Here is a 56,893-nt window from a genome sequence, read left to right on the forward strand (position 1 = left end):
CCCATCCGCATATCTCACACACCATCGGATACAGCCGTCGCAACGAGCCCGTCTGGCAAACCGGGACGGTTCACCCTGACGAGCTGAAGTCAGTAAGCACCAGCTCGCCCGGGCGATGGTCCGCCGGGCGATCGACGACAGGATCCCGTTCCGCTGGGTGACCGCGGACGCCGGCTACGGCAACAGCAAGGGCTGGCGCACCGAGCTCGAACAGGCCGACGTCTTCCACGTCGTGGCCACCACCCGCCACGACACCGTGGTCACCCGGTGGGCGATGGACCACCGGCTTCACGATCTGGTCGCAGGGCTGTCGCGGCAGAAGTGGAAGCGCCGGTCGTGCGGCGAGGGTGCCCACGGCCTGCGGATCTACGACTGGGCACGCGTGGAGGTCCGTCCCTGGCACCGCCCGGACCGGCGGCACTGGGTGCTCGCCCGCCGCAGCATCGCCGACCCCGACAAGGTCGCCTACTACATCGCCTACGCGCCCGCCGACACCACCCTGAACGAGCTGGTCGCCGTCGCGGGTGCCCGCTGGGCGATCGAGGAGTGCTTCCAGAGCGCGAAGGGCCAGTGCGGTCTGGACGACTACCAGGTCCGCCGCCACCAGGGCTGGTACCGGCACATCACACTCGCCATGGCCGTCCACGCCTACCTCGCCGTCCTGCGGGCCCAGCAGCTCGAAAAGGGGCTGGACCCGCTCGAACGCCAGACCTTATACCGCTGACCGTCCCCGAAATCCGCCGCCTGGTCACCCGCCTCAACCGGCCTGTCCGCCACAGCATCGCCCACGTCCTGCACTGGTCCCGCTGGCGCCGCCGACGCCAGCACCAGGCCCGGATCAGCCACTACAAAAGACGAGGCCACAGCCCAAGAGCTGAAGCCTCGTCACAATAAGCACCGTTGCAGTACTAGGAAGGCCGCAGGTCGTCTCCTATTGCGGGGCGAGACCGGATGGTGCGCTTCGATGTGGCGTAGGTGGCCGACGTCGGCACCGAGAGCTGCGGGCAAGCGGCCGCCCCCGCGGACGCCGGGTCACCCCCGCGCAGGCGGGGTCGATTCGTCGGTCGAGGCCGATGGAATCCGTCGCCGGGGGTCACCCCGCGCGCCGGCACCGTCAGCCGCCGCTCCCGCGCGCCCGCCGAGCACGGGATCGTACCGCTGTGGGTGACCGACACCGACCGCTCCGCCGTATTCGCGCGGGCGCCGTCCTGTCAGGCAGATCGCTCGCCACCGTAGTAGCCGTGGCGCAACCGGAACCTCATGGAGTCGGTGCCGTCTGCCTGGATGTGCGCGATCAGCATCGACCGCAGCGGCTCGGGCAGGTCCTTGCCGTGTGCGGTGGTCCACTCGAATGAGCTGAAGAGTTGGGCCGCGCCGTCGAGCTGGCCCGGGCTCGGTGTGCCGGTGGCAAGCGCCGCGATGATGAGGCCGGGGTCCTCGGCGAGCAGGAGCTGCTGGACCGCCAGATCATACCACTTCAGGCCGCCGGTGGACTCCCTGGCGGGAACCCCGGCCCATGCCAGGAGGGTGTGGATCCGCTCGATCCCGTCGGAATAGCCATTTTGGACGAGCGTGGCGAGCCGTGCCTCGGCGTCGCGAAGCCGATCTGACCAGGCTTCCAGGTCCCGCCCCGGCGGGTTGGAGACCTCCATGGCCGCGTGGCGCAGCCCGGCGGGCGCGGCCTGGAGCCAGCGCAGTCGGCGTCGGTCCTCCTCGGCCTCCCGCACGGCCAGCTCTGCCTGAACCTCTCGCGGTCCGCTCAGGCCTCGTTCCGCCAGCCGCTCGGTCAGTGCCGGACCGTCCTGGAGGTCGGCATCGCAGTCACCGATTCCTCGAAGACGGGGTTGGTGGCGCAGCGTCCAGCAGGCGATCGGCTCGCCCTCGACGTCGTGCACTGTGATCGTGGGCCAGCCGTTGCACAGGCACCGGTCGCCGGTACCGCCGTCCACAATGGCCAGCACGTGGGCCAGCTCTGCGATCTCGGCGTCGGTCACCACGATCTGCGCCACGCCGGTGGAGTCCGCCTCGTCGGGAGATCCTTCGACGATCACGACGCGCCCGGCACGGTTCAGCACGTCACGGAGGTGCGCTGTCGTCGGGGCGCCCTCATCCATGCCCATCGTTCCCTCGTCGATCACGTCCGCGAGGATATCGGCGCCGGTCCGATGGCGGCCTGCTGGTCCCTGCGCGAGCGCCTGGACACCACCACACCGCGGCCGACTCGTCTTCCGCGTCTTCGCCGCCCTGGCCGAGTTCATCCGCGAGCTCATCGTCGCCGGCACCGGCGATAGGCAGGCGATGGCCTCGCTCGCCTTCCCCGTCGGCGGCCAGCAGTGGCCCCCGGCCGGCGATGTCTTCGCCCGGGTGTGCGCCGCCGGCGGCGGCCGGTGACCGACCAGCCCGAACAGCGACCGGCACGGCACGTCTTCCTCTCCGACTTCTCTGATGATTGGGCGAGTTCAAGCGTCGTGGGAGGGTGTGCGTGGGCGAGTGGCTCGTGGTGCGGGTGCCCGATTCAGAGGGCTGGGGGCGGCTGCTGGAGGAAGGGGTGACCGACGGCCGTTTCAACAGTGGAGATGGACCACCATAGGTCAGTCGTCCTGCCGTAGGAGCGAGAGTCGCCGTCGGGCCTCGTCGCGAACTCCAGGATCCACGTCCGACGTCAGCGCCTGGAGTTGCCGGATGAGCTCGGCCACGCCGTTGCCGGTCATCCAGCGCGGGTCACCGTCAAGTTCCGCGCTGAGCTGGTCAGCGGTTCCCTGGTCGGCCGCTTCGGCTCGGGCGGCAAGCACGGCACGCAGGCCGGGTAGGTCCCCACGCGCCAACAGGGCCACGGCTGTCTCCGAGGTCACTGCGGTGTCCTGAACATCGAGCAAGAGGCGGTGGAGAACATCGGCGACGGCCTCGATCTGAGGTACTGCCGCCAGCCGACGCCCTGCAGCGGCCCTGACACTCCATGAGGGGGAGTCCGCGGCAACGAGCGAATCAATCAGCTCTCGATCCTGGAAACCTTTCATGCCACCAGCGTGCCAGAAGACGTCTCGGCCGCAATGGTCCATCTCCGCTGTCACAGGACACTGGCGCGTCGTGGCCGAGGAGTTCACCACCGGTAAGAGCACCCATTGGCGGTTCGTGACCGCGTGGGCTGACCTTGGCTGAAAAACCTGCACAAACAACCCAGCGCGCAATCTACCGTTCAGTACCACAGGGAGCCGCGGTCGTCGGGGGCCTCGTGCTTCGGGGCCGTCCGATGGTGTGGGGGCCTTTGATGACTGCCGAGCGTGTGGTCCGCGGCCGGACCGGCGTGATCCTCGTTCTGATCATGGCTCTCGCCGCTCTCGGGCTGACCTCGCCCGAGCGGTTCCGCAGCGCCGCCGCGACGGTGCCGGACGCCAGGTCTGCGGTCACCGGGCCGGAGGGGCCTGAGGGCACGTCGTTCAACCCGAACCAGATCAAGGACATCAAGGCGGCGGACCCCGGCGCCGGGGTGAACCTGATCGAGGCCCCGACGGCGAACAACAGCGGTGACGCGCGGCTGGCGTACCCGCTCGAGGTTCCCAAGGGGCGCGGGGGCCTGCAACCCGACCTGTCGGTCGCCTACAACTCGGCAGGCAGTAATGGCTGGGCCGGCGTGGGCTGGGACTTGAGCACGCTGTTGATCACGGTCGACACCCGGTGGGGCGTCCCGCGCTACGACGGCGGTAAGGAAACCGAGTCGTACGTGCTGAACGGGGAGCAGCTCACCCCGGTGGCGCACCGCGGTGAACTCCAGGCGCGTACCGCGGAGAAGGTGTTCCGCTCCCGAGTCGAGGGCAGGTTCGAGCGGATCGTGCGGCATGGTGACAAGCCGTCGAACTACTGGTGGGAGGTCACCGACAAGCAGGGCACCCGTACCGTCTACGGCGGGGCGGAGAACACCTCGCTCGCCGACGCGTCCGGCAACATCGCGGTGTGGGCGGTGCGCGAGGTGCGTGACGCGCACGACAATCTGATGCGCTACCACCACGTCCGGGTCGACGACGGCGGGGCCGCGAACGCGACCGTCGCGGGCCGCGCCCTGTACCCGCAGCGGATCACCTGGACCGGGCATGGTGACACTGAGGGCCGGTACTCGGTCACCTTCGTCCGGGACCGCGACCGGGGCGAGGCGCGCCGCGGGGACGTCCAGATCGACGCGCGGTACGGGTTCAAGAAGGTCACCGCCGACCTGCTGCGCCGCGTCGAGGTCAAGCTGGACGACCAGCTGATCCGCGCCTACGAGCTGAACTACCGGACCGGCGCGTTCGCCAAGACGCTGCTCGCCTCGGTGTCGCAGTTCAGCGAGAGCAACCAGCTGTTCAACACCCACACGTTCGACTACTTCGACGACGTGCGCGACCAGTCGGGGAACTACAACGCCTTCTCCGACGCGGCGCCTTGGTCGGTGCCGGATGACGACCTCGGGGTGAACATCCGCGAAGGCGAGGCCAGCGCGATCTCGGCGAACACGTCGGTCGGCTTCGGCGCGCACCTGTTCGCGGGCTACAACGTGCAGGGGCTGCCGACGAAGGAGGGTTCCGTCGGGTTGAAGGTCGGGTTCAGCGCGGGTCAGTCCGATGGCCTGTCGACGCTGGCCGATGTGAACGGCGACAACCTGCCGGACAAGGTGTTCCGCAAGAACGGCGATGTGTTCTACCGGCCCAATCTGGCCAAGCCGGGTGGTGAGCCGAAGTTCGGCGACACGCCGATCAAGCTCACCGACCTCCCGGGCATCTCGACCGAGCGCACGCTGTCCGGCACCATCGGCGCCGAGGCGTACGTCCTCACCACCTCGGCCCAGCTGGACTTCGTGGGCACCACGACCACCTCGGACCGGTTCTTCAGCGACGTCAACGGCGACGGCATCACCGACCTGGTGAACAACGGCGGCGTGCTGTTCGGCTACCTGGACGCGAACGGGCAGCCCGCCTACAGCGCGGACTCCACCCGCACTCCGGTGCCGATCGGGGGCGGCGCGGTGACCGGCGAGATCGTCGGCGACCAGACCGCGCAGTTCAACCAGCAGGTGGACAACTCGCCGCTGCTGGACACGGTGCGCCGCTGGGTCGCACCGTTCGACGGCAACGTCCGCGTGGACGGCCGCGTGCAGCTGACCCAGGACCCCTCCCCGGCGCGGGCGGCCTACACCAAGGCCGACGGCGTGCGCGTCACCATCCAGCACAAGGACGCCGAACTCTGGGCGCAGCGGATCGGCCCCGACGACCACTCCGAGTTCGTCCCGGGCAATGTGGCGTCGATTCCGGTGAAGAAGGGCGACGCGCTCTACTTCCGTATCCAGTCCATTCTGGACGGCAAGTACGACACCGTGGCGTGGGACCCGGCGATCACCTACACCGACCTGCCGGCCGGCGCGGACGCGAACGGGTTGGCGAGCACGGTGTTCCGCGCGTCGGCCGACTTCACCTTCGGTGGCAGGCCGTCCTTGGTGACCGTGCCGGTGAACGGCACGTTGCGGCTGACCGGTGACGTGGTCAAGTCCAAGGCGACGTCGGACGACGTGACCGTCGTGATCGAGAAGGGCAACGGCGTCCACGCCGGCACGGAGGTGTTCCGCAAGGTCCTGCCCGCCGCGTCGACCGGTACCTCCGCGATCGACGTGAGCATTCCGGTCAGCGTGTTCGAGAAGATGTCGTGGAAGCTGAAGACCGACTCCCCGATCGACGCCTCGGCGGTGAGCTGGGCGCCGAAGGCGCACTACACGGCCGCGCAGGGGGTCGAGTCCGTCGTCGACGCCAAGGGCGATCCCACGCTGGTGATCACCCCGCCGTACGACATGGACATGTTCCCGGCGGACACCCTCACCGCGCCGCAGCAGTCCTACAAGGCGACCAAGACCGGCCAGTTGAAGGTGCGGCCGAAGCTGTCCTTCAACTTCAATCTCCTCGGTGAAGCCAAGATCGCGTTCACGGTGAAGAAGCGCGGCGGGCAGTTGCTCGGCAAACGGATCTTCCAAGCCAAGGACACCTCCCCCTTCGGTGGCCCGAACCTGGATCTGACCGTGCCGGTCACCGCCGGCGACGAGCTCTACATCGACTACTCCACGACGGAGGCCAGACTGCTCGACAGTCTCGTCGAGCAGTCGGCGTCGGTCACCTACGACGTGACCTCCGGCTGGCCGGCCTTCACCCCGGCGCCCGGCGCCCTGCACGCCTCCGTCGGGCAGGGCGCCTTCGCCCAGCCCTACCGAGGCTGGGGTGTGATCGGCTACCAGGGCAACCGCGACCGCGCCACCCAACCGATCAAGCAGGCCGAACTCACGCTGGACCAGAGCTTCAAGGACGCACTTCCCAAGGAGCCCAAGGAAGCGGACGTCGCGCCCTTCGCCGCGAACCCCCGGCTCACCATGCCGCGGCTGGCGGTGTTCGCCCCCGTTCCCGCCAAGGGCGGCTGGGCCGCCCAGGACGAGTCCTCCTGGGCCACCGCCGCCATGGCGACGAGTTCCCGCCTCGGCGCGGACACCATCGACATCGTCACCGACGCCGACGTGGCGGGCGACCGGGCGGTGATGCGCCGTGGTGTCACCGGTCAGGTGTCGGGCACCCTCGCGGCCGGCCCGTTCGGCGGCACCGTGGTCGGCGGGATCACCGCGGGTTCGGTCGACTACCTCGACCTCAACGGCGACGGCTACCCCGACGTCGTGGGCGCCAAGGAGATCCAGTTCTCCGACATGACCGGCGCGCTCGGCGCCACGCGCGGCACCCTCGGCGGCAACGTCCGTGAGGCGGACAACGTCTCCGGCAACGTCTCGCTCTCCGCGGGCAGCGAGACCGCCACCATCGCCAGCGCACTGGGCATGGCCGCCCCCGACGCGGGCACCAGCGCCAACACCGCCACCACCGGCGCGGTCCAACCGTCGCTCGGCATCGGCGGCAGCCTCGGCGGCGGCGAGTCCGACGTCCGCGTCGACCTGATCGACATCAACGGGGACGGGCTGCCGGACAAGGTGTTCGGCAACGGCGACGTCCAGTTGAACCTCGGCTACTCCTTCGCCGCCCGCGAGCCCTGGTCGGCCGGACCGATCAACGACGCGTCCACCCGCAACGTCGGCGTCAACCTCGGGTTCAACATCGACCGCTACGGCTTCGCGGGCGGCGTGTCCGCCGAGCTGGGAACCTCGTTCACCAACGCGAGCATGGCGGACGTCAACGGCGACGGCCTCACCGACCGGGTGTTCACCGACGGGGCCAACCCGGTCAAGGTCGCGGTCAACACCGGCACCGGCTTCACCGCACCCGCTCCTTGGCGCGGCAGCTTCCCCGAGATCGCCGTCGACAAGAACGCCAGTCTCGGCGCGGGCGTCTACTTCACCGTCGGCCTGCCCACCCCCGTCGGCATCTTCGTCTTCAACCCCGGCGCCAACGCGTCCACCGGCATCAGCCGGGCCGAGACCAGCCTGCGCGACGTCAACGGCGACGGCCTCGCCGACCACGTCAGGTCCACCCGGGACAACGAGCTCCTGGTCGCGGTCAACAAGACCGGTCGCACCAACCTGCTGCGCTCGGTCAGCCGGCCGATGGGCGCCCGGATCGACCTGGACTACAGCCGGTCGGGCAACACCGCTGACATGCCGGCGAGCCGCTGGGTGCTGTCCCGCACTGCGGTGTTCGACGGGCTCGCGGGCGACGGCGCCGACACGCGTCTGACCACCTTCCGCTACGAGCAAGGCCGCTACGACCGGCTGGAGCGCGAATTCCTCGGCTTCGGCCGCGTCGTGACCGAGGACCGCGACCCCGGTGCGGGCGACGCCGTGCGGCGCGCGGTGACGAACGAGTACCGCACCGACGGGTACTACAGCCGCGGCCTGCTCACCCGCACGCTGACCCTGGACGACGCGGGCCGCCCGTTCCGCGAGACGGTCAACACCTACCGGCTCCACGACACCTCCTCGGGCACCGAGGCGGACCCGAAGAGCCCGACGGCCACCGTGTTCCCACAACTCACGCGCGTCGAGGAGAAGTTCTACGAAGGCGCGGCCACCGCGGCCAAATCCACGTTCACCGAGCTCTCCTACGACGGGTACGGCAACGTCGTCCGCACGTTCGACGCGGCCGACGACGGTGCAGCGGACGACCTGGAGACCACCTACGGATACAGCGCGTCCGACCCGGCCTGCCGCGACCGCGGCATCGTCGGGATCGCGAACGTGCTGCGGCAGAAGGCCGCTGCGAGCGGCGCGGTGCTCCGCCACCGTGAGGCTGGTGTCGACTGCGCGACCGCTGCCGTGCGCCAGGTCCGGAAGTACCTCGATGACAGCACCTCAGCGGTCTCCGACCTGGAGTACCACCCGGACGGGAACCTGAAGTCGGTGACCGGCCCGGTGAACGCGACGGGGCAGCGGTACAAGCTGGAGTACGGCTACGACACCGTCGTCGGCGTGCACGTCGAGTCCGTCGTGGACAGCTTCGGGTACCGGTCGTCCTCGACGCACAACCTGAAGTACGGCCTGCCCGACCGCAACACCGACCAGAACAACCAGTCGGTCCTGATGTCCTACGACACCGCCGGCCGCCTGGACACGGTGACCGGACCGTACGAGACGGGCGGCGGCCAGGCCACGATCGACTTCGACTACCACCCCGAGGCGACGGTCCCGTACGCCACGACCAAGCACCTGGACCGCACCGCGACGGGTGTGCGAGCGGACACCATCGACACGGTCACCTTCACCGACGGCCGCAAGCGGGTGCTGCAGACGAAGAAGGACGCCTCGGTGGCCGCGGTGCCGGGGGCGGCGCCCGCCCAGGTGATGACGGTGTCCGGCCGGCTGAAGTTCGACGTCCTCGGCCGCGCGGTGGAGAAGTACTACCCGGTCACGGAGGCCAAGGGGTCCGCGAACACCGCGTTCAACGCCACGTTCGACGCCGTGGCGCCCACGAAGGACGCCTTCGACGTGCTGGACCGTTCGGTGAAGACGGTCCAGCCGGACGGGGTCACCACCAGCACCGGGTACGCGTTCGGCCCCGACAGGGCCGGCACGACCCGGTTCGAGCAGACGGTGACGGACGGCAACGGCAAGCAGCGCCGCACCTACACCGACGTCCGTGGCGCGACCACGTCGGTGAAGGAGTTCAACGGTCCGGCGGCGCTCTGGACCAGCTACGAGCTCGACCCGATGAAGCAGGTCACGGCGATCACCGACGACAAGAACAACGTCACGCGCGCCGAGTACGACGGCATGGGGCGGCGCACCGTGTTCGACAGCCCGGACGCCGGACGCACCGAGACGCGCTACGACCTGGCCGGGAACATCATGGCGAAGATCACCGCGAACCTCCGGGCCGCGGGCAAGTCCGTCGAGTACGACTACGACTACTCGCGGCTGAAGGCCATCCGGTACCCGACGTTCCCGGGCAACAACGTCACCTACGCCTACGGCGCGCCGGGCGCGCCGGACAACGCGGCGTCCCGGGTCACCGAGGTCCGCGACGCGGCCGGGACGACGGCCCGCGCCTACGGGGCGCTGGGCGAGGTGACCAAGGAGACCCGCACGATCACGGCGACCGGCGGCACTCCGCGCACCTACACCACGTCGTGGCGCTACGACGCGTTCAACCGCGTGCTGCAGCTGACCTACCCCGACGGCGAGGTGCTCAGCTACGACTACGATTCCGGCGGCCAGGTCACGCGGGCGACCGGCGTCAAGAACGGGACCGCCTACACGTACCTGGACCGGCTCGACTACGACAAGTTCGAACAGAAGATCCTGCAGCAGACCGGCAACGGGGTCCGCACGACCTATACCTACGACGCCGAGGACCGCAGGCTCGCGGCGCTGAAGTCGGTGGCGCCGAACGGGACCCCGTTCCAGAACCTGGGCTACACCTACGACAACATCGGCAACATCACCTCCCTGGCGAACAACGCGCCGCAGGGAGGGGAGATCGGCGGCCCGAGCACCCACACCTTCGGGTACGACGACCAGTACCGGCTGACGTCCGCGTCCGGCCAGTACACCGACAAGAACAACCACGTCAACAAGTACACGGTGACCCTGGGCTACGACTCGATCCACAACACCACGAGCAAGTCCCAGCACCACGAGGTCACGGGCGGCACCCCGGCCTTCCCGGTCGGCGGCGGGGCGGCCGGCCCGATCGAACCGGTCGACGACCCGACGAACCCGGTCGACGCCCAGGACAGGACCAGCTACGACTACGCCTACGCGTACGACGGCACCAAGCCGCACGCGCCCGGCAAGGTCGGGCCGATCACCCACGCCTACGACGCCAACGGCAACCTGACCGACACCGTCAACACCGCGGCCAACGGAAAACGGCGGCAGTTCGTGTGGGACGAGGAGAACCACCTCACCTGCAGCCAGGACACCGCAACCGCCACCGTCGCGCAGGACCCGAGCGGCTGCACGGACGCCACCGTCGCCTACACCTACGACGACAAGGGCGACCGCGTCGTCAAGAAGGGCGACGGACTCTCGCTCTACCCGAACCGCAACTACAGCGAACGCGACGCGACCGGCTACAAACACGTCTTCGTCGGCGACAGCAGGCTGACGACCAAGACCGTCGCGGCCACCGGGACCGAGGACGACCAGTCGTTCCTCCACGCCGACCACCTCGGCTCCTCCGGGTACCTGACCGACAAGCAGGGCGCGGTCACCGAGCACCTGGAGTACTTCCCGTTCGGGGAGACGTGGGTGGAGGAGCGCACCGGGCAGGCGGACACCCCGTACCGGTTCACCGGCAAGGAGCAAGACGCCGAGACCGGCCTGTACTACTACGGAGCCCGCTACTACAACCCGAGGACCCAGCTGTGGGCCGGCGCCGACCCGGCGCTGCCGGACTACCTCGACAAGGGCGTCGCGGGCGGCATCACCGAACCGCGCAACCTCGCCGCCTACACCTACGCGCACAACAACCCGGTCAAGCTGGCGGACCCGACCGGCAAGTGGCCGAAGATGCCGTCGTGGAAGACGATCGGCCACACCACCCTCGACGTCGTCGGCATGGTCCCGGTCGTCGGTGAGGTGGGTGACCTGGCCAACGCGGGCTGGTACGCCGCGGAGGGCGACTACGTCAACGCCGGTCTCTCGGCAGCCTCGGCCATCCCGGGCGCGGGGTACGCGGCGAACGCCGCCAAGTACGGCAACAAGGCTCTCGACGCCGCGAAGGCCGCCAAGAACGCCGACAACGCCGTCGACGCGGCGAAGACGGCCAAGGCGGCCGACAACGCGCCTGCCCCCAAGGCGGAGACACCCAGCTCCTGCAACACCAACAGTTTCACCGGTGACACGCCGGTCCTGATGGCCGATGGCACCAGCAAGCACATCGACGGCATAGCGATCGGTGACCAGGTCATCGCAACCGACCCGGAGACCGGGGAGAGCGGCCCGCGCACGGTCACCCGGCTGATCACCGGCGAGGGCGAGAAGAACCTCGTCGAGATCACGGTCGCCAACCCCGACGGGCAGCCAGGCACGGTCATCGCGACCGACGGCCACCCCTTCTGGATCCCGGCGCTCGGCCGCTGGGTGAAGGCGGGGAAGATCATGCCCGGCACCCTGCTCCAGACCGGCAGCGGTACGTACGTACAGGTCACCGCTGTCCGCGCGTGGACCGAGATCCAGCGTGTGCACAACCTCACCGTCGACGACATCCACACGTACTACGTCCTCGCCGGTACCACGCCGGTCCTCGTACACAACTGCCTGAGTGGTGGCGCCGCAGAGCAAACCGCCAAGCGCGGGCGAGCGGAAGATCTTCAACCGCACGAGGGAGCGACCGGCGATCACACGGTTTTCGAGCGGGACGCGGATGGCAAGGTCACGCGCTATCAGACCTGGACCCAGAACGATAAAGCACCGTCCGGCTGGCAGAAGGGCCCGAGGTTCCGCGGGACCGGTGGAAGCCACGCCGGAATCGAGCCGCCGATCTGGTATCCGAAGGGCGGTGGCAAAGGAATCCCAGGCGCCGACGTACCCAAGGAAATCCCGCCGGGCTATCTTCCCTAGAGGATTTCAATGAGCCATCCTATGGGCGCCTACCGCACCCTCCGTGAATCTTTCCCCTGCCCGCGAGGACGTCCCCTCCGCCCCCGCCTCCGCCACGGCCACCGGGTGGTAGGTGCGGGCTGGGCACAGGACGACCGGGGCGCGGCACCCTCAGTGGTGCCGCGCCCCGGTCGTTCGGCAGCCCGCCGCCCTACAGGGCGGCGGCGAGGGTGTCGGCGGTGCGCAGGGTGAGGGCGGCCAGTTGGAGGGTGGGATTGGAGGTGCCACCGGTGGGGAACACGGCGGAGCCGACGACCCAGACGCCCGGGTGGTCGTGGGACTGGCCGGACGGGTCGACCACGGAGTCCGCCGCGGCGGTCCCCATCCGCATGGTGCCCATCAGGTGGCCGGAGCCCTTGTACGTCCCGGCCGGGGCGGCGGGGGCGATCTCCGTGGCGCCGACGGTGCCTTCGAGGTACTGCCAGATCCGGTGGGCGACGCTGTGGCCGTAGGTGAGCGCGGCCTTGGAGTAGGCGTCGACCCGGTAGGCGATCTTCGGGCGGGGCAGGCCGAGGACGTCGAGCTTGTCGGAGAGCGTGACCCGGTTGTCCGGGTCGGGCAGCTGCTCCGTGGAGTAGCTGAACCGCAGCATCCGGGTGACCCGGTGGTTGACGGCCTCCTGGAGCTTCGCGCCGGTCAGCAGGATCTTCCGGGCGGCCTTGTCCCACATGAGGGCGTCGAGCGCGGCCTCCGGTGACTGGGTGCGGCCCCAGCCGTCGTTGCCGATCGTCATCCGGAAGCCCCCGGTGTCCTTGCGGAACGGGCCGTCCCGGAAGTTCTCGATGCCGAGCGTGCTCTGCGGACCGCGGAACGGGAAGACCGGCTCGGCGAGCAGGCCCACCACCTCGTCGGTGAGGTGGTCCATCAGGTTGCGTCCGACCTGGTCGCTGGTGTTCCGCAGGCCCGAGATCAGCCAGAGCCTGGGGATCTCGACCGCGTTGAGGGCCAGCACCAGCTGCCGGGTGGTGACGCTCTGCTCGGCGAGGTCGGCGGTGGTCCAGTCCTTGAACACGACGGTGAAGGAGCCGTCCTGCTGGGGCACCACCTTGGTCACCACGCACGCGGGTTTGAGGTCGACGCCGAGCGCGACCGCCTTGCCGACGTGGTGCCCGGCGTCGTACTTGGCCCCGGACGGGCAGATCGGCAGGCAGCTGGAGTTGCCCTGGCAGGAGCTGCGCCCTTGGTACTCCCGGGAGTTGCGGGCCTGCGGGGTCGTGATCGGGAGCACTTCGACGTTGTCGATCGGCGGCATGCCGGCCAGCGCCTCGCGGACCACCAGGTCCCCGTAGCTCGGGGCGATGGCCGGCATCGGGAAGTCGGCGCTGCGCCGGGTCAGGGACGCCCACTCGGCGTCGTCGCCCGAGACGCCCAACTCCTGTTCGGCCCGGACGAGGTAGGGCTCCAGCTCGTCGTAGTCGAAGGGCCAGTCAACTCCGCGACCGTAGACGGTGTTCAGCCGGAAGTCGTTGGCGAGCCAGCGGGGGGTGTTGCCGCGCCAGGCCCAGGTGCTGCCGCCGGTCATGCGCTGGAAGCCGCTCTTGAACAGGTCGGTGGTTCCGCTCTGGTCGTAGTACTGGTTCATTACGACCGGATTGCTGACACCGTCCTGGGAGGGGGCGAAGCCGTCCTTGTTGTTCAGCAGATCGGCGTACGGCGTCGGGACGCCCTTGCCGGGGGAGAGCTGGTAGGCCTCGACGAACGCGGCCCGCTGCGCCGCGTCGAGGCCGTTGTTCCCCGCGTCCAGGATCAGGACGCGGGCGCCGGGTTTCGCGGCCTTCACGGTGCAGGCGGTGAGCGCCCCGGCGACGCCGGCGCCCACCACGACCAGGTCGAAATCGAAGTCCATCGGGTCGGTTCCTCGCTCGCTCAGGGGTGCTGGGTCCAGTGGCCGTATCCGCTGGGCTGGGGCGGCTGCGGTGCGGCGGAGCCCGGGTGGGCCTCGATCACGCTCCAGATCAGGCCGGAGCGCCATTGCGCGGAGGTTCCGGGGGGATCCGGCGTCTCGTCCGGGTGGGGGAACATCCCGGTGTACCAGACCGTGATCACGGCGCGCGCGGTGAGCGCGAGCGCGGCGTCGGCGTCCAGGGCGTCCTGGAGGGCCTTGCCCGGGTCCGGCGCGCCCGTCGCGGTCGTCCAGGCGGTGAGCAGGCGCGGGAGATCGGCGGGGTAGGCGGCGAGGACGCGTTGCTGGAAGTCGTCGGAGAGCCGGGTATCGAGCGGGGCCGTACCGGTGAGGTGCTCGGAGAGGCCGCGGAAGTCGGCAGCGGGTGTCATGGTGGGCGTCCTCCCGTTCACTTCTCGACGAAGACGATGTCCTCGATGGCGGGGCGCAGCTTGACGGTGTTGCCGATGACGTCGACGACGTGCTGCAGGCCGATGGTGGTGAACCTCGGGTCGGAGAAGAAGTACTCGTCGGCCTTGCCGGCCAGGAAGGCGGGGAAGCCGTCGAGGGAAGGGCCGAAGAGCCGCAGGTAGTCGGCCAGGCTGCGGAACAGCTTCGGCAGGATGACCAGCTGGTCGGTGAGGCTGCCCAGGTCCTCGATCACGGCGCCGGTGTGGGTGACGTCGTTGGCCCAGACGCTGTCGGGCGCCTTCACGGCCCGTGCCTGTCGGGCGGTGGCGGCCATGTCGAGGCGCAGTTCCGGCGGCAGGTTCGAGAAGAACGTCGGGTAGACCAGGCCGCGGGACAGCAGTTCGTGGTTGGCGGTCTGGTGCAGCATCGGGACGGTGACCATGACCGACGTTCCGCTCACGGCGTCCGGGTCCGGCGTGCCCCTGCCGACCAGCGCGACGCAGCGGCCGAACTTGTCGGCGCCGCTGGCGAGGATGTACCCGGAGACGGTCTCCGGGGTGGCGGAGGTGACCTTCTCGTCCCCTCCCCGCTGGACGTCGGTGAAGCCCAGCCAGGCCAGCAGGACATCCCGGGCGGCGTGGGCGCCCAGGTCGAGCGGCTGGTGGGCGAACTCGGGACCGACGCCCTGGTAGTGCGTCTCCAGGGCGTCGATCCCGTCCAGCCGCAGGCTGGCGCCACCGTCCTTCACCTTGACCCCGCCGGGGACCTTGGACCAGAGGGTGATGTCGTCGGGGAGGAAGCGGATGGTGTCGCCGTCCGGTTCGAAGCCCTTGATCAGGTAGCTGCCCTTGATGAGGATCATCGGCATGATGTCGCCTCTCGTAGTCGAGTCGTGACCCATTGTGAGGTGATTCGTCGGCAAAGTACGGAAGTGTCCCGTCGGCGAGTTGGCGGGCGGCCGGCGCCCCGGCCGATCCGCCCCGGCCGAAGTCGGCGGCTGAGGAAGCGGTGCGGCCCGGCGGGTGAGGGGCCTTCGGGCAGAGTTCGCTGCCCTTTGGGGCGCGGCCGTCCTTGCCGGGCGAGCTGGGTGGGATCCTGGGCCGTGAGTGTGCGGTGGCCACCGTGGCGCCCCGGCCACGTCGTCGCCACCCGGGGTCAGGAGCGGCAGTGCGAGCACAGGAACGCGACGACCAGCGGGCCGGACGGCAGGCGGCGCAGCGTACGGCCGTGTCCAAGCGGCCGGCTGTGTCCACGCGGCCGGCGGCGGAGCTGCCGGCAACCGGGCGGAGCCTGCACGCGCTCCAGGCCTCGGTCGGGAACGCCGCCGTCGTGCAGATGATGCTCCGGGGCGGGGTGCTGCACGACGAGCACGGCGCCGGTCGCGCGCTGCGGGCGTCGGCCGGGTTCGCGGTGCAGCGCTCGACCGTGTCCGAGGTCCTGCGGACCGGCGGTCGGCCGCTCGACGGTGTGACCCGCACGGAGATGGAGAACCGCTTCGGCGCCGACTTCTCCGACGTCCGGATCCATGACGACAGCGCCGCCAAGGCCTCCGCCGCCGAGGTCGGCGCCAGCGCCTACACCAGCGGCCACCATGTGGTGATCGGTGACGGTGGCGGCGACAAGCACACCCTGGCCCACGAGTTGACGCACGTCATCCAGCAGCGCCGGGGCCCGGTCGCGGGCACGGACAACGGCGGGGGCCTGCGGGTGTCCGACCCCTCCGACCGCTTCGAACGCGAAGCCGAGGCCAATGCCCGGCGGGTGATGGCGGGGAGCGGGATGGCCACAGTGGCGCCGGCCTCGGTGGCGCCGGCCTCGGCGCTGCCGGCCCCCGAACGGGGGAGCCGGCCCTCGGAGGCCCTGCCGATCGCCCGGCTGATGAGCGTGGAGGCCTTCAAGCAGCGGAGCTCCGTGAAGAAGAGCATCCGTCCCAGTGCGCTGAAGAAGCTGGACACGGCGCTGGAGCGGTTCCACGCGATCCCGGAACAGCAGTTCTCCGCCCGATCGCAGCAACTGGAGACGATCGTTCAACTGTGCCTCAACGCCCAGGGGGAGCTGAAGGACGGCCCGCGCAAGGACGCGACCTTCGATCTCATGAACGAGGCGGCCACCGAGAAGAACGGGATGGCCCTGGACGTCGCCGTCGAGACCGCCATGCGCCAGGCCCGGCTGGAGCGGCCCATCTACGACTGCCTGGAGCGCTACCAGCGGCGCGACGACGAGTCCGGCGGGTTCGTCCACCTCATGGAGGCGAACGACCTGCTCGCGAGGCACGCGGCGACGCCGGACGGCAAGGACCTCGGAGTTCTCAGCGCCCTGGTCCAGGACCTCATGAGCCGGGCGGTCCACGCACTGACCCCGGAGCAGAAGGCCTATCTCGTCCGCCGGGACCTGGCGCGGATCGAGGCGCTGCGCGACACGCTGACGGACGGCACCCTGAAGCGGATCCTGACCGAGCTGCTGACCGGCACGGACCAGGTCAACTTCGAGGCCGGTGGCGCCGGCGCCAAGCTCGGCGGGCCGGCGGGGCAGGCCTACACGGTCAAGCACGGGCTCACCCAGCCGGACGGGACCGTCGAGTGCACGGGGTCGCTGGTCCACGAGCTCACGCACGTCGCCACGCACCGGACGTACGGGAACTCGGCGGTCATGCTGATGCTCCCGCTGAGCATGAGCGAGGCGGACGCCATCGCCCTGGCCAAGCACCGGACGGCCCGGATCGGCGAACTCGAAGCACTGCTCGCCAGGGAGAGCACCACCATCCCGGAATCGCACACCGCGCTGATCAGGAACAAGCTGAACTACGCCAAGGGCGACAAGCTCTCGACGTACGTCGCCAACTTCAGGGCCAAACTGACGGCCGACGGCGACTACGAGCGGCTCTCGCAGCTGGCGAGCCGGATCCCGGAGGGCAGCAGCACGCTCGTCGAGTACGACACGGTACTCAACCAGCTGCTGGTGATGATGCACGAGTGGGGCATGGGGCCGGAGTCGGCGTTCCGCAACCGGGTGGAGGCACTGGCCCAGGAGCGGTACGAGCACCGGCAGGCCGGTTCCACCGAGCCCGCCCCGGCCGCGACCGTCTGACCCGTCCGTCCGGCTCGACACAGGACCGCCAACCACCTGCGCAACGGCATGCTGAGCGCACCAACGCCCAGTCAACACCGGACGCCGACGACCACTCGCCCGTGCGATACCCGAGCCGAGCCCCCTCCGGAACGATAGGTCTACGAACTGCCCATGCCGACAGGGAGGCCCGCATGACCCGTACCCGCTCCGGGAGCCGCCGCCTGGCCCGCATCGCGCTCGCAGCGGCCTGCACCGCCCTCCTCGCCGCCACCCAGACCTCCCAGGCCTTCGCCGCCAGCCGCACCGTCAGCTTCGAGTACCAGCACCTGTGGATCGCCCCCGAGTTCGAGACCGGCAACGGCACGATCACGCTCACCGTGAAGAGTTGCAACCACACCAAGTCCGACATGACCATCACGCTGCGCAACACCGACGGGCCCAACACGGACATCGGCCACGAGCGCGTCAAGTGCGCGGAGGGCAGTAGGGCCTCGTTCGACGGTCTGAAGGGGGGCACGTTCGAGTTCGAGCTCGGCAAGCTCGACGACGGCACCACGTTCAAGGGAACCGCCACCTACACCTACCCCGCCCCCAAGTGATGCGGGGCACCAGTCCTGCCCGGCCGCCCGACAGGCCGGACAGGGCACACCCGGGGTTCCCGGCAGACAGGTGCCGAGTTCGAGTCGGCCGTCAGCGGGCGGCGACCACCAGCCGCTTGACCAACTGCACCGTTTCTGATCTGCGGCGCAGACCCGGTGGGTGAGGCCACCGCACCCACCGCCGTCACCTGCGGAATCTACCCCAGTTCGGGGTGCTGATCGCCTCGCCCGGGACCGGGCCGTCAGGCGCGGCGCCCGACTCCTCCCTCGCGACACGCTCCATCCGCATGCGCAGGTCGGCAGCCCGCGGCGAGACGAAAAGGCGTTCCGGGGCGGCGAACGGCAGGACGGGCGGGAAGCGGTAATCCTGCCACAGCTCGGCCAGGTCGTCGTCGGGCCGGTTCTCGGGGGCTTCGAGCCAGGCGTGCAGGACACCGTAGCCGCGCGTGGCCAGGACTCGCTTGAAGACGGCACGGACACCGTCCGGCCCTCTGGACTCCAGAGCGGCGATGTAGGCCTCCAGCTGTTCGGACGCGCGCTGGTAGCGCTTGCGGAGCGCTCGCTCCTTCTGTCTGCGTTCCCTGTCACTGGTGGAGCTGATCGATATCCGGCTCGAGTCGCGGAGCAACAGGACGTCACCCCAGCGCCGCACCTCCGCGCCATCGTTCATCCGGCCGTAGGCGTCGCCCCGGTCAGCGGTGACCAGTTGGACGCTGGCCGAGGCGTTGAGGGCCGCGGAGGCGTAGCGGAAGGCTTCCGACGCCCCGGCAGCGAACGGGTGGTACCCGAAGCCTCCGAACATGTCCACCTTGAGCAGCCCGACCGCCCTGCCGGGACGCAGCGGCAGCACCTTCATCAGCTCGGTCGGGGTGGTGCGGAGTTCCTCTCCCGAGCCCGAGGCCTCGCCGGCTCCGGTCAGGCCGCCCCGGGAGAGCAGCAGGTCGACCTCGGTGATTCCGGCCCTGTGCAGCAGGACCGGGTGCAGTGGGACTATGCCGCTCTCGCAGACCACGAACGGCGCGGCCCTGACCACCCCGTCCCCCTGTCCCCAGTGGTACTGCTCGTCCTCCCAGAGCCGTGACTCCCACGGGATCCGTGCGTCACGCCCCTGTTCTGCGACCAGGGCCAGCCAGGCGAGGTGGTCGGCGACCGCATCGCGGCGGACGGCCTGGAAGACATCGTCCGGGTAGGAGATGAAGCCGTCACGAGTCAGCCGGATCGCGGCGGCGGAGTTCTGGTCCGCGATGTCGATGACGGGCTGTTTGAGCTGCTCGATCGGCGCCATCACGTTCTTGTCGAAGTTCCGGTGCAGCGAGACGACGCGCACGCCGTTCAGGAAGATGTGGGACTTGAAGGATTCCGGCGACGGCGTCCAGAGGACCTCCCCGTAGGGCGGGAGCCGGAGCCTGCGCCAGTGTGAGCCCGGGGTGAGCCGGGTGAGCTGGCTCGCGATCGGCAGGAACGCGCCGTTGCGGACCACCCCGCGCACGACCGGTGGGTCGGTGTTCCGGAACCAGTCCCAGGCGTCCGGGTCTTCCAGCAGGTTCTCGGCGGTCCGCTGGTCCAGACGAATTCGCACGGTGGTACCGACGGGCGCCCGACATCGGTAGATCTCCGTCGTGTCGTCGTGCTCGACGAAGCGGAAGCAGACGCCCTCGTCCTCGGCGGCGGCCATATGCCGGGTGATCACCTGGATCTCCGAACCGAGGAGGAACGCGGCCATCACGCCGACCCCGAAGCGTCCGATCCGCAGTCGGCGCGGGCGGTTCCGCAGCTCTGCCACGGCGGGGTCCGCGGTGGGATCCCACGTGCCGCCCACAGTGAGGAAGTTCTGGCGGACGACCTCGGCGGTCATGCCGACACCGGTGTCGCGCACCTCCATCCACTGGTCCCAGTCCTCGGGCGGGGTGTTCCCGTCGTCCAGCAGAGCGGTCCCCAGACCGGACCGGTCGGTGATGGCCATGACGATCCGGTGGTCAACAGGCTCTGCGTTGGGTCCGGCGCGTCCCGCCTGGATCGCCTGGCGCGCCCAGACCGCGTCGAGGGCGTTCTGCAGCAGCTCGCGAACCCCGACCTCCGGCCGATGGCCGTACAGCGGCCGGACCAGCAACGGCAGTACACCGGAGGCGTTGAGGGTCAGCCGTCCCAGTTCGGGTTCGAAGGCGAGGCCGGATTCGCGAACGTAGCGGCTGGAGTCGTCGATGTTGCTCCTGACGACCGGGAAGCGCAGCCGGAACACCGCCTCGCGGCCGACGGGGTAGTTGCGGGCCAGTACGGCCGAACACTGGTTGACAACCTGGCGCAACTCGATCACCGCAGTGCGCAGGCCCTCCAGCAGCCGAGGGTTGTCCGGGGAGCATACGATGCGCAGCGCCTCCGCACCTTCCTCGCTCTCCAGGCGGATGTCGTCGACTTGTCGTTGCAGCCGGCGCTGCCAGTGGTCGGCCGTGCTTGAGGTTCGCACGGGGGTGAGGGTCTCGTCGGCCGAGACCTCCATCAGTGGGCGCATCCACAGGGCCACCCGTAGCAGCGAGCCGAGGTAGAGCACTCGGCAGCCGGCCACGAACCGTGCGCCGCCGAGCAGTTCGATGCAGCGCTCGGCGAAGGTGTCGGGCGGGTCCGTGAGCGTGCGCAGCAGGACCGAGACGACCTCGCCGCACCCTACGAAGGGCTCGTTGTCCGGCAGCGGCGGCGCCGTGCCGGTGGTGCCGGCCGCTGCGGCGAGCAGGTGGCCGTGCGCTTCGCAGAAGAGCTCGACCGCGCGCTGCTCGGCCTCGCCGAGGTCGGCGGCGAGGGCCTCCAGCGCCCTTGGGTCGGGCTCCTGCTCGCATCCGGCCTGTTCCTGCCAGAGACGCGGTGACATGGACTCGACTGCGTGCACGTACGTGGACCAGGTGGCTTGCAAGGGCCGGTCACCCGCGATGGCCGCAGCCAGCTCGTCGACCGGCAGCTCCTCGCACCGGGCGACAGCCAGCGCGACGGCGGTCAGGACGACCGCATCGCGGGCGGAGAGACCCTGCAGCGCCTCCGGCGCGGCCATCGCGGTGGCCAGGTCCATGAGCCGTCGGCACCGTCCGAGGACAGACGGGGTGTTCGCGTGGCTGCGGAACATCGCGTCCACGGCCGTCAGGTGGGCCGGGGCCGAGGCCAGCAACCTGCGTAGCCGTGCAGGTAGGGCTTGGTCGGTGGCGCTCGACCAGCGGCCGGGCCCGTGGGCGGGCAGGAGGCTGGCCCAGTTGCCGCTCCGCGCGTGGTGTCGCGCATTGGCGGCGGCCAGTTCCGCGCTGAGCGCACCGGCCGGAATGGCCCAGCCCCCGGAGGGGCTTGCGGCGCTGCGTGTCGTCTTGACCACTCCGCAGACCCGGTGCGTCCGCAGGTTCATCAGGGGTGCGCCGCTCATCCCGGGGCTGGCGTGCGATCCGGCGCCCAGCTTGAGCAGTTGTCCGTCCCCGGTGTCGTGCGTGCCCTCGAAGGTGAAAGTGGCCGGCTCGGCCGTCGGCGGCTGCCCGCTGAAGATTCCGGTGAACCCCAGACAGTGCAGCCGGTCCTCCAAGCCCGGGAGCTCCTGGTCCAGCAGCACGCACTCCGCTCCGGGTATCGCCACCTCGATGACCGCCAGGTCGGGGAAAGGGTACAGCGCGCCGCTTCCCCGCTCCGGGGGGTGGAGCGCCGCGATCCGGCCGGTGAACTCCCCGTCGAGGTGGGCGACCCGTACCTCCGGGGACTGTGCGGCAGCCACTACATGGGCGCAGGTCAGCACCCGGCCCGGGGCGACGAAGAACCCGGTCCCGCCTGGCGCCCCGGGGGCGGTGAGCCGCACCAGGCAGCGCATCAGCACGCCGTCGACCGTGTCGGGATCCAACACGATGCCCCCACCGCCTTCCGTCCATATCTGGCGTACCTATGGATCGACTGACAGTATCTCAACTCACTTGCAAAGAATGTGATTTCATCAGAGCAGAGGGAGTCAAATGGAACCCGGAGCCTACGAGGTTGACCTCGGTGACGGCACCACAATCCTGGTCCTGGCCCGCACCGCGGACGGCTCCGAGGCGGGCCCCACCGACGTCGGTCTGCGCCAGGCGATGTCGTTCACCGCGGTCGCAGGCGCTGTCCGCCGGCTCAGCTCCGAGCTGCACGATGCGGTGCGCGCCGCCCGGCCGGACGAGGTGGAGATCGAGTTCGGCCTGGAGCTGGGCATCAAGTCCTCCCGCCTGCTCGCCGTCCTGGCCGATGGCGAGTCAAAGGCGACCTTCCAGGTGCGGTTGAAGTGGACCGGGAACTCTTCGGGGGACGGGGCGGAGGCCTAGAGGAGCGGACAGAACCGTGTGACACCCGTGTCCGAGCGCGTCGGCTCGTTCACCGAGTGGGCGCGCACCCTGACCGGCACCGGCAAGACCACGATCATGCGCCTGGTGCGGGAGGTCGCGGACGCCCATCGGATCCCCGTCCTCGGCCTGGCCGGCGGCCAGGTGCAGCCCGACCTGCTCGCCGCCGAGGCGGGCATCCGGGCGGAGAACATCGCCCGGTGGCGGACCACGACGTCTCCGACACGCCAGTTCGTCTTCGGCTGTCGGGTGAGATCACTGTGCTCGACTCCGGAGGCGTCCGACTGGGGACTGGGCGCGGATTTCGTCGGTCTCGAAGGACACGCGCTTGTCCCGGCCGGCGAGCACAACCGTTCTTCCGCTGAGGCCGGCGACGGTCGTGGGCCAGCCGGACCAGGCGTCCACCTCGAAGTTCCTCACGCCGACGCAGACCAGGACGAACTCGACTGCGTTGTGGCCGCGAGCCCGCCACAGGTCGGCGGCACCGACCGGGACGGCGAAGGCGGAGAATCCCAAGGTGACGGACGCTTCGCGCTCGTCGATGTGGACGGAGTCCAGGTGGTAGTCCACCAGGGGTGGTGGGGGTGTGCCGAGGACTTCGCGGATCGCCTCGGGGTTGGCCACCTCGGCAGACCAGTCACGCTCGCTCATAGAACACCTTCGCAGTCGTGGGAGGCAGCATCCCCTGGTGCAGGCGCTGGTCAAGGGAACTCGCGAACCATCGCCGGGCGGTGTAAGGGTCCGCGTCGCCGGAGCGATAGGCGTTGAGACGGCCCACCTTCAAAGCGTGCGCGGTGAAGTCCAACGAGAACTCCGGACCGCTCACCGCGATCCTGATCCGGCGCTCGCGGGTCTGGACAGGGGGACCGAACCGGATGTCGACCACGGTACTGTCGGGGACACCTCGCATCCGCAGGTCCTCGCCCACCGCGAAGAACTCGATCTGGGCCTCGAACCGGTCACACCCTGCTTCGGTCCAGTCCGGCGGGGCGAGGTCGGGAAAGCGGGGGAGCTCGACCCGCAACGTCACAGCAGGGCCGTACGGACTGAGGTGCACCGATCTGAGAACCAGGCACTCCAAAGCCGGCAACTCGGTGTAGAGCGCGGTGAACCGCTCGGAGTGGACCAAGAACTGCGGCCATGTGTCGGCTGACATGGGTGGGACCCTTCGCTCCGGGTGCTTCGTGCCCGGCGAGACAGGAGAGATCGACAAGACCGGCGACTCCTTGCCCCAGGCGGCAGTCGGAGATCACCGAAGTGCACTTGAGCTGGGAGGATACCGCCCGTCCGGTCCAGGGACGCGAACAGCGCACCGCCCCGCTCGACCGCCCTGGCCAGAACCTGCCGGGCTCCTGGCCGAACGAGCGCGGCCGGACGGCGCCTCAGCCGCGACGCCGTCGCCCAACGCCTGAGCGCCATGCCGGCGTCCGCTACCGGCCCGTCCCGGGCGGCGAGCGGACCGCCGCCGATCATGAACCTGCGCTGCAGGTCATCCCCGTCTCGGATGGAGCAGAGCGGTTCCCGAAACCGCCGCCTGACTGGCTCCACACATCCCGCCGAAAGCATGGCCAGTCACTGGCGAAGCCCCGTCAGCGCGACCGCCGACCGCCGACCGCTTTCCGGACCTTCCCGGACGAGAACGACGTCCTCGGCCGAAGTCCTGGCGAACCCTTGGCACTTGAGCCCGATCAACCAAGATTCCCGACAGAGGCAAGCCAGGACGGCTCACGCGTTCCACAGCTCGGCGAGCAGCGCCTGCACGAGGGGGTTCGAGCTTGTGGGATGCGCGCAGAATCGGTCCTTGAACTGCGCCGCGATGTTCTTCGCCTCCGTGCGGATCGCCGGGGGATCGTAACGCGCGTACTTGTAGACCCACATGACGTAGAGCGTCGCGCGGGCGTAGCCGCTGCCGGGTTCGAACGTCGCGTCCATGCCGCTGTCGACGGCGGGGGCGCCCGTCCACGCGGTGCACGTGGCGTGGCCGGGGTCGCCCGGCTCGTTGTGCCGGCTCTCGTGGTTGAACAGGTAGAGCGAGTGGACATACGGGGCGGCCACGGTTGGCGTCGCCGGGTTGTTCCACCACGTGGTGAACGTGCGATTGAGGTTGATCACTCCGCCGCCCGCCATGTTGAGCGGGGTGTCCAGCGAGACCCGGACCGTGTGCGTGTTCAGCCGCACCTGCTCGTAGGCGGTCGTGGCCGTCCCGTAGGGCAGCGGCTGGGAGAACCGCTGGTGGCGCAGGACGTCGAGTTTGGCGATGACGGCGGTGCGGGACGGGTTCGGGGAGGTCTGGTCGAAGGGGAAACCGGGATACGAGGCCCACTGCTGGGTCGGGTCGCCGGCGGTGCCGTCCACCCAGGAGAACGTGAAGTCTCCGAGCACGCGGCCGATCTCCGACGGCGAGGGTGGTGCCTGGTACAGCGCCCCCAGGTCGGCGAACACGCGTACGGTGACGCTCTGCTTGAGGCGCTCCTTCAAGGCGGTGATCACATGTGTGCCGGGTGACAGCGTGACGGTCGGCGAGCCCGTGCCGAGCGTGCCGTCGATGCTCGACTGCCAGGCGATGCCGTCGCTGTTCCAGGACGGCCCGGTCGTGTTGAGGATGTTCGCGTCGAGTGAGGTGGTTTCGCCGCTGACGAAGCGCTCTCCTTCGAGCGGGCTCTTGATGTTCATGGACCCGCCGAACCACGGGGACATGCTGATGCCGGCGTGGTTGACGTTGTACCCGAGGCCCATCCGCTTCACGACGCTGCCGCTGAGCGAGAGCGTCCACAGGTAGGAGAAGCCGTCCTCCTCGTTCGCCACGAAGTAGAAGAGGTTCTCCGACGGTGAGTGGCACAGCCCGCCGAACACGCGCAACCCGGCGCCGAAGAGTTTGGTCACGGTGCTGCTCGTCTTGATGGAGTAGAACCAGGTGAAGTTGTCCTGCGTGATCAGCGCGTAGAAGGTGTCGCTCGCCTGCACGTAGGTCAGGCCGACGGCGACGCCGAGGGCGATCGTGAACAGTTCGCTGGCCTGGCCGCTCATGGTGATGCGGTAGAGCTTGACGGTTCCGTTGACGTTCGACAGCGCGTAGAAGCAGTCGTCCGCGCCGTGGTAGGCGATCCCGCCGGTCATGTTCTGGCCGGTCGGGCCCAGGACCTCCAGCGCTCCGGCCGTGCTGATGCTGCACAGGAGCGGGCCCTCGGGATTGGTCGGCGCGACGGTGTAGTAGAGCCGCGTCGCCGGTTTGTATGTCAGCCCCGCCAACTGCCGCGCCGGGGCGATGGGCTGGTTGTTCACCGTGCCCTGGATGTCGATGGTGGTCCAGGTGGGATCGGTGCCCGGGTGCTGGGAGCCGATCGTGTACAGGTCGATCATGCGAACCGCCGCTTGCCTAGAGGACCGCCGTGCGGACGAAGCCGCCGCAATGCGGACAATGCTGGCACGGGCGGCGGGGCAGGTGTGCGAGGCGCGAAACGTTTACCCGGGTGGCGCGGGGCTGCGTCGCACGGGGCAGCTCCGCCCGCGGCACCACCCCGTTCGAAGGTGTTGGGCGGCCCCGACCGGTAGGGCAGCGCGCGATCCCCAGTGTCAGTGGCGGATGAGAGTCTCCCGCCGGGGGCCGATGTACTGATGGGAGGTCAGGATGGCGAGGGGACGTCCGCGAAAGGACCCGCGCGATCCGGTCGTGATCATGCGCGCGGCGGGGTTCGAGCCGTTGGCGCCCTACCCCGGCTCGGGCGCCCCGTGGCGGTGTCGCCACGAGGTATGCGGGAAGGAGGTGACGCCGCGGCTGGGCGTCATCTCCTCCGGTCGGCAGGGCGGCTGCCGGTACTGCGCCGGCAAGGCGCCGATTCCCCCGCAGGACGCGGAGGCGTTGATGCGGGCGGCCGGGCTGGAGCCGTTGGAGCCGTATCCGGGGTCGATGAGCCACTGGCGCTGTCGGCACGAGGCGTGCGGGCGGGAGGTGAAGGCCCGGTACTCCAACGTGAAGCGCGGAGTCGGGATCTGCCGGTGGTGCGCGCCCAATGCTCCGGTCCGCCCCGAGGACGCCGCCGCCCTGATGCGGACGGCAGGGCTGGAGCCCCTGGCGCCCTACCCGGGCACCGACACGCCGTGGCCGTGTCGGTGTGCGACCTGCGGCACCACCGTGACGCCGACCCACGGGTCCATCAAGCAGGGCCAGGGCGGGTGCCGGCCCTGCTCCCGCAAGAAAGCCGGGGTCGGTATCAGCCAGGCGTGGGCCCGCCGCCGGGAACTGCCCCGCACCGACGGCGACCAGGCCGCCGTCGAGCTCCAAGGATTCGGGCTGACACCGCTGGAGCCCTACCCGGGCCCCGCCGGGAGCTGGCGCTGCCGCCACACCGTGTGCGGCCGGGACGTCGAGATCCGGGTGCACAACCTGCGCCGGGGGCTGCGGGCGTGCCCGTACTGTCCGCCCGCACCGGGCGGGCGTCGCCGCTGGCCGGCGGACGAGGCCGAGGCCCTCATGCGGGCCGCCGGCCTGGAGCCGCTGGAGCCCTACTCCGGTCGCCGCCAGCAGGCGTGGCGCTGCCGCTGTACCGGCTGCGGCCGTGAGACCGCACCATCCCTCGGCGGCATCCTGGCAGGTCAGGGAGGGTGTCGGCGCTGTGCTGACAGGAGAGCGGCCGAGGCCAGGAAGACCGACCCCGAGGTCGCGGCAGCGGACATGCGCGCCGCCGGACTGGAGCCCCTGGAACGGTACGTCACCTCGATGACCCCGTGGCGGTGCCGCTGCACCACCTGCGGCAACGAGGTGACGCCGACGCTCATGAAGATCCGCACGGGCGGGGGCTGCCGATTCTGCGCCAGCCACGGTTTCGACCTCACCGCCCCCGCTCTCGTGTACGTCATGCGGAACCACCGGCACAACGCGGTCAAAGTCGGGATCGGCGGCACCGCCGGCCGCAACGAGCGGGTCGCCCACCACCGCCGATCCGGCTGGGTCCTCGTCCAGGACTGGCATTTCGCCACCGGCGTCGAGGCTCACGCCGTCGAGCAAGCCGCCCTCCAGCACCTGCGCGATGCCGGCCACGGCCCCTACCTCAGCCGGGACATCATGCCGAACGGCTGGACCGAGACCTTCGACGCGGACCTCGTCACACCCACCGCGCTCGCCGCGATCGTCGAGACCAACATCGCCGACCTCGCCGGGACGGTGACCCCGGTACCGGGCCGGACCATCCTGCGGCCCGATCGCTGGAGCACCCGTTCAGGCTCTTCCACCCCCGGGCGGCGGCCGTCGGCCCGCAGGGCCGGTCGCGGTCAACTCCCGCTCTTCTGAGACCGAGCGGCTGCCACGGCGAAGGGCGGCGCCGCGATCGGCACCGCCCTCGCGGCTCCCGCCCACCGGCCTACTGCCCCTGATCGGCGGGGCGGTAGACGGCTCGATCGGTGTCGACGCGCTGAAGGATGCCGTCCGATACCAGGTCGCGCAGGATCTGCCGGGCCCGCTTCTCGTCAACGGCGTGGCCGATCTCGTGAAGCGCGGCGACGGAACGCTGCGCGTCCCACTCCCCGCCTTCGGTGCTGATCGCTTCGGCGAGGCGGTCCTTCTGGCTGGCGAGCTCACCCTGCTGGTGGGTGGTGACGGTGGCCTGGAACGCGGGAAGGGCTTCGGTGCGGATGCGGTAGCCGGCGACCTTCCCGAAGCCGGGGCCCTCGGCGAGGACGGGGGAGACCTGGTCGGCGATCCACCAGTTGCGGCGGACACCGCGCTTCAGCGCCGCCTTGAACGCGCCGCTGCTTCCGGTGAGCTTGCCCTCGCCGCTCGGGCCGCGCAGGACGTCGGCCGGATCGCCGACCGGGTCACCGAGGCCCCGCATCCGAGATAACGCTTGCGTCACGACCGGAGATCGCGTGCAGCAGTCGCGAGTCGGGCTCCGTCAGGTTGGGCGGGGGAGCCAAGGGGGCTTCGGGAGAGGCGAAGATGCTCAAGAGTCACGAGCCGGGTGACCATGCGAACTGCTGACATCCCGGCGTTCACGGCATTCGTGCATGCACGGTCGTCGGCCCTCTTCAGGACCGCACTGCTGCTCACCGGCGAGCGTCATGTGGCCGACGATCTGGTGCAGTCAACGCTGGAGCAGGTCTGTCGGCACTGGCGCCGGATTCGCTCTGCCGACGCACCGGAGGCCTACGCACGCCGGATCCTGGTGAATCTCGCCAACGACCGCTGGCGCAAACTACGGGGACGTGCGGAAGTGCCCCTGGACGACGGCATAGGGGGCGGGTGCGTCGATCCGTACAAAGGTCTCGTGGTCCGCGACGAGTTGATGCGCGAGCTGCAGTCCCTGCCCGTCGGCATGCGCACCGTCCTGGTACTGCGGTACTTCGAAGATCTCGACGACGCGGAGATCGGCCACTTGATGAACATCTCTGCCAGCTCGGTCCGATCCCAGGTGGCCCGGGGCCTGTCGAAACTCCGGTCGACCGTCGATGCACAGGCACTGCACGCCCGTTCGGGAGGGGCGGCATGAAGGACTACGACCTGGAGGAGGAGCTGGCCGCGGCCATGCGCGACCGTTCACGGCAGGAACCGTCGCCCAGCTACGACGTCGATGGCCTCATCGGGTCGGTACGGCAGCGCCGCCGGCGCCTGCGGACAGGTGCGGCCGCGGCCGTGGTGATCGTGGCCCTGGGCGCCGGCTTCGTCTCTCAAGCGGATCACGACCGTGCCTCGGTACCCGTACAGGCATCGACCGCGTCGAGTACCGCCATGCCGCCTTCACCCCCGCTCATCGAGCGGTCCTCGCCCACGGCGTCGGCACCGGCTTCGGCACCGGCTTCGGCACCGGTGTCGACACCGGCTCCCTCGGCCGACCCGGCCCGGACGACGAACACCCTGTTCCTCTCTGCCCTGCGCTACCAGAATCCGGCCACCCGCTCCGAGGTGGATCCGGCAGCGGTGGCAGCATTGTTCGCCAACGAGTCCACGTACCAACGGATCTGGGGAACCGACTCCCGCGGTGTGACCTGCGGTGCCTTGGTCGACGGCGTGCTGGCGTCGGGTGAGGTCCTGCTGTACCAGGGGATTGAACGGCTCGACCAGACCCCTTCCCTGGACTTCGACGGGGCCACGGGGAAGGTGACCGACCTGACCTGCACAACGGTCGCCGGAGGCAGCAAGGGGGGCGACCCCACGGTTTCCGGCTTCTACGGCGGGCTGGTGGCGGCCACCAAGTCCGGTGACTCCACGGCAATGGCCACGCTCGGGAAACAGTTCGTGACCGAAGACCTTCGATCCGACCGGGGCCAGGGCCCGACCGCCGGCACCTGCTCCTTCACCACCCCGTCCTTCTGGCTCGCCGACAACCCCTCGTCCGGAACTCTCACCCACGGATGGACCGTGAACCTCGGCGGCCCGCACGACTTCCCGATCGAGATCGACGAGAACGCGAAGATCGCCAGATCCTGCGGCAGGTGAGCCGCACCAGCCGCCGCTGAGGCGGACGACGCCGGACCGAGCGCGCACAGCGGCGCGTCCGGAACACCTGCATGCCCTTACCCGCCCATAGGCGATGTCCGCGCGCCCGGACATCGGAAAGCGAGTGCCCGGATGAAGCATCGGACAGCCTTCGTCATACCCGTGCTCATGGGCGCCGCCATGGTGGCCCACGTTCTGATCCCGGCCTCGGGTCCGGCCGAGGGCGCCCCTCCTGACCCAGTGTCGACGTCAACTCCGTCAGTGCCGTCCGCGCCAGGCACGCTTGCCGGGCAAGAGCTTGCCGTCGCGGGTACGACAACGCCGGAGCAGGCCGTGCGCCTCGCGCTCGACGGGCTCGGGGCACACCACGGCCGGTACGCTCTCGCCGTCGAGGACCTCACGTCGGGCCGCTCGGCCACCTACGGTTCGACCACCGAGACCTTCACCTCCGCGAGCATCATCAAAGTCGACATTCTGGCCGCCCTGCTGCTGCAGACGCAGGACCGCGGAGGTCAACTCAGCTCTGCTCAGCGGCAGCTGGCCTCCGACATGATCCGCGCCAGCGACAACGACGCGGCGCAGAAACTCTGGATCGACATCGGCAGACGCCAAGGTCTGGACGCGGCCAACGCCCGACTCGGACTCACCCCGGCACACGCCGGCCAAAGGGGACCCTGGGGACTGACCCGGACCACGGCCCGTGACCAAATCTCCCTCCTGAAGGCCGTGTTCACGCAGGACTCCCCCTTGAACGCCGAATCCCGGTCGTACGTGCGGGCCCTCATGAGCGCCATCACCGACGGACAGAACTGGGGCATCGGCGCCGCGGGAGCACCCGGCGACCTCCCCGTACTGAAGAACGGCTGGCTCCCGGGCGGGACACCTCAGCTATGGGTCGTCAACAGCGTCGGCATCGTCCAACGCGCGGGACACGCGTTGCTCGTCGTCGTCCTCACCGACGGTCAGCCCACGCGGGAGGCCGGCATCGCACTCATCGAGCAGGCCGCGGCGACCGCGGTTGAGGCACTGCTGAGTACGCCTTGAAAACGCTCACCGGCTTCCTGCTGGCGGCTCGGCTCGCGGTGCCGGTCGTCGCGGCCGCGCTGGACGTCCCCGGCTCGGTGGCCGCGGCCGTCAGCCAGCTGAAGTCCGCCGGCTCTCAGCGACCCGCCCTGGCGCCTCTGGTGATCGGCCCCGAGGCCGACCCCGAGTTGTCGGCGGCGGCCGCCGAGGAGACCGGCTGCCCTGGCGCGGCGCCGCTCGGCCCACACCCAGCGGTGGCCCAGCTGATCACCTCCGGCTACCTGGCGGTGCTGCCGCCGGCCGTCGCAGCCACCCTGCGGCCTCGGCATCCGCGGACGTCTCGTACCGGTGTCAAGGCACCCGTGGATCCGCGTTCCAGCGGCAACCGGAAGTGAGACGATCACGGCGGCAGTTCTGGCGCGCTGCCATCGGCCGTCGGCGGCACCGTGGAATCCAGCGGTCCTGGCCCGAGCCCCGAACGGGTTCGGGCGTCGCACGATCACCGGCGCCCGTTGCCGAGCACAGGCACTGCCCCCGCCGAACGGCGCTGCCGCCTCCACGGACGAGACGGACGGCGCCGAGGACGAGGTGAAAACGACGGTTAGGCGCGGATGTGATCCGTGGCAACGGCATCGGCCGTGGCCTGTACCTGCCCGGCCCGGTTGCGATCGGCTGACCCTGGTGCGAGCGTGGCGGTTGAAGGGCATTGCCCGGGTACTGTCTGGGACACGCTCTGCCAAACCTCTGATCATCAGACGCGAAAAGACATCGAGGCCGGTTCTCGCCAGCTGGACGAATTCTCCCATAAGGAATTCGGCCGACCCGGGCAGCCTCGTCGCCTCGTCATGACAAGCGTAGAGGGCGACAGCCATGCCGCTTCCCACTGAATGGCTCTCAACCATCCAATCTGCCAACTTTCCGGACCGCACCATCCGCCATCGGGACTTCCTCGCCTACCTCGATCCCAATCCGGGATACGACTTTGCCGACGGAGACTTCGTCATTGGCCCGGGGCTGGCTGACGGGCGGCTGTTCTCCATCCAGTCGACCAACTTCCCCAACTACTACCTGCGCCACCAGGACTTGCGGCTGAAGCTGCAGCAGTACAGCCCCGGCGACGACCAGTTCGCGCAGGACGCCACCTTTGAGCTGACCCCCGCGCTGGCGTACGCGCAAGTCGACAAGGCCGGTGTCTCCTTCCGTGCGTACAACCTCCCTGACCACTTCCTGCGCCACTCGAACTTCGAGATCTGGCTCAACAGGTACGATGGCTCAGAATTGTTCCGGCTGGACGCGTCGTTCTGGGTCAATGAACACTCGGGCCACATTGGGTGAACCGGAGCGCAGTTTCGTAGGCGGTCGCTCATGCCGCCCACTGTCGCCCACCTGGCATGCCGCGCGAGCACGATGCCGGGGTAGTGCCGGTGACGTTAAAGCGCAGGCCAGTGGCCACTTCGTTGTTTTTCGGCGCGGACGTTGCACTCCTCAGAGGGAGTTTGATCTCGTGGGTTTCGTGATGTCCGGCTTCAGGTTTCCTCGCCAGGTTGGCGTTGATTCGCCGGCAGGGCGGCGGGTCATGTTGTCGATCATCACGAGGTGGATCATTGCTTCGGAGCGGGCAGGGAGGGCTTCGTAGCTGCGGACGAGGCGGCGGTGGAGCATCAGCCAGCCGAAGGTCCGCTCGACGCACCAGCGCCGGGGCAGCGGCGAACCTCCCGTGGCCGTGGGGTCGCGGTGGACGATCTCCGTGTCGATGCCGAGGGTGGCCGGCGTGTTCGATGGGGTATCGGCGGTAGCCGCCGTCGACCCAGGCCTTGGTGATCGTGGGGTGGTCGGTGGCGGCTCGAATCAGCAGTCGGGAGCCGGCGGCGGAGTTCCTGCACGCTGGCGGCCGTGAGCCGACGCGCGTCGGTCGGTGGCCGGAGTCGGCTGCTGCGCCGGCGCATCCGCGCCATCACGGTCGTCGCCGAGCAGTGGCCGCTGGGCGCCCGGCTGGAGGCCCGTACCGAGGACGGCCACGCGGACCTCTCCACCCTGCGCCCGCTCGCCCTGACGCGGTGGGCGGTGGTGTTGCTGCGGGCGTGCCAGGTGCTGACACCGTGTGCGGTGCCACCGTCGGGCAGGCCTACCCTGGTCCGCGACAAGGGGAGGGCGGGGTCGTGGACTTGATGGTGTGCGGCAGGCGTTGGGCGGTCGTGGTGGGGGTGATCGCGGTCGTGGTGTCAGGGTGTTCCGCGGGGGAGGGCGGATCCGATTATCCGTTGCCGTACAAGCGGCGGGACGCTTCGGTTCTGCGTCGTATCGCGCTCGCCGACCCGTCCACGCGGAACACGGTCGTGGCGGCGGACGATCGTACGATCACGATGGAGGTTGCCTGGAGCGGCTGTGATTACAAACCTGACCTGGTGGTGCGGGAGACGGACAAGCAGGTCGTACTGCTGCTCAGGCGCCGTGACGCGTCGGGTCCGGACGTCGGGTGCGAGGACGGCGGCATCGCCGAGCTTAAGGTCGTGCTGCGTCAGCCACTTCGACCCCGGTCACTGACCGACGCCGTCACTGGCGAACCCGTCCCCTACACCCATGCCTGACAACAGCCCGTACGATGCTGTCGAAGGTTCAGAGCCAGCGTGCCGGGGCGCAGCTGGGCGAGATCGCCTCTGGGACGTCAGCTCCGCGCACACGGGGATAGCTCCGCCAGTTCCAACAGCCAGGTTCAGTGGAACATGTCGGCCCCGCGCTCGCGGGGATTGCGCCCGCGCGGTCAGCCAGGAATCCAGGACGGCCGAGACAGGAAGTTACGAGCCGCGGAGCTGAGAGCCGGGAAGCGGGCGGCCTGGACTTCGCCTTCATCGCCAGCGGCGGAGCGGGCCGCGCGTGAGGTGGAGGGCGGCGTGGCGGTGGCGGAGCTGGCGGGCGTAGTTGGGGAGGCCGAGGCTGGAGGTGAGGAGGGCTGCCTGGTTGAAGACGGTGGAGGCGAGGTCCGGGTCGTGCTGTCGGGAGGCCGTGTCGGCCAGCTCGGTGAGCCGGCCGACACGGGCGTCGAGGGGCAGGCACGCGGGCCGGGTGCGGGCGACCGGCGGGAAGCGCTGGGCGATCGGTCCGGTCGGGTGCACGGGGGTCACTCCCAGATGACGGTGATCGGGTGGCGGGGGCGGTCCAGGACGAAGCGGCCGGCGTTCGGGTCCGCGGTGGCGGGGGTGTCGGGGAGTTCGAAGCGCAGGGGTCGGTCGCGGAAGCCCGTGCTCCAGGCGCGGATCTCCTCGGCGACGAGGTCGGCGAGGGTGGCGCCGGCCAGGCCGTGGCCGATGACGCCGGTCTCGTAGGTCTTGCGGCCGTCGGCGTCGGGTTCCCCGGGGCGAAGGGTGAGGTAGGCGAGGGAGTCGGCGTGGACGGTGGCCATGGCGCCCCAGCCGAACATGGGGGCGATGCCGCGTTCGCGGGCGGTGCCGGTGACGCTCATGCGCATCAGGGAGTTCGGGAGGCGCAGGGCGAGGTAGAGGTCCTGGTACTCGTAGGTGGTGCCGGCCGGGATGGTGACGCCGGTCCAGACGCCGTGGCGCTCGGTGTCGAGGACGCCGAGCAGCAGGTCGGCGTCGACCACGTCGGCCTGGTCCTTGTGGACCTGGAGAGTGACGTCGCCGTGGTGGGTGAGGGCGACGGTGCGGCGGGCGTCGCCCATACTGCCACGCAGCGGCATGAAGACGGCGAGCTGGTCGTCGAGCGACACCCAGCCGCTCTCGCCGCGCTCGAAGGCGATGACCCGGCTGGCGGTGCCGCGCAGGCGCAGTGGCAGGACGATCCGCCCGCTGGGCTTGACCTGGTGGAGCCAGGCGGTGGGCATCTCGCTGGTGCTCACCGTGGCGATCACCCGGTCGAACGGGGCGGCGTGGGGGTGGCCGAGGGCGCCGTCGCCGAGGACCACGTCGACGTTGACGATCCCGGCGTCCGCGAGGTGCTTGCGGGCGCCGTCGACGAGGTCGTCGTCCACGTCGACGGCGACGACGTGCCCGTCGGGGCCGACGATGGTGGCCAGGTAGGCGGCGTTGACGCCGGTCCCCGCCCCGGCCTCGAAGACGCGCTCGCCGGGTCGGGCGGCGAGCTGCTCCAGCATCAGGGCGACGATGGCGGGCTGGGAGGCGGCGCTGATCCGGGTGCCGGAACCGTCGGCTTTGGTGTAGGTGGGGTTGTCCGCGTAGGCGGCCTCCAGGGGGACGCCGGGCAGGAAGTGCTCGCGGGCGACGGTGCGGAAGGCGGTCTCGACCGCATCGGTGTGGATGGCGCCCTGAGCGAGCAGACGGTCGGTGAGGTTGTTACGCAGCCGCTCGGCGGAGGTGGACGCGCCGTTGCTGAGAGTAGTCACATGGGCGACCCTAGTGGTTGTGCGGATGATGGGCTGCGAGGACGTGGGGCCCTCACCGGAGTAGAGGACGGTGTCCAATGCGCGTGCGGTGCTGGCGGATTGGTGCTCGACAGGTACGCCGGCGCGGTTGGCGTGGAAGATCATCAGGTGGACGAGGACGGCGCGCAGCCCGCGGGTGAGGCGGCCGTCGTGGGACGCGCGGACGAGGTCCTGGTCGGCCTTCTCAAAGGCGTCGACTCAGCGGATGGCTGGTCCGGGGACAGGTCTCCTTCATGCTCCAGCCCGGGGACAACCTCATCGTGAACCAGCGGCATCGTGCATGGCCAGGAGGCCATCGCCGCCGCCGGCAGGCGGCCGCTCCTCCCGTTGTTCCTGCGCGCCGGGCGCCCTCCTCGGTTCGGCCGCGTAGCAGGCCGACGGCACCGCTGACCCACCGAATCCCGCCCCTGGTCCAGCCGCCGAGCACGCGGCACAGGCGACGGGGCGGGGCCCGAACGGCGACGTCGATCGCCCGGAGCTCGTGATCGGATGCTAGATCCGCGCCTTCCGCACCGAGTGCCACACCGCCCCGGACAGCGCCAGCGTCGACCGCGGGACCGACAGGTGCTCGTGCTTCCGGTACAGCCGCCAGTTGTGCTCCACCAGCGCCAGCTTGTTCGAGGACAGCGACCCCACCCGGCCGGCCCTGTAGACCGCCAGCGGTTCCTTCAGGCCGCGGGCGTCATGCCCGTCCCTCATGATCGACAGCCATAGAGCGTAGTCCTGCCGCTTCGGCATGCCCGGCATCAGCCGCGTGCCCAGCACCGTCCGGTCGTACATGGCGGTGAGGGTCCCGATGTGGTCCTGCACCAGCATGTCGCGGTACGTCACCCGCTCCCGTGCCACGACCACCCGACCGTTCGGGACGAAGTCGGCGGCCTCGCCCGTGTGGTCGCCGGCGACCTTGTAATACGAGGTGAACGTCAGTGGAGTATCACCCCCGGCGGCGAATGCGAGCTGCCGCTCCACCTTGCCGGGCAGCCACATGTCGTCGCTGTCCAGGAACGCCAGATACTCCCCCCGCGCCCGTTCCAGAGCGAGGTTGCGGGCCTTGGCCGCGCCGCCCTGCTCGCGCGCCGCCTGCGGGCGCACCCGCTCGTCCTGGCGGGCCAGGTCCCGCAGCAGGTCCATGGAGCCGTCGGTGGATGAGTCGTCGGTGACCAGCAGCTCCACGTCCGCGTGGGTCTGCGCGAGCACGGAGCGCACCGACGCGCCGAGAGTGGCGGCCGAGTTGTGTACCGGCATCACCACAGAAACCAGGGGCACGGCGTGCTCCTTACCCGGGTTGGAGTCGTCATGGATGTTGATGTCGCCGGTCAGGGCCACGCGGGGCTGCCACTCGCCGTGCGCGCCGCCGAGGTGGGCCACCGTGTCGTCGGTTACGACGTCAGACGTGGACCAGCACCGTATCAAGCAGCTCACCGCCAGTGAGTCCTACGTGGAGGACGTGACCTCCTCACGGCTGCGCCCGGTGCTGGACTCCGGGGCCTATTGCGCGACCGACGACGCCGGCGCGTTGGCGGGCTTCGCCATCGCGGCGATCACCGTGCCGACTCCTCTGCGGGACGGTGTGCCCGACCTGTCCTACGTCGAGTCCCGCGCCTGGACGCTGGGCGAGTCCGAGGTCCACGGTCGATCTGTGAGCGCGCCCCCACTGACTCATCGGATGGCGTACCCGTCCCACAGCGGGCCGCCGGCCAGGTCCGGCACGTCCGCCACGACCGCGGCGAAGGCCTTCGCATCCCCGGCGATCGCCTGCGGGGCGGCTTCGGACAGCGCGCGGTGCACCCCGGGGTGGGCCGCAGCCAGCCGTCGCGACAACCACTTGCCGCCGCCGAGCCAGTGCCCGCCGGCCAGGAGGGCCAGCTCCGAGGCACGCTGCAGCATGTGCGAGACCAGGTACACCCGCTCTGCGGGGTCCGTGCAGCCGCGCAGATCATCAAGCAAGTCGGTCAGAATATACCGCTGGTAGTCACGCTCTCGGTCCGTGAGCGGAGGCGGGCCCGCAGCCCAACGCCTTCGCGCCTCGTCCTGGAGCGAAGCGCCCAGCCCATCCGTGTCGACCAGGAGCATGCCGTCAGCACACATGGCGAGCAGCGGCGAATTACGCTTCGCGGTCTCCTGGTCGGCGAAGCTGTGCCAGACGGCCTCCGTTTGCACGAACAGCTCCACCGGCCAGCCGCGATGCACCAGGCTTTCCCGGCTGGGGGCGGGCGGTCCGTCCAAGAGGACCACGATGTCCAGATCGGACGTGGGCGTCCGGCGGTCGGTCAGCATGCTGCCGGCGAGGAAGGCCGCCCGGGCGGCGGGAAATCGGTCCCGCACCAGGTCGCGGGCGGTGAGCACGGGGTCATCCATGATCGCAGCGTACGTGCCGGCGTCGGTCACGCAGGAGGGCGGGTGCGCCGTACCGCGCGGGTTCTCCTACTTCTCATCAGCTTTCATGCGCTCCACGGACGCCGAGTGATTGTCCTTGGACAGCGAAGTTAGTCGGCTGCGAGCTGCTGACCTGGGCGGACTTGATTGGTTGTCACGGAGGATCACTGGCGTGGGCTGGATGTGCGGTCCTGGACGTAGCGTCTGATGACGCCGTAGGAGATCGAGGTCTCGTGCTCATCCATGAGCTTCGCCCAGATCTCTGTGGGGCGGTGTCCCGCCTCGATCATGGAGTCGACGAGGTGTTGGACAGGATCGATGGCGGTCGGCCGGCGAGGGAGCGGTTTGCGGGGGCGGGGTTCAGGGCCGTCCAGTGCGGCCCGGACGGTTCGCCAGGAGACGCTGTGGCGTCTTTCCAGGGCTCGCATCGAAAGGGCTTCCCGTTCGGCGTCGTGCCGTATGCGCCGGTAGAGCTCCTTCTTGTCGATCTTCGTGGACAGCACGGAGCTGGGGGCCGGCCTGCGCCGCCGTCGGGGTGGTCGGGCATCTGCCAGGGTTCGTTCAAGGAGTTCGGAGGGGCGGCCGGCCAGCGCGGCAAGGCGTTCAAGGCGGGGCTGTCCGAACCAGTTCGGTGAGCCGGTGAGGAGGCCGTGAAGGTAGCTGGGTTTGAGGTGGTTGGCATGGGCCAGGCGCCGGATGTAGGAGTCGGTCGGTTCTCCGGGACGTGGCCGGACCTGGATCGGAAGCCGGTGCAGCAGCGGTTCGGGGGCCGGGGTCACCCGCCGACCGCCTTCTTTAGCGGAGAGGCCGCGGTCTCTGCGGCGTGATCCAGTGGGATCGCGTCGATGGCGTCTTTTGTCACGCGTTCGGTGCCGCTGAGGATGGCGTCGATCGCGGCTCCTCGGATGGCGTGGGACAGGGCTCCGATCATGCCGTCGGTCCGGTTGTGGAGGTAGCGGTCGAGCTTGACCAGGCTGCCGGGCGGGTGATCGTGCAGCAGTAGGGTGTTTTCCAAGGTGGCCACCAGCCCTTTCCACTCGGCGCCGTAAGGGAACGGGCGGGTGGGGACGAGTGTGAAGCGGCCCGCGATCTGGGCCCCGCGGGTGCCGGCCAGCAGTTCGCTGTCCTCGACTCCGATGCCCGCGTAGACGAACGTCGCGGGCATGCGCTCGGAGAAGTACTTCAAGGTGTCGGAGACCTCGGCGCCAGAGCGGGTGGTCTGCGAGATGTTGTGGATCTCGTCGACCAGGACCAGGCCGGTGCGGGTGTCGGTGCAGACACCAACCACGGCCTCGATGATGTCGGTCATGTTCAGCCGGGACCGGATCGGCAGGCCCAGGAATCGGGCGAACTCTGCGGCGACCATCCGGGCGGTCGCTGCTGGCGGAACGGTGATGTAGAGCACCGGGATGCGGTCCGGGACATGGGGATGCCGGGCTCGGTCGAGGAGTTCGTGGGCCCGTCCGAGCTGGGTGATGGCGATGGTCTTGCCGGTGCCGGGTAGGCCGGAGACGATCAGACCGCGGCGGGCGCTGATCGCGTGCCGGTTGAGCAGGACGAGACGACGGCCGCAGGTGACCGTCTTCTCGACGAAGGACGTGGCGACCACGAGCATCCGGGCGTGGTGGTCCATGCGGGCCTCGTCATAGAGATCGCGATCTGTCACGGACAGCCGCTGCAACTCGTCGGGAGGCAGCAGGGCTGGGGGTTCGGGCGAGCCGTCGACGAATCTCCGCCATCCGTCCAGGGTGGTCAGCTGCCGGTTGGCCTCGACGTCGACCTCCCGCGGCGCGATGTGCCGGACAACCGGCTCGGAGATGGTCACGGGCGCCTCCAGGGGTTGGCGAGCGGGTCGAATAGGCCCAGCGGGATGACCTCGGCGAGGTCGGTGTCCGCCTCGTCGTCGTGTGCCGGCTGGGCTGCATGCGGGTCGGGGATCGGCCGGTCAGTGTTGGTGGCCCGGGTGCGGGCAGCGACGCGGCGGTCCCGCCGCGACCGCTTGGACGGGCGGGCCTTCTCCTCGCCGGGACCGTCGTGGGCGCGATTGAGCAGGGCTGCCGCCGCATCCGCGATCTGTTCCTCGGTTCCGCCGGGAACCTGTGCGCGGGCGTGGTCCCAGGCCATCTCGCCGAACGGGACGCCGACGCGGTGCAGCTGTTTCCAGAACACGGTGATCCACCGGTCTGCCCCGCCCCGCCGGTCGCGTACCCAGATCCGGGAGACGTCGTAGGGATCGTGGTGGATCTCCCACAAGCCCTTCTTCTCCGCGACCCCGGAGTGCTGACGACGCAGAGGGTTCAACTCATGGCTGTCGTAGGTGCGGTGCTTGATCCGGATGCCGTAGGCGTTGATCGCCTGCCAGCGTTCGGGCAGCAGCTCGACGTAGTCCTCGCCGTTCAGCGGGGCCGGGACGTAGCCGCACGACTCAAGCAACATCGCGTACTTCTCGTTCGGCGAGAACGCCCGTTTCGGGGCATCCGGGTCACGAAGCGCGTCATGGGGCCTGGTCTGCCAGACAGCGATGATCCATTCGTCCAGAAGGTCCTGGAGTTCGGGCAGAGACCACAACCGCCCGTTCTCCAAACCCCGGCCGCGGCGGTCCGTCGAGCGTCCGGTGTAGCCCGCGACGTACTGCGCGAACAGCGTCGCCACCGAGCCCAGGGTCTTCTCGATCGTGCCCTTCTCGAAGGGCGAAGCCTTGTGCGTCGGCTGGAGCGTGATGCCCAGATAGCGGCAGGACGCACGGAAGTTGTGCGAAATGAAGACCTTTCCGTGATCGCAGACGATCGTCTCCGGCACGATCACCGGCCTTGCCGCCGCGTGTGCCAGCCGCTCGTCCAGGGACAGCAGCCGACGGTGCGGCAGCACCGAACGGGACATCCGCAGAGCCTGCGACCAGCCCGGCCGCACCGTCTCCGGCGTGACACTGCGGGCCAGGAGAGCGGAGGCATCGGCCGCCTTCGTCGACGGCCGCAGCACCGCCGCGGTGATCGACCTGGTCGCGATATCGACCATCGCCGTCATCTCGACCTTCTCTGCGATCCCGTCGTCCAGCCGCACCAGGACGTCCAGCGGGGTGGAGTCGATCTGCATCAACTCGCCCGGAGCACTGGCCGGCACCTCCCCGAACGGGCCGGACGGACGTGTATGCACCGACCGCCGCGTCGTCGCGGAACCGGTTGCGTGCGTCCCGGTGGCCAGCTTGTCGAACAACCGGTAGAGCGTGCGGTCGGACGGCACTTCGATCCTGCCCCCGTCCTCGCGGGACACCAGAAGCTGCTTGGCCCGCCAGACGACGAAACCAATTGTCCTCGACGACGCATCGCCTGTTTCGGCGATCGCCTGCTGCATCGCCTCGACCACCGCCGGGGCGACCCGGCCGAAGGCGGGCATCTGCTTGGCCGACCGGCCGTCCGCCAGCCCGACCAGTCCGTCGCGCTGATAGCGCTGGCGTCGCTGCTTGACACCACTGGCCGTCACCGGATGCCCGGAGACCGTCAGCTCGGCCGCCTTGGCCCGCTCACGCTCCGCCAGTGAGTGCCGGCCCGGGTCGAACTCCGGTCGGGGCACCGTCCCCCGGGGAGCATCGGGCTCCAGCCCGTGAAGCACCTCCAGAATGTGCCTCTCCCACCAAAGGGCCTGGTCAGCAGCACTCTTGGGAAACTCCGCGAGCCGCGACGTCGGTGGAACCCGCCGCCTGCCGTCCGTCATTCCGCACCTCCGTAGGACAGGCCCGCGACCGTGCACGGCCCCAGAAGTTCCTCCTCCAGCCCTGCGGCGACCAGGTCGCGGCGCCAGAGCAGATGGAACAGCGAGGGAAGCGTCGCGAGCCGGTCTCCGGCGGCATCGGCCCCGGCCAGCAGCGGACCCGGCTCCGCGAAGACCTCCAGCAGCCGGTCCGCGGCAGGGCGACGCAGGCAGCGAGGGTGCCGGTAGCGCGAGAGCCACCGCACGTTCGCCAGCAGCACCGGCTCGGGCACCCCCACCCGCTCGAAGTCCCACCCGGCCTGGACGCAGGCCAGGCGCGTCACCGCGAACGCCTCAGCGTCCTGCGGCGCGATCCGGTCGTCGGCGCGGACGTCGACCACCACAGCCGAGCCGTCCCCGCGGCGAACGAAGTAGTCCGGGGCATGCCGCCGTTCACGCTCACCGTCGTGCCAGTGCAGCCAAAACGGCTGAGAGCCGATACCGACGACTGCCGGATCAAAGTCCATCAGCACGAGCCGATCGCGCTCCAGCCACGACTCGAAACCGACGTGCTGTCCGGTCGTCGCAGCCCAGTACCAACCGGGAAAGTGACGCTCACCCCGCGACCAGCGGAACGGCCGAACGGGAGCAACATACTCGAACCGAGACGTCACGCAATCCAGCATCGGACGCCGCACCCGTCCGTGTACGGGGCTCATGTACGACAGCTCGACATATGCCCCGACGGACTCCACACCCGCCGGCATGGCCACCCAGCACCCCCAGCACGTCTACCTCACGCGACTAGGTTCGCTGGCAATGAGACCCGAACGGCTGGATTCACTGTCAAACGCCTCGAATGGATGACAGCGGACACGAGTGATGCTGGCTTTGTTCACGCTCAGCAGCAGCGTATGTCCGCGAGTTCTGGCAGCAGTTGAAGGGTGCCAGGCTCGCGGATGTTCACGAGAAATGGTCCTGGCTCACTTTCCGTGGAGGGCTGACTGAGCGTTTTCAGCTTCGCCACCCCAGGGTGACGCCGTGGCCCTCGCTTGAGTCCTGGAAGCTCATCGGCTGGGCCCGCCGGACACAGTGGGTTGTCTGTGAAAAGTTGCGGGCGGTCACTTCACTGAGGGGCCGACCCCGCACTTCGGGGCGGGAAGATGATCATGGGGAGGGAGGAACACACGCTCGAAGTACCATCTCTGCAAGGTTCTTCGGCCGATACTTCCCAACCCACAGTGGCGTGGTCGGGCGGAGACATCCCTGTAGAGAGGACGGAGGGCAAAGGGCGATGAGTGTGACTGGGAGTTGGTCGCGTGTGATGACTCTTCTTCGGGAGCACGCACCGGCCGATCACGCAGATCTGCCGGGGCCCGCTACGGAGCAGATGCTCGCGGCAGCCGAGGAACGGATGGGGATCTCCCTGCATGGGGACCTGCGGACGTGGCTGTTGCAGAACAATCTGGATCTGCCAGAGAGAGACGTCGACGACGAAGTGGCATGCTGCGGCTTCGACGGGTTCCCCGACGAGGGAAGCTTCTTTCTGGGCATCCGGGCGATGGAGAGGCTCCACGCGAACCGCTCCACGTCCTGCGGATTCGACCCTCCGGACCAGCCGGACTCCCCGTTCTGGCGGAATGAGTGGATCCCGTTCCTGTCGGACCAGGACGGCTGGATGGGAAAATTCGTCGATGTGCGGGACGGGCGCGTCGGCAGCTGGTTCATGGGTGACCCCACGGTCACGGGCGAGTACGAATCGATGGCCCAGTATTTCGACTCCGTGGCGGAGACGCTGACGAGGATCGCCGAGGGAAGCTCACCGGTCTGTCGGTTCACCGAAGGTCGACTTGTCTGGTCGTGAGACGGCTCCCAACTGGATGACGGCCATTGCCAATCCGTCCTCACTCTGGAACGGCAATGGGATTCAGCAGCATTGACGTTCCAAGGTGAGGATGGCTGCGGCGATGAAAGTCATCCGGTTGGGGCTGCAGCGGGCCCGGCGGAGGATCTGCCAGGACTTGAGTCGCGCGATGCTTCGTTCGACCGGTGCTCGTGCCGCTGACAGGGCTCGGTTGATCGCCCGCTCTGCTCGGGACGACGGCCGAAGCCGAGTCCGACCCCGCGCGGCGGGAGTTCCTGGAAGGGTTTCCTGAAGGCTTCGGCCTCGTTGATGACGCGGTCTGTCCTGTGCATCACGAGTAGAGAAGGACTCGCTTGCGGAGAAGATGAAAGCCGGCTCGGCCGAACATCTGGCGTTTGAGCACTTTGATCCGGTTGACGTGGCCTTCGACGGCCCCGGAGTTCCAGGGCAGGGTGAGGCCGGCGATGACTGCATCGCGGTCACGGTCGATGCCTGCGGCGAGGGTCTCCGGTCGGCGGAGGATCCATCCAGCGACGACCCGGGGTGACGGTGGCCGAGCCGTGACGGGCCCTGGCGAGAGCCGCTTCTCCCGGAAATAGGCGCGAACCCGCTGGTAACTGCCCTGATAGCCGAGCGGCACGATCTCCTCCCACGCTCTCCAGGCGTTCGTGCAGCCTTGGTTCCAGCGGTCATCCAGGTAGGGCTTGAAGGCGTCGAGTTTGGATGGTCGGCCCTGCCACTGCCCCTCTCGTCCTGGCGGCCGGCCGCGACGGGGTGCGGCCGGCCTGGCGGGACCTGTCACGTGTCTACGGCCGGTACCGATCGGCGAGGTCGCCGTAGCCGCCTTCTGTCCAGACCGCCTTGCGGAACTCCGTGAGGCCGAGCGCCCCGGTGCTCTGCCCGGCGGTGGGTGGGAAGTGCGCGGTGCCGCAACGGGCGCAGTACCAGGCCTGGTTCCAGAGCCGTTCGGCCTGGGGGCGGCCCGCCAGACGCCGCCGTCTGGCGAGGAACAGCGCGGTCGCGCCTGCCAGGAGGGCGATCGAGAGGGCCAGGATCAGGTATGACCCCCAGAGCGGGACCAGCGCGTCGTTCGCGTCGGCGAGCGGGGCCGCCGGTGCAGGGGAAGCCGGAGCGGCCTCGGCAAGGCCGCCCGGGAGGAGGTCGGTGGGGAAGTCGTTCGGGAACCCCGGGTGCTTCGTCACCCAGTCCGGCGGCGAGAGGTCGGGCTTCTGGTGGACGGGCGTGTCGCGCGCCATGGTGCCCCGGATGAAGGTGAAGACCGCCCCGATCAGCGTCACGAAGCCCAGGACCGTCAGTGTCTGGATCGCCGTGCTGGTGGCGGGCGGCGCGGGTGCCAGGGCCCGGCCCAGGGCGGAGACCTCTTCGCGGGTCTCGGTGCGGCCGTCGCGGCCGTCGCGGCCCAAGGTACGTACGGTGATGTTCCGCCGCTCGCCCAGGTGGACCGCCGGCACGCTGCGGACCTGGTCGGTCAGCGCGCAGCTCGGGCAGGGCGTCAGGGTGCCGGGCGGCGGTGGCGCGGGTACGGCGTCGTTGATCGGCATGTGCGGAAGTCCCCCCAGGAGTACGGCGGTCGGGCGACCGTTCGTATCCGGGTGGACGCCGCCGCGCGGCCTCCGGTTGCGGCCCGCCGCAAGGACCGGGAACGCCTCCAGGCCACCCGAACCGCCCACGCGAAGAGGCCGGCGGGGCATCCCCGGACCCCTCACCTGCACTGCGGCCCGCGGAATCGTGTGACCCGCTCTGCCGGTCCTCGGCCAGACCATGCCCGGCCTGCTGCTCTCCTCCTCCCGGTCCGGCCCGTCGACCGCCGTCGCCGTCGGCTCCTGGGCGGCAGTGTCCGCGTACCCGGGGCCCGCAGGTGACGAGGCGGAAGCCCGCTGCGCGACTGACATCACCCTTCGCCATCACCGAATGTGCGACAGAGTCCGGAAGTTGAGCCAGACCCCGAGAAGATGACGGCAGCAGGGTGTCGTCGCAGTCGGCCACCGGCCCCTGCGGCTGGGGCACCGTCGGTGCGATGATGCGTTCGTGGTGACAGACGCGGAGCGGGCTCGGATTCGGCAAGGCTTGCACTTCGGACAGGTGTTTGAAGGCACTGTCAGCAACGTCGAGGTCTGGTGGGCTGACAGCCGCAAGCAGATCCGATTGAAGCCGACCGATCCTCAGTATCTGCGTGCGGACTTCGCCGGCTTCGTGGAGAGTGTTCGGCCAGGATGGCCGTCCGAGTTTGGTCGTGTGGTTCGGGACCCGGGGCCCGACGCCGGATGAGTTGCTGGCGTCGTCTCGACTGAGCGAACCCCGAACGGAGAACCCGCCCGTCGTGGGAAGAGGCCGTCGTGGGAAGAGGCCGTCGCCCCGCAGGGGTGACGGCCTCCCAACGCCTACTCGGGACCCGGCAACCTCCTGCTGGGCCGAGCCGTTGTCACAGCCCGTTCCGACGCAGGACCTCCAAGGCCTGGAGGACCATGGCCATGCCGTGATGATCGCCGAGTTCCCGGAAGCGGATGGCCGCCCGGGAGTGAGCCTCGAAGGCCCCGTCGAACTGCCGGAGCTCGTGCAGAGCGCTTCCGAGATTCGTCAGGGCCTTCGCCTCCCGGTGGTGGTCCTGGACTTCCCCGAAGTGGTCGGCCGCCCGGGTGAGCGCGTCGGCCGCCTTGTCGAACCTCCGCGCCTCCAGCAGGGCCCCGCCGAGGTTGTTCAGGGCCATCGCCCTGCTGTGCGGGTCCTGGAGCTCCCGGAAGCGGTCGGCCGCCTGGGCGAGTACGTCGATCGCCTCGTCGAACCGTCCCATTTTCCGCAGGGTGCTGCCGAGGGTGATCGACGCACCGGCGGAGCGGTAGCGGTCCCCGAGGTCCCGGAAGCGCTCGACGGCCCGGGTGAGCACGCGGGCCGATTCGTCGAAGCTGCGCACCTCCTGAAGGGCGCCCGCCCACGGCAGCGTCCCGCACGCGCAGCGTCAGCGTGACCCGATGGGTGTGCGTCCGGCCCCCGCTCCCCGCCGCCTCCGCCGTCACCACACCGAAGGACAGCTTTCCCCCGCCGCCGCCTTCGGCCCGCAGCTCGAGGAGCAGCTCCAGCTCCGCCTGCTCGATCTCCAGCCGCAGTTGCTGACCCGCCCCGCGTCCTGGGCCTCTCCCAGCTCTTGCCGCAGCTCCTCGATGGCTTTCGCCAGCCCGATCCCCGACATCCGAGTGCCCCCTTCTGCCCCCAGGGCCCTCTCCTAGCCCGGAGCGGCCCGACTGGAGGACCAGTGTGCCGACTTCCCGGCCTTCCCCGCAGCCGAATCCCGTGACGTCGCGCGGCGCTTGGCGCGGTGGGGCCAGGGGTCCCGGGTGGGTGCCCGGCCGGGTACGGCTGAGGTGTCGGGCGGGGGTGCGCTTCCTCGCCGGTGACGACCACCGGGCCGTCCGCGACCTTTCACCCAACAGCTTGGCTCCGCCACGCTGCGCCCGGTCATGGGCTGGCTGGAGTGCTGCCATCGTCGATCGCTGCTGTCGAAAGTTCAGAGTCGGCTCGCCAGAGTGCAGCTGGGACAGACAGCCGCTGGGGAGTTGGCTGGACACACGCGGGGCTCGGATTCGAACTGAATGGATTGGCGCACTCTGCGTCCAATCGCCGCAGGCCAGGAAGTGTCGGCCCCGCGCTCGCGGGGATAGCTTCCTGCACTACCTGATGGACAAGGACGTCCGGATGTCGGCCCCGCGCTCGCGGGGATAGCTTCGCCCAGAACTTCAAGGCGGTCTACGGCGGCGGGTCGGCCCCGCGCTCGCGGGGATAGCTTCAACGCCATGCAGATGGCGTCGGCGGGGACCAGGACGTGGGCGCCGGTGGTGGCGATGACGTTCGGCAGCGGATGGGCCGCAAAGTTGCGGTCCAGGAGCACGATCATGCCCTCGCGCAGGCTGCGGAGCAGGCGTTGTACGTGGGTGGTCTCACCGGCAGCGGGTCGGCCCGAACACCGCGTCCAGGGCGGTGCGGGTGCCGCAGGACACCAGGACCGGCAGTTGCAGTGCCGGATACCCCGAACTGCCGTTGTGGCAGCGGTGCTTGGCGTACACGGTCAGGTTTGCCGGGCTGTCCGGCACCGCGATCGTCGTGCCGTCGATCGCGCAGACCAGCAGGCCCCGCCACCACGCCCCGGGGGTGCCGATTCCGGCGGCCGGGCCGCGCAGAAGGTCGAACAGCCATCGCAGCGGCTCGGCGCCCACCCGCTTGCGGGCCTGGGCCAAGGCGCTGCCGGTCGGGTCGGCGACGGGCAGACCGTCCAGGCCGGCGGTCGGCCGCTGCTACACCTGCTGCCAGCCGAGCCTGGAGAACAGGCACCCGGGCGGCAGCAGGTACACCACCTCCCGATACGGCAGGTCCCGGACCCGTGCCTGCACCCTGCCGGTTTGCACCGGGGCTTCGTCGACCATCTCGAACGGGACGATCCGGGGCGACTCGCCGAGATGGCCGGGCGCGCAGCCGGGCGGCGGCCACGGGTCGCCCGAGGCCAGCTGAACGGGGGAAGTACCTCGCCGATCGGGTGTGGCGGCTGCGGGAGGGAGCACCGGTTCGTCATCCTCCAGGCATGTCGCCCAAGGACTAAGGAGTGAACGGATGCCGAAGGTGTCCAAGCAGTCAGCAACGAACGTTCAGGAGTTCGGCCCGGTGACCGACCGCCGGGAGGAGATGAACGGCTATACGGTGGAGTTCGTCTCTTTCGGCGCCGACTCCGACCTCGACGGGCCGCTTCAGGCGCTCCCCGGCGGAATGTGTCACTGCCCGCACTGGGGTTACGTCATCGCTGGACGTATGCGCTTCGTCTTCGAGGACCACGAGGAGGTGTACGAGGCCGGTGACGCCTATTACCAACCGCCGGGGCACCGGCCGTACGTCGACGCCGGCACCGAACTGCTCCAGTTCAGCCCTACCGACCAACTGGCGAGGACCGAGCAAGCGATCGTCGACTGGATGAGTCGGCAAAGCGGTACGCCGTAGCCACCACGCGCTGGGCAGCCGCGGCAGCACCCGCGCGAGATTCCGGGACACAGGACCGGTGTCAGGCGGCATGGTCGTCGACCGCCCCGGGCTGCTTCCCGCCATCGCTGCTGTCCGTTCGGCCAGGCGGGCGGCGGCCAAGGAAGCGGAGTCATCGCGCCGACGGGCGTGGTGCCCCGGCGCCTCGCGTGAGCACTGGATCCATGGGGCACCAGCCGTGTCTGACACCGCGGGAGCAGGTTGCTCCGTTGCCTGCGCCTTCCCACAGGGGTGTCCGCCGCGGCGCGGAGCGGCGGCGTCTGCCTGTCACCGTGGTGCTGCCCGCTCCTGCATCCGGCCGGCGCGGGCAGCTGCCCAGGGGTTCTGCTTCCGGACCCGGATCCGGCGGAAGTAGCGGCGCATCGCGGCGGAGTCCTTGCGCCAGTCGCCCATCTCGGCGATCTGGTCCTCGGGGACATCGGCCTCGCGCAGTGCGGAGGCCCCGCCGGCCCGGAGGCCGTGCGCGGTGACGACCTTCACGGTGTCCTCGTGCAGCAGCGCGTTGTAGCCGGACTCGACGCGCTGCTGTTCCGAGAGGTCGGCCACACGCCGGTACGCGTTCCGGGCGCGGGCCTTGACGACGGCGTTGACGGCGTCGCCGGACAGGTACGAGAGGCTCCACCCACTCCTCGACGGCGATCTCGTGGTCGGCCTTCGGCTGCCCGTCAGGGTGCCTCGGCCGGGTCTGCGGGGAGAGCCGCACCTGGAGCTGGCCGGCCTTGTCGAGGGCGCGGAACAGGGCCCGGTCGAGCGGCATGCGGATGGTGCGGGCGTACTCCGGCCAGGCGCGCAGGCGGCGCGCCGGGCACGGGTGCGGGGCGTTGCCGCGGGCCGGGATCCAGGCCTCGAAGGCCGAACCGGCCCCACCCGATCAGCGGATCATCGGCCGTCGTCTCCTTCAGTGGAACATCGGTCCGATGGGCCGGCCTCAATGGCAGCGTCTCCCTGCCCCGGCAACCGACCGGATGCCCCCCGACGTCACCCCCTGGTTGCGGTCGCAGTCACACCGAAGGTGAGCGCGCCCGTCAGGAACGAGAACGCGAGTGTGACGGCCGCCCACTGCCCGATGGAGTCGACCTGGTCGCCGAGCCCGAGCAGCTGCCAGGCGGTGTCCCGCAGCGCCAACGAGACCGGCAGTGCCAACGCGCCTGCGGTGATCGCGATCCGGGCGGCCCGTCGCGTCCCCGACGCGGGCGGAGCCGCGGCGAACCGCAGGACACTGTTGCAGATCATCACGAAGGCGAAGGTGCCGCCCGCGAAGACTGCGGTCTCCACGGTGAAGAGCAGTGCTCCGGGCCAGCCCTCGCCGGAAGCCAGTCCCGTGGCGACCAGCAGGCCGGCGGCGACGGCGGCTGCGGCGGCGAGCAGGGCGAAGTGGAGGCGCACGAAGCCGAGCACCTTGCCGCGGCCGATCAGCGCGGCGAGTGCGCGCCCCGTGCGGGAGTGGGGGCCGGCGAGGAGGGTCGCGAGCGGTGCGAGGTCGTCCAGCCAGTCCCTGCCCTTGTCCTCGGCCCCGCACACCGGTTCCGGTAGGCGTCGGATCGCCCCGCGGTGCAGCAGCAGGCTCCCGGCCGTCACTCCGGTGAGCGGCAGCAGGGACGCGATCAGCCAGGGGGTGCCGCCGTCCCAGGACGCGCGGTCCGCCCGCGTGGCCACCGCCGCCCAGTCGGTGGTGAGCGTGGCGGCGACGAGCAGCGTGCAGACCAGCGCGGTCCGGAGCACCTGCTCGATCCGGTAGCGCGGCAGCGGCCGGTCGCGGCGGCACAGCAGCGCCCTTGCCCCGCCGAGCGCACCGAGCAGGGGGACGAAGAACATGGTGAAGGTCACCACCGCGTCGTACGGATCGCCCTGCCAGGGACTGCCCGCCCGCACCGCGCGGACCTGCGTCGTCAGGTAGGCGAACAGGGTGAAGGCGGCGGCTCCGGCGGCGGACGTCAGCAGTGCCGCGGCCGCGGCAGGCCGAGCGGGGTGTCCGACCTCCAGCTGATCGTTCGTCAAGTCATCTCGCATGGCGGCGATAGTACACGCCGCGTAGTACGTGGAGCGTACTTCGTGGCGCGTAGTATGGTGCTCCGTCAGATCGGAAGGAACAACACATGCAAGCCAACGACGCCCAGACGCTGGTGCTCTGCGCGCTGGCCGACGGGCCGATGCACGGATACGCCATCAACACGGCGATCGAGGAGCTGACCGGGGAGCGGCTGGGCCCCGGCAGCCTGTACGGGGCGCTGGCCAGGCTGGAGACGAAGCGGCTGATCGAGCCGCTCGACGGGCAGGGACGCCAGCGCCCGGTGCAGCTGACGTCCCTCGGCCGCGAGGTCCTGGAACGCGAACTGCGCGCCATGGCCCGCGTCGCGAACGCGGGACTGCGGCGCCTGGGGGTGAACCCGGCATGAGCGTCGTCACCCGCAGCCTGGTCAGGCTCTACCCGGACGCCTTCCGCGAACGCTGGGGCGCGATGGTGGAGGACGAGGCCCGGGGCGCGGGCTGGAAGTCCTGGCCCAACCTGATCGCGGGCATCGTGGACATGTGGCTGCACCCGGCCCACTGGCCCGCCGACTCCCCGGCACAGCGCCAGCGACGGGTGGCCACCATGGCCATCACCGTCGCCCTCGCCGCCTGGTTCCTCAGCCACCTGGCCGCCGAACAAGCCGGCCCCCTGCCCGCCGACGGCGTCCGGGAGCAGGTCGCGCACGGCTGCACCGCCCTGCTGCTGCTCGGCATCGCCCTCGTCGCACCCCGGCCCCAGCCCACGCTGCGCGCAGCGATCACGCTGCTGGGCTGGGCGCTCCGCCGCCTCGCTGCACCGACGCTCCTCGGCACCACCGTGGTCGTCCTGGTGCACGGCGGCGTCGACGCGGACGCCTCACCGCCCACCCTGCGCACCGCCGTGCTCGCCGCCTGGTGGATCTCCCTCGGCCTCGGCGCGATCCAGATCCCCCGCATCTTCACCGGCGTCGGCGCGGATGCCGTCGTGCCACCCGGCACCGGCCGCCTCCGGGCCGGTGTGTGGACCCTCGCCGGCGCCAGCGCCACCGGCGGCGCGACCATCCTCGGACTCTCGCTCACCGGTGCCGGATTCCACCCGCTCGGCGTCGGCATCGGCGTGGGTCTGCTGCTGCTGACGGCGGTGTGCGCGGGCACCCTGCGCGACCTGCGCGACCTGCCGTCGGCCAGGTAAGCCACGCGACACACGCCTGCCCAGGGCTCGCCCGAACCGGCGGGCCGCTCCCATCCCACTTGGACGGTGTCCATGCCCGACCTGCTCCGCTCCCTCTACACCCGCCGCCTGCGCCGCCAGGTCGTAGCCGGCCCACTGCCCCGGCATGTCGGGCTGATCATGGACGGCAACCGCCGCTGGGCCCGGCAGGTGGGCATGGCCGACCCGAGCCTCGGCCACAAGGCGGGCGCCGAGCACGTCGAGGAGGTGCTCTCGTGGTGCGAGGCCCTGGGGATCAAGCACATCACCGTCTTCGTCTGCTCGACCGAGAACCTCCAGCGCCGCGGCGACACCGAAGTCGCTTACCTGATGCGGCTGATCGAGCAGGTGGTCGTCGATCGCCTCACCCGCCCGGACGCCCGCTGGCAGGTCCACCTCGCCGGAATGACCGACGCCCTGCCCGACAGCACCGCCCGCGCCCTCAAGGAGGCCGTCGAGGCCACCCGCACCTGCACCACCGGCGCTCACGTCACCCTGGCCGTCGGCTACGGCGGCCGTCAGGAGGTCGTCGACGCCGTGCGCGACCTGATGTACGCGCGAGCCGAAGCGGGCGCGTCACTGACCGAGGCCGCGGACGCCCTGACCGTCGAGGACATCGCCCCGCACCTGTACACCGCCGGCCAACCCGACCCCGACCTGGTCATCCGCACCAGCGGCGAACAACGGCTGTCGAACTTCCTGCTCTGGCAGAGCGCCTACTCGGAGCTGTACTTCTGCGAGGCCTACTGGCCCGCGTTCCGCGAGGTCGACTTCCTGCGCGCGATCCGCAGCTTCGCCGCCAGGCAGCGGCGCTACGGCGGCTGAGCCCCGGTCTGGGCGGGCAGGGAGACGAGTGCGCTGCTGTAGTACGGGGTGTCGGTGGTGCTCCGTTCGGTCACGGGGTCCTTGTGGATGGCGGGTGGGTAAGGGTGGTCTGCCGGCCCGCCCGAACTCGGGGGACTACAGGAGGCTCAGCGCGTCCAGGGCGAGGTAGGCAGCGGCGGTGTCGGTCATCTCGCCCCGGCGGAGCACGCGGTCGCGGAACTCGCTCAGGGAGAGGGTGACGACGTCGATGAACTCGGTGCGCTCCGGCCGCGGTTCGGCGACCTTGACGCAGCCGGTGGCGACGAAGGCGTAGCGGCGGACGTCGGAGTAGGCATCGAGCCAGTAGGGCCCGACCTCTCGCACCTGGCCCTGGTGGCCGGTCTCCTCCAGCAGCTCGCGGGCGATCGCGTTTTCTGCGGACTCCCCAGGCTCGATGTAGCCGCCCGGAAGTTCGTGAAGCACACGGTCGGGACCCGGACGGTACTGGCGGGCCAGGATGACGTGCTGGTCGGGGGTGAGGGCGAACACGGCGCCGGCCGGGCGCTCGCACTTGATGGAGAACTCCTCCGTCCGACCGTCGGGCAGTTCGAACTCGACGCGGTCCACGGACCGGCCGAACCTGCTGAACACGGTGGTGCGGTTGATCTCGCGCCACGACGCGGTGGTGCTGTCGGTCGTCATGGCCAGGACCGTACAACTCCGGGCCGGCCCCGGGTGCCCGTTGCCCTGTCGATCAGTCCCTACGCCTGTAGGTGGTCCGGACAATGAGACGGAGAGGCGAAGCACCCGAATGGGTGACGGGCCGTTGCCGCGCGCGCCGCGCCTCCACCGTACGTCCGGCCCGCCAAGCTGCCCCGCGTCCTGGGCGCCTGGGCCGCGTACGGCGAACTGCGCCGGGCCGCGGGCGGCTGACCCCCGCGAGCGTCGGGATGCTCAACCTCCTGAGTCCCGGCCGGCGGCGAGGACTTCAGCCCTGGGCGGGGCGGGTGTCGCGGAGCGGCTCCCGGTCGAGGACCTCGACGTACATGATCCGCCCGTCCACGACGTCGAGGACGAGCATGCCGTCGGCCGGGGAGAGGGTGACGCAGCGGTGGCCCGGGCCGAAGGGCTGGCCGGGCGGGTGAGGGGCTGTCCGGAAGCTCTGGCAGAAGTCGTCGCCGCATCCGCACTCGGCGACCAGCGGGAGGCTGCGGACGGTGGCGGCCAGTTCGCGTTCGTCCTCCTGCTCCAGGAGTTCGACCAGCTCGGCGGCAAGCTCCGGGAAGGCCTCGCGGACCAGCGGGTGGTTCGGGGGCTGCGGCGCCGTCACGGGCGGGGCGCCTTCACGCCGTGGACGGCGGTGTACTCGGCGGCGAGCCACGGGCCCAGGTCGTCGATGAGTACGGCCAGGGCGGTCCGGTCGGCGGTGGGGGTACGGGCGATGGCGGCGGCGAGGTGCACCTGGTCGGCGCGCTCGGGGTAGTAGCCGGCGAAGACCTCGGCCGAGGCGGCGAGGTCGCTGGTCCAGCCGCCCCAGCGGGGCATGACCAGGGTGAAGCAGGTGCGGACGAGATGGCGGGAGACGGCGCGGGACAGGGCGCGCAGTTCGGCCTCCGTGCCGGCCGCCGCCAGGCGCTCGCGCCAGCGCGGCAGGAGGAGGGCGAGGTCGCCGTTGGTCTCCCGGGCGAGCAGGGAGGTGAGGCGGTAGCGGGGGAGGCGGGCGGCGAGGTCCTCGCCGAGCAGCGGGGTGCAGAGGCAGGCGACGAACCAGCCGAGGTCGTGGCGTTCGAGTTCGCTGAGCAGCGTGCCGGTATCGAAGAGCAGCACGCCGACTCCGTTCACCTGCGCGAACTCGCCGTCGAGCGCGGCTTCGAGGGCGTCGGCCTCGGCCCGGTCCGCGGCGGTGGGCTCGTGGTGCAGGGCGAGCAGCAGGTCGAGGTCGGAGACGCCCGGGACGGCGGTGCCGCGCGGGACGCTGCCGTAGAGGTAGGCGCTGTGCAGCCGGTCGGGACCGAAGGCCGCGGCGATCCGCTCCCGGGCGGCGGCGACCACCGGCGCGAACGCCGGCGGCACGCGGTCGAGCGAGCCCTCCCGTGCGATGCAGCCGTCCCGGTCCAGCCCCTGAGTCGTGGTCATGGGGGAACTCTGCCCTGCCGTGACCGTACTGACCAGCGAATATCCGTCGGCCCGGTGGATTGTCAGTGGGGTGTGCAAGCATCCGTCGCACACGAACACGAACGGCGTGAGGGGAACGGCATGGGCACCTGGGACATCGGGCACTTCGACAACGACTCGGCGGCGGACTTCTGCGGCGGCCTGGACGACGCGGCGCCCGGCGAGCGCGAGGCGCTGCTCCGGTCGGCTCTGCAGCTCGCCGCCCGGGCGGAGGAGTACCTGGACTCGGACGAGGCGGTGGACGCGGTCGCCGCGGCCGCGCTGGTGGCGGCGCAGTGCCCGGGCGGGGTGGCGGTGACCAGCGCCTATGGTCCGAAGGAGCCGCTGCCGCCGCTCGCCGCCGAGCTGCGCCCGCTCGCGGTGGCCGCGCTCGACCGGGTGGTGGCGGAGGAGTCGGAGCTGGCGGAGCTGTGGGACGAGACGGAGAGCGGTCCGGCCTGGCGCGAGGGCATACAGGCCCTGCGGGGGGTCCTCGCCGCCTCGGCGTCGTCGTCGGCCGTGGAGGCGCCGGTGGCGGGGAGCTGAGCGGCGGTCACCGGCGGGCCGCCGTCCACCAGTAGCCGAGCGCGGTGAGGCTGGTGGCGGCGCCGAGCAGGCAGACGGCCGTCCAGCCGCCGTGGTCGTAGACGACGGTGGAGAGGATCGCGCCCGTGCCGCACCCGGCGGAGTAGAGCAGCATGTAGCCAGCGGTCAGGCGGCTCTGCGCCTCCGGGCGGACCTGGTAGAGCAGGTGCTGGTTGGCGACGTGGACGGACTGCAGGCCGTAGTCGATCACCACCATGGCGAGCACCAGCCACCAGACCGAGTGCGGTAGCAGCGCGGCCGGGAGCCAGCCGACCAGCATGGCCAGCAGGCCGACTCCGGCGGTGCGTTCGGCCCGACCCCGGTCGGCCTGACGGCCGGCGTACCCGGCGCCGAGGGCTCCGGCGGCGCCGGCGAGGCCGAAGAGCCCGATCTGGGTGTGGCTGAGGTTGAAGGGCGGTGCGGCGAGCGGCAGCACCATCGGGGTGAGTAGCACGGTGATGGAGGTGAAGGAGAGCAGTGCGAGGACGGCCCGGGTGCGGAGCACGCGCTCCTGGGCGAAGAGCGTGAACACCGAGCCGACCAGGCGCGGGTAGCCGATCCGCTCGGCGGTGCGGTGCCGCTCGGACGGGACGGCGGCCGCGACGGCGAGGGCCACGGCGGCGGTCGCGACGGCGGAGGCGACGTAGACGGCCCGCCAGCCGGCCAGGTCGCCGATGGTTCCGGCGACGGTTCGGGCGAGCAGGATGCCGACCACGATGCCGCTGGTCACGGTGCCGACCACCCGGCCCTGGTCGCCCGGAGCGGCGAGCTGGGCCGAGTGGGCGACGACCACCTGGGCGACGACCGCGAGGACACCGACGGCGGCCATCGCGGCGAGCAGCAGCGGAGCGGAGGGGGCGAGTGCGACGGCGAGGAGGGCGAGGACGGACAGGCCGAGCTGGGAGGTGATCAGGGTGCGGCGGTTGACGTGGTCGCCGAGCGGCACGAGCAGCAGCAGGCCCACGGCGTAGCCCGTCTGGGTGAGGGTGCCGACCAGGCCGATGCTCGCCGGGTCGATGCCGTAGTCCCGGGCGATCAGGTCGAGCAGTGGCTGCGAGTAGTAGACGTTGGCCACGGCGAGGCCGCAGGCGACGGAGAGCAGCCAGGCGACGGCGGGTGACAGGCCGCGTGCCGGGGCTCCGCCGGGCATGCCTGGCGCGACAGGCGGATCGGCCGCGGCGGAGGCGGTGGTGCGGGCGGGAGAGGTCATGGGCGGGACTCCCTCGAAGGGCAGAGTGGTTTCAAAGTGCTACCGCGACACCATGGCATAGCCTGGTTTCGATAAGCAACCACACCCTGGTCGGTAGGCTGGGCGCCGACCGGTGAGGGCTGAGCGGCGCCGGTGAGGCCTGAGAGGTGGGAGAAGTGCCGAAACGTACTACGCACGAGGAGTCGGCCTGCCCGGTCGCCCGTCCGCTCGACGTCGTCGGCGACGGCTGGACACTGCTGATCGTCCGTGACGCCTTCGACGGGCTGAGCCGCTTCGGGCAGTTCCAGAAGAACCTCGGCCTGGCCAAGAACATCCTGTCGGCCCGCCTGGCCAACCTGGTCGCCAACGGCGTGTTCGACCTCGCGCCGGCCGCCGACGGCAGCCCGTACCAGGAGTACGTGCTCACCGAGAAGGGCCGCGCGCTGTTCCCGGTGATCACGGCGCTGCGCCAGTGGGGCGACCAGTGGTTCTTCGCGGAGGGCGAACCCCGGGCGCGACTGGTGGACCGCGAGTCCGGTGCGCCCGTCGCGCCGGTCGAGGTGCGCTCGGCGGACGGCCGGGTGCTCGGCCCCGAGGACGCGAGGGTGCTGCTGCCCTGAGGGCGCGGGGTGTTGCTGCCCTGAGGGAGCGGGGGTGCTGCTGCCCTGAGGCGCGCCACCGCCGCCTCGCTCCTCGCGACAGTGGGTGTGCGGGCGTCGCCGAGCGTGTCCGCCGACCGTCGGTCACTCTGGAGACCTCACCGGGAGCCGGCCGGCTGCCGACCGGGAGTGGACCGGGAACAGGCGGAG

The 56,893-nt window shown here is 70.2% G+C and carries 49 protein-coding genes, 5 pseudogenes and 1 CRISPR repeat array; of the genes and pseudogenes, 22 read left to right on the forward strand and 32 right to left on the reverse strand.

Features of this window, described 5'->3' with window-relative positions; translation table 11 throughout:
• Positions 1-91 precede the first annotated feature (91 nt).
• Positions 92-724 (forward strand): annotated as a pseudogene (locus tag ACFWP2_RS09100) (IS701 family transposase); the annotation flags it as partial.
• 487 nt (positions 725-1,211) lie between these two features.
• Here the strand turns inward: ACFWP2_RS09100 and ACFWP2_RS09105 are convergent.
• Positions 1,212-2,138 (reverse strand): hypothetical protein, encoded by a 927-nt coding sequence (locus ACFWP2_RS09105; RefSeq protein WP_380449611.1) that lies wholly within the window; start codon positions 2,136-2,138, stop codon positions 1,212-1,214.
• Between ACFWP2_RS09105 and ACFWP2_RS09110 the strand changes: the two genes are divergently transcribed.
• On the forward strand, positions 2,113-2,391 hold the full coding sequence (locus ACFWP2_RS09110; protein ID WP_380449612.1) for a hypothetical protein: 279 nt from the start codon (positions 2,113-2,115) through the stop codon (positions 2,389-2,391). The two genes, ACFWP2_RS09105 and ACFWP2_RS09110, sit on opposite strands and share 26 nt — an antisense overlap.
• A 200-nt stretch (positions 2,392-2,591) precedes the next feature.
• Here ACFWP2_RS09110 and ACFWP2_RS09115 read toward each other — a convergent pair whose 3' ends face one another.
• Positions 2,592-3,017, reverse strand: a complete 426-nt coding sequence (locus ACFWP2_RS09115; protein ID WP_380449613.1) for a hypothetical protein — start codon at positions 3,015-3,017, stop codon at positions 2,592-2,594.
• A gap of 251 nt (positions 3,018-3,268) precedes the next feature.
• On the opposite strand from ACFWP2_RS09115, the gene ACFWP2_RS09120 reads away from it, so the two are divergent.
• Complete coding sequence (locus ACFWP2_RS09120) at positions 3,269-12,007, forward strand: SpvB/TcaC N-terminal domain-containing protein (protein ID WP_380449614.1); 8,739 nt, start codon at positions 3,269-3,271, stop codon at positions 12,005-12,007.
• A gap of 190 nt (positions 12,008-12,197) precedes the next feature.
• Here the strand turns inward: ACFWP2_RS09120 and ACFWP2_RS09125 are convergent, their stop codons facing one another.
• The 3 genes from ACFWP2_RS09125 to ACFWP2_RS09135 are packed head-to-tail and all read right to left on the reverse strand — an operon-like array spanning position 12,198 to position 15,207.
• A complete protein-coding gene (locus ACFWP2_RS09125; RefSeq protein WP_380449615.1) occupies positions 12,198-13,892 on the reverse strand; it encodes a GMC oxidoreductase in 1,695 nt (564 codons plus the stop codon).
• A gap of 20 nt (positions 13,893-13,912) precedes the next feature.
• The gene (locus ACFWP2_RS09130) at positions 13,913-14,320 is read right to left on the reverse strand and encodes a sugar dehydrogenase complex small subunit (protein WP_380449616.1); all 408 of its coding nucleotides are present in this window, start codon (positions 14,318-14,320) and stop codon (positions 13,913-13,915) included.
• A gap of 17 nt (positions 14,321-14,337) precedes the next feature.
• The gene (locus ACFWP2_RS09135; protein WP_380449617.1) at positions 14,338-15,207 is read right to left on the reverse strand and encodes a nuclease; all 870 of its coding nucleotides are present in this window, start codon (positions 15,205-15,207) and stop codon (positions 14,338-14,340) included.
• A 299-nt stretch (positions 15,208-15,506) separates the two neighbouring features.
• Here ACFWP2_RS09135 and ACFWP2_RS09140 point away from each other — a divergent pair, with 299 nt between their 5' ends.
• Both ACFWP2_RS09140 and ACFWP2_RS09145 read left to right on the forward strand, forming a co-directional pair.
• A complete protein-coding gene (locus ACFWP2_RS09140) occupies positions 15,507-17,426 on the forward strand; it encodes a DUF4157 domain-containing protein (RefSeq protein WP_380449618.1) in 1,920 nt (639 codons plus the stop codon).
• A gap of 173 nt (positions 17,427-17,599) precedes the next feature.
• Positions 17,600-18,007 (forward strand): hypothetical protein, encoded by a 408-nt coding sequence (locus tag ACFWP2_RS09145; RefSeq protein ID WP_380449619.1) that lies wholly within the window; start codon positions 17,600-17,602, stop codon positions 18,005-18,007.
• 184 nt (positions 18,008-18,191) lie between these two features.
• Here the strand turns inward: ACFWP2_RS09145 and ACFWP2_RS09150 are convergent, their stop codons facing one another.
• Entirely contained in the window at positions 18,192-21,872 is a 3,681-nt protein-coding gene (locus ACFWP2_RS09150; RefSeq protein ID WP_380449620.1) for a trypsin-like peptidase domain-containing protein, read from the reverse strand.
• Positions 21,873-21,978: 106 nt separating this feature from the next.
• Here ACFWP2_RS09150 and ACFWP2_RS09155 point away from each other — a divergent pair, with 106 nt between their 5' ends.
• Positions 21,979-22,317: a CU044_2847 family protein gene (locus ACFWP2_RS09155; protein WP_380449621.1), complete on the forward strand. Its 339-nt coding sequence runs from the start codon at positions 21,979-21,981 to the stop codon at positions 22,315-22,317.
• A 27-nt stretch (positions 22,318-22,344) separates the two neighbouring features.
• Positions 22,345-22,542, forward strand: a pseudogene (locus ACFWP2_RS09160) (AAA family ATPase); the annotation flags it as partial.
• A 48-nt stretch (positions 22,543-22,590) separates the two neighbouring features.
• On the opposite strand, the gene ACFWP2_RS09165 reads toward ACFWP2_RS09160, so the two are convergent.
• From ACFWP2_RS09165 to ACFWP2_RS09175, 3 genes are all read right to left on the reverse strand, one after another.
• Positions 22,591-22,986, reverse strand: coding sequence for an Imm50 family immunity protein (locus tag ACFWP2_RS09165; RefSeq protein WP_380449622.1), 396 nt, complete (start codon positions 22,984-22,986; stop codon positions 22,591-22,593).
• Positions 22,973-23,491, reverse strand: a complete 519-nt coding sequence (locus ACFWP2_RS09170) for an Imm50 family immunity protein (protein ID WP_380449623.1) — start codon at positions 23,489-23,491, stop codon at positions 22,973-22,975. The genes ACFWP2_RS09165 and ACFWP2_RS09170 overlap by 14 nt, the downstream gene beginning before the upstream one ends.
• Before the next feature lie 569 nt (positions 23,492-24,060).
• Entirely contained in the window at positions 24,061-25,695 is a 1,635-nt protein-coding gene (locus tag ACFWP2_RS09175; RefSeq protein ID WP_380449624.1) for a hypothetical protein, read from the reverse strand.
• 403 nt (positions 25,696-26,098) lie between these two features.
• Here ACFWP2_RS09175 and ACFWP2_RS09180 point away from each other — a divergent pair, with 403 nt between their 5' ends.
• On the forward strand, positions 26,099-27,622 hold the full coding sequence (locus ACFWP2_RS09180) for a GIY-YIG nuclease family protein (RefSeq protein WP_380449625.1): 1,524 nt from the start codon (positions 26,099-26,101) through the stop codon (positions 27,620-27,622).
• A gap of 70 nt (positions 27,623-27,692) precedes the next feature.
• Here the strand turns inward: ACFWP2_RS09180 and ACFWP2_RS09185 are convergent, their stop codons facing one another.
• Complete coding sequence (locus ACFWP2_RS09185; RefSeq protein WP_380449626.1) at positions 27,693-28,163, reverse strand: hypothetical protein; 471 nt, start codon at positions 28,161-28,163, stop codon at positions 27,693-27,695.
• Positions 28,164-28,295: 132 nt separating this feature from the next.
• Between ACFWP2_RS09185 and ACFWP2_RS09190 the strand changes: the two genes are divergently transcribed.
• From ACFWP2_RS09190 to ACFWP2_RS09210, 5 genes are all read left to right on the forward strand, one after another.
• On the forward strand, positions 28,296-28,817 hold the full coding sequence (locus ACFWP2_RS09190; protein WP_380449925.1) for a SigE family RNA polymerase sigma factor: 522 nt from the start codon (positions 28,296-28,298) through the stop codon (positions 28,815-28,817).
• Entirely contained in the window at positions 28,814-29,764 is a 951-nt protein-coding gene (locus ACFWP2_RS09195; protein WP_380449627.1) for a hypothetical protein, read from the forward strand. The genes ACFWP2_RS09190 and ACFWP2_RS09195 overlap by 4 nt, the downstream gene beginning before the upstream one ends.
• Before the next feature lie 333 nt (positions 29,765-30,097).
• On the forward strand, positions 30,098-30,808 hold the full coding sequence (locus ACFWP2_RS09200; protein WP_380449628.1) for a serine hydrolase: 711 nt from the start codon (positions 30,098-30,100) through the stop codon (positions 30,806-30,808).
• Positions 30,805-31,182: a hypothetical protein gene (locus ACFWP2_RS09205; RefSeq protein WP_380449629.1), complete on the forward strand. Its 378-nt coding sequence runs from the start codon at positions 30,805-30,807 to the stop codon at positions 31,180-31,182. Before ACFWP2_RS09200 ends, ACFWP2_RS09205 begins: the two co-directional genes overlap by 4 nt.
• 475 nt (positions 31,183-31,657) lie before the next feature.
• On the forward strand, positions 31,658-32,122 hold the full coding sequence (locus ACFWP2_RS09210) for an AbfB domain-containing protein (protein ID WP_380449630.1): 465 nt from the start codon (positions 31,658-31,660) through the stop codon (positions 32,120-32,122).
• A 150-nt stretch (positions 32,123-32,272) separates the two neighbouring features.
• Here the strand turns inward: ACFWP2_RS09210 and ACFWP2_RS09215 are convergent.
• Positions 32,273-32,685: pseudogene (locus tag ACFWP2_RS09215) on the reverse strand (hypothetical protein); the annotation flags it as partial.
• On the opposite strand from ACFWP2_RS09215, the gene ACFWP2_RS09220 reads away from it, so the two are divergent.
• Both ACFWP2_RS09220 and ACFWP2_RS09225 read left to right on the forward strand, forming a co-directional pair.
• Positions 32,681-32,956, forward strand: a complete 276-nt coding sequence (locus ACFWP2_RS09220) for a hypothetical protein (RefSeq protein ID WP_380449942.1) — start codon at positions 32,681-32,683, stop codon at positions 32,954-32,956. The pseudogene ACFWP2_RS09215 and the gene ACFWP2_RS09220 overlap by 5 nt on opposite strands.
• Positions 32,947-33,375: a hypothetical protein gene (locus ACFWP2_RS09225; RefSeq protein WP_380449631.1), complete on the forward strand. Its 429-nt coding sequence runs from the start codon at positions 32,947-32,949 to the stop codon at positions 33,373-33,375. Before ACFWP2_RS09220 ends, ACFWP2_RS09225 begins: the two co-directional genes overlap by 10 nt.
• A 258-nt stretch (positions 33,376-33,633) precedes the next feature.
• Here the strand turns inward: ACFWP2_RS09225 and ACFWP2_RS09230 are convergent, their stop codons facing one another.
• The 8 genes from ACFWP2_RS09230 to ACFWP2_RS09265 all read right to left on the reverse strand — a co-directional run bounded on the left by ACFWP2_RS09230 (position 33,634) and on the right by ACFWP2_RS09265 (position 42,022).
• Positions 33,634-33,900, reverse strand: coding sequence for a hypothetical protein (locus tag ACFWP2_RS09230; protein ID WP_380449632.1), 267 nt, complete (start codon positions 33,898-33,900; stop codon positions 33,634-33,636).
• 5 nt (positions 33,901-33,905) lie between these two features.
• The gene (fxlM, locus tag ACFWP2_RS09235; RefSeq protein ID WP_380449633.1) at positions 33,906-35,147 is read right to left on the reverse strand and encodes a methyltransferase, FxLD system; all 1,242 of its coding nucleotides are present in this window, start codon (positions 35,145-35,147) and stop codon (positions 33,906-33,908) included.
• A gap of 531 nt (positions 35,148-35,678) precedes the next feature.
• Positions 35,679-36,452, reverse strand: coding sequence for a glycosyltransferase family 2 protein (locus ACFWP2_RS09240; RefSeq protein ID WP_380449926.1), 774 nt, complete (start codon positions 36,450-36,452; stop codon positions 35,679-35,681).
• 393 nt (positions 36,453-36,845) lie between these two features.
• Positions 36,846-37,544, reverse strand: coding sequence for a nucleotidyltransferase domain-containing protein (locus ACFWP2_RS09245; protein ID WP_380449634.1), 699 nt, complete (start codon positions 37,542-37,544; stop codon positions 36,846-36,848).
• Positions 37,545-37,726: 182 nt separating this feature from the next.
• Positions 37,727-38,341 carry a TniQ family protein gene (locus tag ACFWP2_RS09250; RefSeq protein ID WP_380449635.1) on the reverse strand — a complete coding sequence of 205 codons (615 nt, stop codon included), beginning with the start codon at positions 38,339-38,341 and terminating at the stop codon, positions 37,727-37,729.
• Complete coding sequence (locus ACFWP2_RS09255) at positions 38,338-39,387, reverse strand: TniB family NTP-binding protein (RefSeq protein WP_380449636.1); 1,050 nt, start codon at positions 39,385-39,387, stop codon at positions 38,338-38,340. The genes ACFWP2_RS09250 and ACFWP2_RS09255 overlap by 4 nt, the downstream gene beginning before the upstream one ends.
• The gene (locus ACFWP2_RS09260) at positions 39,384-41,273 is read right to left on the reverse strand and encodes a Mu transposase C-terminal domain-containing protein (protein ID WP_380449637.1); all 1,890 of its coding nucleotides are present in this window, start codon (positions 41,271-41,273) and stop codon (positions 39,384-39,386) included. The genes ACFWP2_RS09255 and ACFWP2_RS09260 overlap by 4 nt, the downstream gene beginning before the upstream one ends.
• Positions 41,270-42,022, reverse strand: coding sequence for a TnsA-like heteromeric transposase endonuclease subunit (locus tag ACFWP2_RS09265; protein ID WP_380449638.1), 753 nt, complete (start codon positions 42,020-42,022; stop codon positions 41,270-41,272). The genes ACFWP2_RS09260 and ACFWP2_RS09265 overlap by 4 nt, the downstream gene beginning before the upstream one ends.
• 551 nt (positions 42,023-42,573) lie before the next feature.
• Here ACFWP2_RS09265 and ACFWP2_RS09270 point away from each other — a divergent pair.
• Complete coding sequence (locus tag ACFWP2_RS09270) at positions 42,574-43,113, forward strand: SMI1/KNR4 family protein (RefSeq protein WP_380449927.1); 540 nt, start codon at positions 42,574-42,576, stop codon at positions 43,111-43,113.
• A gap of 63 nt (positions 43,114-43,176) precedes the next feature.
• Here ACFWP2_RS09270 and ACFWP2_RS09275 read toward each other — a convergent pair whose 3' ends face one another.
• The 7 genes and pseudogenes from ACFWP2_RS09275 to ACFWP2_RS09305 all read right to left on the reverse strand — a co-directional run.
• Complete coding sequence (locus ACFWP2_RS09275; RefSeq protein ID WP_380449928.1) at positions 43,177-43,479, reverse strand: transposase family protein; 303 nt, start codon at positions 43,477-43,479, stop codon at positions 43,177-43,179.
• Positions 43,445-43,753 carry a hypothetical protein gene (locus ACFWP2_RS09280; RefSeq protein WP_380449943.1) on the reverse strand — a complete coding sequence of 103 codons (309 nt, stop codon included), beginning with the start codon at positions 43,751-43,753 and terminating at the stop codon, positions 43,445-43,447. The genes ACFWP2_RS09275 and ACFWP2_RS09280 overlap by 35 nt, the downstream gene beginning before the upstream one ends.
• 166 nt (positions 43,754-43,919) lie before the next feature.
• Positions 43,920-44,675, reverse strand: coding sequence for a hypothetical protein (locus ACFWP2_RS09285; protein WP_380449639.1), 756 nt, complete (start codon positions 44,673-44,675; stop codon positions 43,920-43,922).
• Positions 44,676-45,556: 881 nt separating this feature from the next.
• Positions 45,557-46,045: a tetratricopeptide repeat protein gene (locus tag ACFWP2_RS09290; RefSeq protein WP_380449640.1), complete on the reverse strand. Its 489-nt coding sequence runs from the start codon at positions 46,043-46,045 to the stop codon at positions 45,557-45,559.
• A gap of 97 nt (positions 46,046-46,142) precedes the next feature.
• Positions 46,143-46,613: pseudogene (locus tag ACFWP2_RS09295) on the reverse strand (trypco2 family protein); the annotation flags it as partial.
• 150 nt (positions 46,614-46,763) lie between these two features.
• Positions 46,764-46,916: direct repeats of the CRISPR family, unit length 29 nt; unit sequence GTCGGCCCCGCGCTCGCGGGGATAGCTTC.
• A gap of 150 nt (positions 46,917-47,066) precedes the next feature.
• Positions 47,067-47,363, reverse strand: a complete 297-nt coding sequence (locus ACFWP2_RS09300; RefSeq protein ID WP_380449944.1) for a hypothetical protein — start codon at positions 47,361-47,363, stop codon at positions 47,067-47,069.
• Positions 47,364-47,369: 6 nt separating this feature from the next.
• Positions 47,370-47,549, reverse strand: a pseudogene (locus ACFWP2_RS09305) (transposase domain-containing protein); the annotation flags it as partial.
• Positions 47,550-47,733: 184 nt separating this feature from the next.
• Here ACFWP2_RS09305 and ACFWP2_RS09310 point away from each other — a divergent pair.
• Positions 47,734-48,114 (forward strand): hypothetical protein, encoded by a 381-nt coding sequence (locus ACFWP2_RS09310; RefSeq protein ID WP_380449641.1) that lies wholly within the window; start codon positions 47,734-47,736, stop codon positions 48,112-48,114.
• A 306-nt stretch (positions 48,115-48,420) separates the two neighbouring features.
• On the opposite strand, the gene ACFWP2_RS09315 is transcribed toward ACFWP2_RS09310, so the two are convergent.
• Both ACFWP2_RS09315 and ACFWP2_RS09320 read right to left on the reverse strand, forming a co-directional pair.
• Positions 48,421-48,699 (reverse strand): hypothetical protein, encoded by a 279-nt coding sequence (locus tag ACFWP2_RS09315; RefSeq protein ID WP_380449642.1) that lies wholly within the window; start codon positions 48,697-48,699, stop codon positions 48,421-48,423.
• Between the two features lie 432 nt (positions 48,700-49,131).
• Positions 49,132-50,163, reverse strand: a complete 1,032-nt coding sequence (locus ACFWP2_RS09320; RefSeq protein WP_380449643.1) for a hypothetical protein — start codon at positions 50,161-50,163, stop codon at positions 49,132-49,134.
• An 86-nt stretch (positions 50,164-50,249) separates the two neighbouring features.
• On the opposite strand from ACFWP2_RS09320, the gene ACFWP2_RS09325 reads away from it, so the two are divergent.
• From ACFWP2_RS09325 to uppS, 3 genes are all read left to right on the forward strand, one after another.
• A complete protein-coding gene (locus ACFWP2_RS09325) occupies positions 50,250-50,549 on the forward strand; it encodes a PadR family transcriptional regulator (protein ID WP_380449644.1) in 300 nt (99 codons plus the stop codon).
• The gene (locus ACFWP2_RS09330; protein ID WP_380449645.1) at positions 50,546-51,334 is read left to right on the forward strand and encodes a hypothetical protein; all 789 of its coding nucleotides are present in this window, start codon (positions 50,546-50,548) and stop codon (positions 51,332-51,334) included. The genes ACFWP2_RS09325 and ACFWP2_RS09330 overlap by 4 nt, the downstream gene beginning before the upstream one ends.
• Positions 51,335-51,400: 66 nt before the next feature.
• Positions 51,401-52,177 (forward strand): polyprenyl diphosphate synthase, encoded by a 777-nt coding sequence (uppS, locus tag ACFWP2_RS09335; RefSeq protein ID WP_380449646.1) that lies wholly within the window; start codon positions 51,401-51,403, stop codon positions 52,175-52,177.
• Between the two features lie 135 nt (positions 52,178-52,312).
• Here the strand turns inward: uppS and ACFWP2_RS09340 are convergent, their stop codons facing one another.
• The 3 genes from ACFWP2_RS09340 to ACFWP2_RS09350 all read right to left on the reverse strand — a co-directional run bounded on the left by ACFWP2_RS09340 (position 52,313) and on the right by ACFWP2_RS09350 (position 54,292).
• Complete coding sequence (locus ACFWP2_RS09340) at positions 52,313-52,858, reverse strand: NUDIX hydrolase (RefSeq protein ID WP_380449647.1); 546 nt, start codon at positions 52,856-52,858, stop codon at positions 52,313-52,315.
• Between the two features lie 286 nt (positions 52,859-53,144).
• A complete protein-coding gene (locus ACFWP2_RS09345; RefSeq protein WP_380449648.1) occupies positions 53,145-53,486 on the reverse strand; it encodes a hypothetical protein in 342 nt (113 codons plus the stop codon).
• Positions 53,483-54,292: a nucleotidyltransferase gene (locus tag ACFWP2_RS09350; protein WP_380449649.1), complete on the reverse strand. Its 810-nt coding sequence runs from the start codon at positions 54,290-54,292 to the stop codon at positions 53,483-53,485. Before ACFWP2_RS09350 ends, ACFWP2_RS09345 begins: the two co-directional genes overlap by 4 nt.
• Before the next feature lie 120 nt (positions 54,293-54,412).
• On the opposite strand from ACFWP2_RS09350, the gene ACFWP2_RS09355 reads away from it, so the two are divergent.
• Positions 54,413-54,856 (forward strand): DUF4259 domain-containing protein, encoded by a 444-nt coding sequence (locus ACFWP2_RS09355; RefSeq protein ID WP_380449650.1) that lies wholly within the window; start codon positions 54,413-54,415, stop codon positions 54,854-54,856.
• Positions 54,857-54,863: 7 nt separating this feature from the next.
• On the opposite strand, the gene ACFWP2_RS09360 is transcribed toward ACFWP2_RS09355, so the two are convergent.
• Positions 54,864-56,105: an MFS transporter gene (locus ACFWP2_RS09360; protein WP_380449651.1), complete on the reverse strand. Its 1,242-nt coding sequence runs from the start codon at positions 56,103-56,105 to the stop codon at positions 54,864-54,866.
• Positions 56,106-56,260: 155 nt separating this feature from the next.
• Here ACFWP2_RS09360 and ACFWP2_RS09365 point away from each other — a divergent pair, with 155 nt between their 5' ends.
• On the forward strand, positions 56,261-56,704 hold the full coding sequence (locus ACFWP2_RS09365) for a winged helix-turn-helix transcriptional regulator (protein WP_380449652.1): 444 nt from the start codon (positions 56,261-56,263) through the stop codon (positions 56,702-56,704).
• Positions 56,705-56,893 lie beyond the last annotated feature (189 nt).

The sequence above is a fragment of the Kitasatospora sp. NPDC058444 genome, from assembly GCF_042721415.1.
Classification (GTDB): Bacteria; Actinomycetota; Actinomycetes; order Streptomycetales; family Streptomycetaceae; genus Kitasatospora.

Coding starts and splice junctions, on each gene's coding strand:
- ACFWP2_RS09110 (WP_380449612.1), top strand. CDS start 2,113: ATGCCCATCGTTCCCTCGTCGATCACGTCCGCGAGGATATCGGCGCCG.
- ACFWP2_RS09115 (WP_380449613.1), bottom strand. CDS start 3,017: ATGAAAGGTTTCCAGGATCGAGAGCTGATTGATTCGCTCGTTGCCGCG.
- ACFWP2_RS09120 (WP_380449614.1), top strand. CDS start 3,269: ATGACTGCCGAGCGTGTGGTCCGCGGCCGGACCGGCGTGATCCTCGTT.
- ACFWP2_RS09125 (WP_380449615.1), bottom strand. CDS start 13,892: ATGGACTTCGATTTCGACCTGGTCGTGGTGGGCGCCGGCGTCGCCGGG.
- ACFWP2_RS09130 (WP_380449616.1), bottom strand. CDS start 14,320: ATGACACCCGCTGCCGACTTCCGCGGCCTCTCCGAGCACCTCACCGGT.
- ACFWP2_RS09135 (WP_380449617.1), bottom strand. CDS start 15,207: ATGCCGATGATCCTCATCAAGGGCAGCTACCTGATCAAGGGCTTCGAA.
- ACFWP2_RS09145 (WP_380449619.1), top strand. CDS start 17,600: ATGACCCGTACCCGCTCCGGGAGCCGCCGCCTGGCCCGCATCGCGCTC.
- ACFWP2_RS09155 (WP_380449621.1), top strand. CDS start 21,979: ATGGAACCCGGAGCCTACGAGGTTGACCTCGGTGACGGCACCACAATC.
- ACFWP2_RS09165 (WP_380449622.1), bottom strand. CDS start 22,986: ATGAGCGAGCGTGACTGGTCTGCCGAGGTGGCCAACCCCGAGGCGATC.
- ACFWP2_RS09170 (WP_380449623.1), bottom strand. CDS start 23,491: ATGTCAGCCGACACATGGCCGCAGTTCTTGGTCCACTCCGAGCGGTTC.
- ACFWP2_RS09175 (WP_380449624.1), bottom strand. CDS start 25,695: ATGATCGACCTGTACACGATCGGCTCCCAGCACCCGGGCACCGATCCC.
- ACFWP2_RS09185 (WP_380449626.1), bottom strand. CDS start 28,163: ATGCGGGGCCTCGGTGACCCGGTCGGCGATCCGGCCGACGTCCTGCGC.
- ACFWP2_RS09190 (WP_380449925.1), top strand. CDS start 28,296: ATGCGAACTGCTGACATCCCGGCGTTCACGGCATTCGTGCATGCACGG.
- ACFWP2_RS09195 (WP_380449627.1), top strand. CDS start 28,814: ATGAAGGACTACGACCTGGAGGAGGAGCTGGCCGCGGCCATGCGCGAC.
- ACFWP2_RS09210 (WP_380449630.1), top strand. CDS start 31,658: ATGCCGCTTCCCACTGAATGGCTCTCAACCATCCAATCTGCCAACTTT.
- ACFWP2_RS09245 (WP_380449634.1), bottom strand. CDS start 37,544: ATGGATGACCCCGTGCTCACCGCCCGCGACCTGGTGCGGGACCGATTT.
- ACFWP2_RS09260 (WP_380449637.1), bottom strand. CDS start 41,273: ATGACGGACGGCAGGCGGCGGGTTCCACCGACGTCGCGGCTCGCGGAG.
- ACFWP2_RS09270 (WP_380449927.1), top strand. CDS start 42,574: ATGACTCTTCTTCGGGAGCACGCACCGGCCGATCACGCAGATCTGCCG.
- ACFWP2_RS09285 (WP_380449639.1), bottom strand. CDS start 44,675: ATGCCGATCAACGACGCCGTACCCGCGCCACCGCCGCCCGGCACCCTG.
- ACFWP2_RS09310 (WP_380449641.1), top strand. CDS start 47,734: ATGCCGAAGGTGTCCAAGCAGTCAGCAACGAACGTTCAGGAGTTCGGC.
- ACFWP2_RS09320 (WP_380449643.1), bottom strand. CDS start 50,163: ATGCGAGATGACTTGACGAACGATCAGCTGGAGGTCGGACACCCCGCT.
- ACFWP2_RS09325 (WP_380449644.1), top strand. CDS start 50,250: ATGCAAGCCAACGACGCCCAGACGCTGGTGCTCTGCGCGCTGGCCGAC.
- ACFWP2_RS09330 (WP_380449645.1), top strand. CDS start 50,546: ATGAGCGTCGTCACCCGCAGCCTGGTCAGGCTCTACCCGGACGCCTTC.
- ACFWP2_RS09340 (WP_380449647.1), bottom strand. CDS start 52,858: ATGACGACCGACAGCACCACCGCGTCGTGGCGCGAGATCAACCGCACC.
- ACFWP2_RS09350 (WP_380449649.1), bottom strand. CDS start 54,292: ATGACCACGACTCAGGGGCTGGACCGGGACGGCTGCATCGCACGGGAG.
- ACFWP2_RS09355 (WP_380449650.1), top strand. CDS start 54,413: ATGGGCACCTGGGACATCGGGCACTTCGACAACGACTCGGCGGCGGAC.
- ACFWP2_RS09360 (WP_380449651.1), bottom strand. CDS start 56,105: ATGACCTCTCCCGCCCGCACCACCGCCTCCGCCGCGGCCGATCCGCCT.